This is a genomic window from Limnobacter litoralis (genome assembly GCF_030160455.1).
Classification (GTDB): domain Bacteria; phylum Pseudomonadota; class Gammaproteobacteria; order Burkholderiales; family Burkholderiaceae_B; genus Limnobacter; species Limnobacter litoralis.
The window spans coordinates 1-57,671 of record NZ_BSOJ01000009.1; the positions used below are offsets into that span (position 1 = coordinate 1).

The 57,671-nt window shown below is 53.5% G+C and carries 52 protein-coding genes (1 of these 52 running past the window's edge); 28 read left to right on the forward strand and 24 right to left on the reverse strand.

Going from position 1 to position 57,671, the window contains the following annotated elements; all coding sequences use genetic code 11:
- Positions 1 to 202 precede the first annotated feature (202 nt).
- Positions 203 to 1,030, forward strand: coding sequence for an IS1595 family transposase (locus tag QQJ87_RS04165; protein WP_284280162.1), 828 nt, complete (start codon positions 203 to 205; stop codon positions 1,028 to 1,030).
- Here QQJ87_RS04165 and QQJ87_RS04170 read toward each other — a convergent pair.
- Both QQJ87_RS04170 and QQJ87_RS04175 read right to left on the reverse strand, forming a co-directional pair.
- Entirely contained in the window at positions 978 to 1,451 is a 474-nt protein-coding gene (locus QQJ87_RS04170) for a hypothetical protein (protein WP_284280163.1), read from the reverse strand. The genes QQJ87_RS04165 and QQJ87_RS04170 overlap by 53 nt on opposite strands.
- 656 nt (positions 1,452 to 2,107) lie before the next feature.
- Positions 2,108 to 2,698, reverse strand: coding sequence for a hypothetical protein (locus QQJ87_RS04175; RefSeq protein WP_284280164.1), 591 nt, complete (start codon positions 2,696 to 2,698; stop codon positions 2,108 to 2,110).
- 206 nt (positions 2,699 to 2,904) lie between these two features.
- Here QQJ87_RS04175 and QQJ87_RS04180 point away from each other — a divergent pair, with 206 nt between their 5' ends.
- Complete coding sequence (locus tag QQJ87_RS04180) at positions 2,905 to 4,506, forward strand: peptide chain release factor 3 (RefSeq protein ID WP_284280165.1); 1,602 nt, start codon at positions 2,905 to 2,907, stop codon at positions 4,504 to 4,506.
- A gap of 49 nt (positions 4,507 to 4,555) precedes the next feature.
- Here the strand turns inward: QQJ87_RS04180 and QQJ87_RS04185 are convergent, their stop codons facing one another.
- The 4 genes from QQJ87_RS04185 to QQJ87_RS04200 all read right to left on the reverse strand — a co-directional run bounded on the left by QQJ87_RS04185 (position 4,556) and on the right by QQJ87_RS04200 (position 7,333).
- A complete protein-coding gene (locus QQJ87_RS04185; protein ID WP_284280167.1) occupies positions 4,556 to 4,810 on the reverse strand; it encodes an acyl-CoA-binding protein in 255 nt (84 codons plus the stop codon).
- A 25-nt stretch (positions 4,811 to 4,835) separates the two neighbouring features.
- The gene (locus QQJ87_RS04190; protein WP_284280168.1) at positions 4,836 to 5,504 is read right to left on the reverse strand and encodes a TetR/AcrR family transcriptional regulator; all 669 of its coding nucleotides are present in this window, start codon (positions 5,502 to 5,504) and stop codon (positions 4,836 to 4,838) included.
- Between the two features lie 99 nt (positions 5,505 to 5,603).
- Positions 5,604 to 6,854, reverse strand: a complete 1,251-nt coding sequence (locus QQJ87_RS04195) for a patatin-like phospholipase family protein (protein ID WP_284280169.1) — start codon at positions 6,852 to 6,854, stop codon at positions 5,604 to 5,606.
- Between the two features lie 11 nt (positions 6,855 to 6,865).
- Positions 6,866 to 7,333: a phasin family protein gene (locus QQJ87_RS04200; RefSeq protein WP_284280170.1), complete on the reverse strand. Its 468-nt coding sequence runs from the start codon at positions 7,331 to 7,333 to the stop codon at positions 6,866 to 6,868.
- Positions 7,334 to 7,486: 153 nt separating this feature from the next.
- Between QQJ87_RS04200 and QQJ87_RS04205 the strand changes: the two genes are divergently transcribed.
- Positions 7,487 to 9,472 (forward strand): SDR family oxidoreductase, encoded by a 1,986-nt coding sequence (locus QQJ87_RS04205; RefSeq protein WP_284280171.1) that lies wholly within the window; start codon positions 7,487 to 7,489, stop codon positions 9,470 to 9,472.
- Between the two features lie 6 nt (positions 9,473 to 9,478).
- On the opposite strand, the gene QQJ87_RS04210 is transcribed toward QQJ87_RS04205, so the two are convergent.
- On the reverse strand, positions 9,479 to 10,486 hold the full coding sequence (locus tag QQJ87_RS04210) for an esterase/lipase family protein (RefSeq protein WP_284280172.1): 1,008 nt from the start codon (positions 10,484 to 10,486) through the stop codon (positions 9,479 to 9,481).
- A 15-nt stretch (positions 10,487 to 10,501) separates the two neighbouring features.
- Complete coding sequence (locus QQJ87_RS04215; RefSeq protein WP_284280173.1) at positions 10,502 to 11,950, reverse strand: coniferyl aldehyde dehydrogenase; 1,449 nt, start codon at positions 11,948 to 11,950, stop codon at positions 10,502 to 10,504.
- 164 nt (positions 11,951 to 12,114) lie between these two features.
- On the opposite strand from QQJ87_RS04215, the gene QQJ87_RS04220 reads away from it, so the two are divergent.
- The 7 genes from QQJ87_RS04220 to QQJ87_RS04250 all read left to right on the forward strand — a co-directional run bounded on the left by QQJ87_RS04220 (position 12,115) and on the right by QQJ87_RS04250 (position 17,803).
- Complete coding sequence (locus QQJ87_RS04220; protein WP_284280174.1) at positions 12,115 to 12,840, forward strand: FFLEELY motif protein; 726 nt, start codon at positions 12,115 to 12,117, stop codon at positions 12,838 to 12,840.
- 145 nt (positions 12,841 to 12,985) lie between these two features.
- Positions 12,986 to 14,620, forward strand: a complete 1,635-nt coding sequence (locus QQJ87_RS04225; protein WP_284280387.1) for an AMP-binding protein — start codon at positions 12,986 to 12,988, stop codon at positions 14,618 to 14,620.
- A gap of 131 nt (positions 14,621 to 14,751) precedes the next feature.
- Positions 14,752 to 15,162, forward strand: coding sequence for a 30S ribosomal protein S6 (rpsF, locus tag QQJ87_RS04230; RefSeq protein ID WP_284280175.1), 411 nt, complete (start codon positions 14,752 to 14,754; stop codon positions 15,160 to 15,162).
- A 27-nt stretch (positions 15,163 to 15,189) separates the two neighbouring features.
- Entirely contained in the window at positions 15,190 to 15,537 is a 348-nt protein-coding gene (gene priB, locus QQJ87_RS04235) for a primosomal replication protein N (protein WP_284280176.1), read from the forward strand.
- A 12-nt stretch (positions 15,538 to 15,549) separates the two neighbouring features.
- Complete coding sequence (gene rpsR, locus QQJ87_RS04240) at positions 15,550 to 15,819, forward strand: 30S ribosomal protein S18 (protein ID WP_284280177.1); 270 nt, start codon at positions 15,550 to 15,552, stop codon at positions 15,817 to 15,819.
- A 17-nt stretch (positions 15,820 to 15,836) separates the two neighbouring features.
- Positions 15,837 to 16,286 carry a 50S ribosomal protein L9 gene (rplI, locus tag QQJ87_RS04245; RefSeq protein WP_284280178.1) on the forward strand — a complete coding sequence of 150 codons (450 nt, stop codon included), beginning with the start codon at positions 15,837 to 15,839 and terminating at the stop codon, positions 16,284 to 16,286.
- Between the two features lie 140 nt (positions 16,287 to 16,426).
- Positions 16,427 to 17,803: a replicative DNA helicase gene (locus QQJ87_RS04250; protein ID WP_284280388.1), complete on the forward strand. Its 1,377-nt coding sequence runs from the start codon at positions 16,427 to 16,429 to the stop codon at positions 17,801 to 17,803.
- 14 nt (positions 17,804 to 17,817) lie between these two features.
- Here the strand turns inward: QQJ87_RS04250 and QQJ87_RS04255 are convergent, their stop codons facing one another.
- The 4 genes from QQJ87_RS04255 to QQJ87_RS04270 all read right to left on the reverse strand — a co-directional run bounded on the left by QQJ87_RS04255 (position 17,818) and on the right by QQJ87_RS04270 (position 20,836).
- Positions 17,818 to 19,467: a PhoH family protein gene (locus tag QQJ87_RS04255; RefSeq protein WP_284280179.1), complete on the reverse strand. Its 1,650-nt coding sequence runs from the start codon at positions 19,465 to 19,467 to the stop codon at positions 17,818 to 17,820.
- Positions 19,468 to 19,537: 70 nt separating this feature from the next.
- The gene (locus tag QQJ87_RS04260) at positions 19,538 to 20,005 is read right to left on the reverse strand and encodes a peroxiredoxin (protein WP_284280180.1); all 468 of its coding nucleotides are present in this window, start codon (positions 20,003 to 20,005) and stop codon (positions 19,538 to 19,540) included.
- 72 nt (positions 20,006 to 20,077) lie between these two features.
- Positions 20,078 to 20,449 carry an SMR family transporter gene (locus tag QQJ87_RS04265; RefSeq protein ID WP_284280181.1) on the reverse strand — a complete coding sequence of 124 codons (372 nt, stop codon included), beginning with the start codon at positions 20,447 to 20,449 and terminating at the stop codon, positions 20,078 to 20,080.
- A gap of 12 nt (positions 20,450 to 20,461) precedes the next feature.
- Positions 20,462 to 20,836 carry an Mth938-like domain-containing protein gene (locus QQJ87_RS04270; protein WP_284280183.1) on the reverse strand — a complete coding sequence of 125 codons (375 nt, stop codon included), beginning with the start codon at positions 20,834 to 20,836 and terminating at the stop codon, positions 20,462 to 20,464.
- Positions 20,837 to 20,943: 107 nt separating this feature from the next.
- Between QQJ87_RS04270 and QQJ87_RS04275 the strand changes: the two genes are divergently transcribed.
- The 13 genes from QQJ87_RS04275 to ntrC all read left to right on the forward strand — a co-directional run bounded on the left by QQJ87_RS04275 (position 20,944) and on the right by ntrC (position 36,109).
- Positions 20,944 to 22,170, forward strand: a complete 1,227-nt coding sequence (locus tag QQJ87_RS04275; protein WP_284280184.1) for a pyridoxal phosphate-dependent aminotransferase — start codon at positions 20,944 to 20,946, stop codon at positions 22,168 to 22,170.
- A gap of 31 nt (positions 22,171 to 22,201) precedes the next feature.
- On the forward strand, positions 22,202 to 23,518 hold the full coding sequence (locus tag QQJ87_RS04280) for a homoserine dehydrogenase (RefSeq protein ID WP_284280185.1): 1,317 nt from the start codon (positions 22,202 to 22,204) through the stop codon (positions 23,516 to 23,518).
- Positions 23,518 to 24,933, forward strand: coding sequence for a threonine synthase (thrC, locus tag QQJ87_RS04285; protein WP_284280187.1), 1,416 nt, complete (start codon positions 23,518 to 23,520; stop codon positions 24,931 to 24,933). The genes QQJ87_RS04280 and thrC overlap by 1 nt, the downstream gene beginning before the upstream one ends.
- A 140-nt stretch (positions 24,934 to 25,073) precedes the next feature.
- Positions 25,074 to 26,465: a sigma-54-dependent transcriptional regulator gene (locus QQJ87_RS04290; RefSeq protein ID WP_284280188.1), complete on the forward strand. Its 1,392-nt coding sequence runs from the start codon at positions 25,074 to 25,076 to the stop codon at positions 26,463 to 26,465.
- Complete coding sequence (locus QQJ87_RS04295; RefSeq protein ID WP_284280189.1) at positions 26,450 to 28,621, forward strand: sensor histidine kinase; 2,172 nt, start codon at positions 26,450 to 26,452, stop codon at positions 28,619 to 28,621. Before QQJ87_RS04290 ends, QQJ87_RS04295 begins: the two co-directional genes overlap by 16 nt.
- Positions 28,614 to 29,114 (forward strand): molybdopterin-guanine dinucleotide biosynthesis protein B, encoded by a 501-nt coding sequence (gene mobB, locus QQJ87_RS04300; RefSeq protein WP_284280190.1) that lies wholly within the window; start codon positions 28,614 to 28,616, stop codon positions 29,112 to 29,114. Before QQJ87_RS04295 ends, mobB begins: the two co-directional genes overlap by 8 nt.
- On the forward strand, positions 29,107 to 30,327 hold the full coding sequence (locus QQJ87_RS04305) for a molybdopterin molybdotransferase MoeA (protein ID WP_284280191.1): 1,221 nt from the start codon (positions 29,107 to 29,109) through the stop codon (positions 30,325 to 30,327). Before mobB ends, QQJ87_RS04305 begins: the two co-directional genes overlap by 8 nt.
- Entirely contained in the window at positions 30,324 to 30,581 is a 258-nt protein-coding gene (gene moaD / locus QQJ87_RS04310) for a molybdopterin converting factor subunit 1 (RefSeq protein WP_284280193.1), read from the forward strand. Before QQJ87_RS04305 ends, moaD begins: the two co-directional genes overlap by 4 nt.
- A complete protein-coding gene (gene moaE / locus QQJ87_RS04315; RefSeq protein WP_284280194.1) occupies positions 30,582 to 31,046 on the forward strand; it encodes a molybdopterin synthase catalytic subunit MoaE in 465 nt (154 codons plus the stop codon).
- Positions 31,047 to 31,303: 257 nt separating this feature from the next.
- The gene (glnA, locus tag QQJ87_RS04320; RefSeq protein WP_284280195.1) at positions 31,304 to 32,716 is read left to right on the forward strand and encodes a type I glutamate--ammonia ligase; all 1,413 of its coding nucleotides are present in this window, start codon (positions 31,304 to 31,306) and stop codon (positions 32,714 to 32,716) included.
- Between the two features lie 262 nt (positions 32,717 to 32,978).
- A complete protein-coding gene (locus QQJ87_RS04325) occupies positions 32,979 to 33,410 on the forward strand; it encodes a DUF4124 domain-containing protein (RefSeq protein WP_284280196.1) in 432 nt (143 codons plus the stop codon).
- 36 nt (positions 33,411 to 33,446) lie between these two features.
- Positions 33,447 to 34,523 (forward strand): nitrogen regulation protein NR(II), encoded by a 1,077-nt coding sequence (gene glnL, locus QQJ87_RS04330; protein WP_284280197.1) that lies wholly within the window; start codon positions 33,447 to 33,449, stop codon positions 34,521 to 34,523.
- Positions 34,524 to 34,549: 26 nt separating this feature from the next.
- Positions 34,550 to 36,109 (forward strand): nitrogen regulation protein NR(I), encoded by a 1,560-nt coding sequence (gene ntrC / locus QQJ87_RS04335; RefSeq protein ID WP_284280199.1) that lies wholly within the window; start codon positions 34,550 to 34,552, stop codon positions 36,107 to 36,109.
- Between the two features lie 36 nt (positions 36,110 to 36,145).
- On the opposite strand, the gene QQJ87_RS04340 is transcribed toward ntrC, so the two are convergent.
- The 6 genes from QQJ87_RS04340 to QQJ87_RS04365 form a co-directional block, all read right to left on the reverse strand.
- Positions 36,146 to 38,215 carry a methyl-accepting chemotaxis protein gene (locus QQJ87_RS04340; RefSeq protein WP_284280200.1) on the reverse strand — a complete coding sequence of 690 codons (2,070 nt, stop codon included), beginning with the start codon at positions 38,213 to 38,215 and terminating at the stop codon, positions 36,146 to 36,148.
- Positions 38,216 to 38,321: 106 nt separating this feature from the next.
- Positions 38,322 to 39,113 (reverse strand): exodeoxyribonuclease III, encoded by a 792-nt coding sequence (gene xth, locus QQJ87_RS04345; RefSeq protein ID WP_284280201.1) that lies wholly within the window; start codon positions 39,111 to 39,113, stop codon positions 38,322 to 38,324.
- A gap of 2 nt (positions 39,114 to 39,115) precedes the next feature.
- On the reverse strand, positions 39,116 to 41,164 hold the full coding sequence (locus QQJ87_RS04350) for a M3 family metallopeptidase (RefSeq protein ID WP_284280202.1): 2,049 nt from the start codon (positions 41,162 to 41,164) through the stop codon (positions 39,116 to 39,118).
- Positions 41,161 to 42,024, reverse strand: a complete 864-nt coding sequence (gene folD, locus QQJ87_RS04355; protein ID WP_284280203.1) for a bifunctional methylenetetrahydrofolate dehydrogenase/methenyltetrahydrofolate cyclohydrolase FolD — start codon at positions 42,022 to 42,024, stop codon at positions 41,161 to 41,163. Before folD ends, QQJ87_RS04350 begins: the two co-directional genes overlap by 4 nt.
- A gap of 22 nt (positions 42,025 to 42,046) precedes the next feature.
- On the reverse strand, positions 42,047 to 42,688 hold the full coding sequence (locus QQJ87_RS04360) for a response regulator transcription factor (protein ID WP_284280204.1): 642 nt from the start codon (positions 42,686 to 42,688) through the stop codon (positions 42,047 to 42,049).
- A complete protein-coding gene (locus QQJ87_RS04365; protein ID WP_284280206.1) occupies positions 42,681 to 45,026 on the reverse strand; it encodes a PAS domain S-box protein in 2,346 nt (781 codons plus the stop codon). Before QQJ87_RS04365 ends, QQJ87_RS04360 begins: the two co-directional genes overlap by 8 nt.
- Before the next feature lie 275 nt (positions 45,027 to 45,301).
- On the opposite strand from QQJ87_RS04365, the gene aceE reads away from it, so the two are divergent.
- From aceE to phoU, 5 genes are all read left to right on the forward strand, one after another.
- Complete coding sequence (aceE, locus tag QQJ87_RS04370; protein ID WP_284280207.1) at positions 45,302 to 48,001, forward strand: pyruvate dehydrogenase (acetyl-transferring), homodimeric type; 2,700 nt, start codon at positions 45,302 to 45,304, stop codon at positions 47,999 to 48,001.
- A gap of 37 nt (positions 48,002 to 48,038) precedes the next feature.
- A complete protein-coding gene (aceF, locus tag QQJ87_RS04375) occupies positions 48,039 to 49,391 on the forward strand; it encodes a dihydrolipoyllysine-residue acetyltransferase (RefSeq protein ID WP_284280208.1) in 1,353 nt (450 codons plus the stop codon).
- An 11-nt stretch (positions 49,392 to 49,402) separates the two neighbouring features.
- Positions 49,403 to 51,163, forward strand: coding sequence for a dihydrolipoyl dehydrogenase (gene lpdA, locus QQJ87_RS04380; RefSeq protein ID WP_284280209.1), 1,761 nt, complete (start codon positions 49,403 to 49,405; stop codon positions 51,161 to 51,163).
- Positions 51,164 to 51,264: 101 nt separating this feature from the next.
- Positions 51,265 to 51,918: a ribose-5-phosphate isomerase RpiA gene (rpiA, locus tag QQJ87_RS04385; RefSeq protein ID WP_284280210.1), complete on the forward strand. Its 654-nt coding sequence runs from the start codon at positions 51,265 to 51,267 to the stop codon at positions 51,916 to 51,918.
- Between the two features lie 82 nt (positions 51,919 to 52,000).
- Complete coding sequence (gene phoU / locus QQJ87_RS04390) at positions 52,001 to 52,705, forward strand: phosphate signaling complex protein PhoU (RefSeq protein ID WP_284280211.1); 705 nt, start codon at positions 52,001 to 52,003, stop codon at positions 52,703 to 52,705.
- 46 nt (positions 52,706 to 52,751) lie between these two features.
- Here the strand turns inward: phoU and QQJ87_RS04395 are convergent, their stop codons facing one another.
- From QQJ87_RS04395 to QQJ87_RS04420, 6 genes are all read right to left on the reverse strand, one after another.
- Entirely contained in the window at positions 52,752 to 53,060 is a 309-nt protein-coding gene (locus QQJ87_RS04395; RefSeq protein WP_284280212.1) for a hypothetical protein, read from the reverse strand.
- 62 nt (positions 53,061 to 53,122) lie between these two features.
- A complete protein-coding gene (locus tag QQJ87_RS04400; protein WP_284280213.1) occupies positions 53,123 to 53,398 on the reverse strand; it encodes an oxidative damage protection protein in 276 nt (91 codons plus the stop codon).
- A gap of 17 nt (positions 53,399 to 53,415) precedes the next feature.
- On the reverse strand, positions 53,416 to 53,982 hold the full coding sequence (locus QQJ87_RS04405; RefSeq protein ID WP_284280214.1) for a dihydrofolate reductase: 567 nt from the start codon (positions 53,980 to 53,982) through the stop codon (positions 53,416 to 53,418).
- Positions 53,983 to 53,987: 5 nt separating this feature from the next.
- On the reverse strand, positions 53,988 to 54,782 hold the full coding sequence (thyA, locus tag QQJ87_RS04410; protein ID WP_284280215.1) for a thymidylate synthase: 795 nt from the start codon (positions 54,780 to 54,782) through the stop codon (positions 53,988 to 53,990).
- 26 nt (positions 54,783 to 54,808) lie between these two features.
- Positions 54,809 to 56,614, reverse strand: coding sequence for an ABC transporter transmembrane domain-containing protein (locus tag QQJ87_RS04415; RefSeq protein WP_284280216.1), 1,806 nt, complete (start codon positions 56,612 to 56,614; stop codon positions 54,809 to 54,811).
- 8 nt (positions 56,615 to 56,622) lie between these two features.
- Positions 56,623 to 57,671 carry the 3' portion of a carotenoid 1,2-hydratase gene (locus QQJ87_RS04420; RefSeq protein ID WP_284280217.1) on the reverse strand. Its footprint extends 64 nt past the window's final position, so only the last 1,049 of its 1,113 coding nucleotides appear in the window; the start codon falls outside the window, past its right edge — the gene reads right to left on this strand; its stop codon occupies positions 56,623 to 56,625.

Consider the following 57,671-nt stretch of genomic DNA (forward strand, 5'->3'; position numbering starts at 1 on the left):
TGCTCTGGAAACGGTGTCCAGTTTCAGCCAGAAACCGTGTCCAGTTTCGGCCAGAATACGCAAACAGGCGTGCCCGCGCTGCTCCGTTTTCGACACACACCAATTCTTCAAAGGGACCAAGGTTGGTATGGATGGTAAGTCGGTTCCAGGCCGCTGGCGCTGTAAGCACTGCCATGGTTTCTTCTCTCTCACTTCTGGCACGGTGTTCAACTCTCACAAACTACCGCTGCGGACCCTGCTGGCGGCCATCGTGCTCTTCGTCAACAGCGTCAAAGGACTGTCCGCCCTCCAGATGTGTCGCGAGATTGGTGTGTCCTACAAGACCGCCTATGTATTGCTTCAAAAGGTGCGTGACACCTTGTTCAAGGAGCGAATCTTGAACCCCCTTGAAGGAGTCGTTGAGATTGACGGGGGTTACCTCAAAACGGCTGTACGCAAAGCTAATAAGAAGACCGACCGCAAAGACTTGCGGCTTGAACCCAACCAAAACCCACTGAAATGCGTGGTGCTGGCCTTACGCCAGCGCTCCAAGGATTTTGCCCGAGGCGCGGAGCGCAGCATAACGGTCATCCTGAAGTCTGAGAACCCTGATGATGTCTTGGCGGCAGTTGAAAGATACGTGCTTCCAGGCTCTCATGTCTTTACAGACGGTCACAATGCCTATTCGGCGCTTTCCAAGCATCCGGATTACATCCATGAGGTGGTCAACCACGAGGAGGAGTACCCGAATGACGATGGCATCAACCAAAACCAGGCTGAGTCATTCTTCTCACGAATGCGTCGTTTGGTGGACGGTCAAATTCACAAGCTGGCTCAGAAGCACATCGACCTCTACGCCAATGAAATCGTATTTCGGGAAGACTGGCGACGAACAAGCAACGGATTCCAATTTCGCCTGTTGGGGCAAAAGCTGATGAGAAATGAGCCGTCTCGAAGCTTTGCCAAGTATTGGCAGGGCAACAAAAAGCGCAACCCAGCTATCGTGACCGCCGCTGAATTGAGAACTGGTAATGTTCACCCCTTTGTATGACCAGCCCCTGGGCAACGTGGTGTGCAAGACGTCGTGCAATATCCAGCTCGACTTGTCGTAGTTGGCGCTCAGTCTTGGCGTTGGCCAATCCATTGTGAGCAAGGAATACGGCAACCATTTCACCAAGGGTGAGTGTCTGGCCCAGCTTAAGAGGCTTGAGCACAACACGGTCTAAGGCCGCGCCGATTAGTCGGGTGTTTGGCGGCGTGTACCTTTTGGCCGTCACTGCTTCGGGTGACAGACCGAAAATAATCAAGCTGCTGGCCAACAATTCGACCCGCTTTCTCGCATCCTCTGCCTGTGGCGAGGTTTCGGGGTCTTGCGACCAATAGTGCAATTCACTCAGTGCTGTGGCGTACCTATTCAGAAGGGCGTCGCAGTGCGCCGGGCGGACCTCTCGCAAGCCTAGGGTCTTTGCCACAGTGACCCACCTATAGCTTGGTTAGATTGAAGTAGAACTGCGTCGCCACTCTTTTTTAGCAAGTTGAGGTAGTCCTTCGTCTGATGGCGAAGCTTATTCCACACGACAGGGTTGTCAGTATCGAGCCCAAGCGCCTTGCCAATCGTTATGGCTATTTCACGCGTGGTCTGTGGCACATCTGTTTGATGTAAAGCTTTAAGAAGCTCCGTCTTAAATGAACCACGCCGCTGCCCGTTAGCCCATTTGGCACAGTCTTTTACCGCCTCAACAGTTTGAGAGGAGCCAAGGGCCTCCAGAGTGTTTGTTAGGACCGCTACCTGTTCCTCAATTACTCGGCACTCGGACTCAAATGCGGAAAGTTGAGCCTGCAATTCCGATATCTTCGCAAGAAGAGGTTTCATCTGTTGAACTATCCGAACCCGTTGGCCAAGCAGCCGAGCTTTTTTATGTTTGAGTCCGTAAACTGTGAGGTTATCCGCCATTTTTCTTTCTTCAATCAGAGTAAAAGCCGCACTGGGCTTTGCTCTAAGTGTAGGGAAAAAGAGGGATTGAAAAGGCCCCGAAGTGGGGCCCTTGATTTGTTCACCTGCTACATAATGCCGTCAGGACGAAAAAAAAAGCCGCCTTGTGGGCGGCTTTTTTCATTTCGGCACGAATTAGGCAGCGGCCTTTGGCGCAGCGGCTTTCTTGGTGCGTGTGGCAGTGGCCTTCTTCGCAGCGGGCTTTTTGGCAGCGGCTTTCTTTTCGGCTTTTTCTTCGCCTGAAACGGCAGCCTTCACGCCTACTTTTTTGTACAGCTGTTCGGCGATCTGGGTGGCCTGCTCAATCACTGGCTTCAGGGCTTCATTTTTTTTGACCTGTTCCAGGGCTGTGGTGCCCATGGTGATGGCGTTTTCAGTCAGTGATTCGGCCTGTGAAAGGGCCAGGGCAGCGTATGAAAAGCCTTTGTCAATTACGACGGGCAGTTGAGTTTCAAACAGTTCTACACCTTTCTGTGTGTAAGTCTGGCTCAGACCCACCACTTTCTCCAGACCCTGCTTCAGTTCTGTGCGTGTGGTCACAACGATTGACTTGTCAGCGTAGGGCAGCTTTTCAGCGGCAGTAAAGGCGGTGCCCAGGCCCTGGGAAATCAGGCCAAACTGGGTTTGAACGAAACCGTTCAGGGCTTTAGCAGCGGCCTGGTGTTGGCTCTTCAGTTCTTCGTTGGTTTTGGTCAGCAGTTCTGCTGTCTTTTCAAATGCGTACATAGCGGTCTCCTGGGACGTGGTCGAATGTGAAATCCAGTGACACTATATGAAAACCATTCACTCAATGAAAGGGTTTGAACCTGAGGCTCTATACTAATCTGCCTGTCATCGCCAGGGGTTTGGGCATCGTTACAGGGCGACTCAAAGGTTTCCCAAGGCGTTGCAGATCAGTGTAAAATCGCGGGTTTACGTCAAATTTACTCGCCGTGTCCATCCAATCCGAAGTCAAGCGCCGTCGCACTTTCGCCATCATTTCCCACCCCGACGCGGGCAAAACCACGCTGACAGAGAAGCTGTTGCTGTTTGCGGGTGCAATCCAGATTGCGGGCAGTGTAAAGGCGCGCAAGGCCTCGCGCCATGCAACCTCCGACTGGATGGAGATCGAAAAGCAGCGGGGCATTTCAGTGGCGTCGTCTGTAATGCAGATGGAATATAGGGACCAAGTGATCAATCTGCTGGACACCCCGGGCCACCAGGATTTTTCAGAGGACACCTATCGCGTTCTAACTGCCGTGGATGCCGCGCTGATGGTGATCGACGCGGCCAATGGTGTGGAGCCCCAAACCTTGCGACTGATCGAAGTGTGTCGCGCACGCAACACCCCGATCATCACCTTTGTCAACAAGCTGGATCGAGAGGTTCGTGAACCACTTGAGCTCATGGATGAAATTGAAAGCACCCTGGGCATTCCCTGCGTGCCTTTTGCGTGGCCAGTGGGGCAGGGCAAATTGTTTCATGGCATTTTTGACATTCGCAAAAACCACATGCGCGTGTTTACGCCCGGTGAAGATCGTCGCAGCGATCAGGACGAAATCATCCAGGGCGATGACCTAGATACCCTTCGCAATCGTTTTGGGGCTGAATTTGCGACTGCCGAGCAAGAAATTGATTTGGTAAAAACGGCGGCTCCCGAGTTTGATGCTGAGGCTTTTCTGGCGGGTCAGCAAACGCCCATGTTCTTTGGCTCTGCCGTCAACAACTTCGGTGTCAAAGAAGTGCTGGACGCGCTGGTGGATGTCGCACCACATCCTGGCCCACGGCACGCCATAGAGCGTGAGGTGTCGCCGGTGGAATCCAAATTCACCGGTGTGGTGTTCAAGATTCAGGCCAACATGGACCCCTCACATCGCGACCGCATTGCCTTCGTGCGTGTTCTGTCGGGCCGGTTCGAGCACGGTATGAAATTCAAAGTCTTGCGCACGGGAAAAGACTTCAGGCCAACGAGTGTGGTCACGTTTTTGTCCCAGCGGCGCGACAGGGTCGAAGAAGCCTATGCAGGCGACATCATCGGCCTGACCACCCACGGTGGATTGCAGTTGGGTGACTCTCTCAGTGAAGGTGAAAGCCTGCAGTTCACCGGTTTGCCGTTTTTTGCCCCAGAACTGTTCTCTGCGGTCGAATTAAAAGACCCCATGCGAAGCAAGCAGTTGCAAAAAGGCCTGGCCGAGCTTGGGCAGGAAGGTGCAATTCAGGTTTTCAAGCCCCTGATGGGATCTGAAATGTTGTTGGGGGCAATCGGACAGTTGCAGTTTGAAGTGGTGGCAGCGCGTTTGAAAGGCGAATACGGTGTGGATGTGCGTTTGCTGCCCAGCCGTTACACCTGCGCCCGCTGGGTCACCAGCAAAAATCCGGCGGATTTGCGCAAGTTCATCGATGCCAACATCAACCGGATCGTCACCGACGCCGCCGACACGCAGGCCTTTTTGGCCACTTCCAGGTTTGACCTGGATGTCATGCAAAAGCGTTGGGAGTCCATCGAGTTTCATCCCATGCGGGAGCACGCGGGCCTGTTGTTGGCCAACCGTTGAATCTGTGAGGGGTGGATCGAAAAAAGGCCAGTCTCAGACTGGCCTTTTTTTATTTCAGCGATTCGATCAGGTCGATGTAATTTTGCATGGCCTGTTCTTTGCTGGTGCCTTCCAGATTTTTCCAGGCGTCAAATTTGGCTCGGCCCACGATGTCTGTAAAGCCTGGGCGTTTGCCGGTGTTGTCTCCCTCGCTGGCTTGCTTGAACAGGGCATAGATCTTCAGCAGGGTTTGGTTGTCTGGTCTTGCTGGCAGGTTTTTTGATTCAGCAACCGCCGTTTCAAAACGTTTCAACAAATCGCTCATTCATATCTCCTTTGGGTTTTTATAGTCATTGAATTTCGTCAGTCACAAAAGCCTGCGCCAGGCTCTCAAACAAATCTTTGCATGAGCCCTGCAAATACGGGGCAAGCAAGCACATGGTTTGATAAACCCCGTTGGCCAGCGCCGCACTCATGGTGGCTTCGTCATTGAAATGTCGAGGATCCCGAACATATTCAAATGACAGCCAATAGGTGGCCACCACGACCATGTTGGTTGCCAGCGCTTCAATTTGAGCGGGCTTGGCCATCATGTCACCCGACTCCACGAGGCCTTCACACAGTTTGCGGGCCACGTCGACCTTGTGCTTCAAGATGCGCTTGAAATGGATTTCAAGTGTGCGGTTGCGCGACAGCAGATCATTCAGATCGCGGTACAAAAAGCGGTAGCGCCAAATCAATTCAAAGAGCACTTGCAGATACAGCCATGCATCTTCGATGTTGGCCTGGCGGTTGGCTGGCACGTCAAGCAGGCCGTCAATTTCCTTTTCGAAACCTGCAAAAATGGAGTTGACGATGTCGTCTTTGTTTCGGAAGTGATAGTACAGATTGCCGGGGCTGATGTTCATTTCATCGGCAATGACTGTGGTGGTGATGTTGGGTTCACCAAATTCGTTGAACAATCGCAAAGAGAGATCGAGAATTCTTTCTCTGGTTCTTCTTGGAGCTTTACGTTCCATTCTGCCTGTGTCTCCTGTCGAGCCCTTGTTGTGCGTACCTTGTCTTGCGGACGCTACTTTTTACAGATTACACCAAAGAAAACGGCCTTTAGAAAGCGTTCAGGCCGTTTGTCTGGTTTTTGCGATTTTCAGATAACGATCCAGCTCATTCAGGGAATCTTCGAGCTGATCGAACTTGGACACGATTGAACCGGCGCGGGCAGGCCGTTTCGAAACCTTGTGCGCCAACTGCAGGGTCGGGTCTTTCAGCACTTCGAGATTCAGAAAAAGCCCATGACGTGCAAATTTTTCCGAGAGGTCGTGTCGGCGCGCCCACAGCTCCTCGCGGGTGCGCTGGTAGGCGTGTTCGCAAAGGCGCCTTCGGCTTGCATAGCTGAAGGGGTTCGTGAAGAAAAATTCGCCGTCGCCATGCTGTGGCTCAAACAGCACGATGTCGATGCCAGGGTACTGGTGACCATAGCGCTCCATGCCAATGTCCATTCGCGAATGAATAATGGAACGAAAGGTTTGGGAAAGCACCAGCGGCAAACCGCCCTCGTAAAGCCGGGAGCCGGGTTGAAATGCCTTGCCCTTGGCTCTTCGACGACTGCGCGGGTTCAAACGGTCGTCGTAGGGCACCAGCGGGTTCAGGCAAAGCAGCAGTTCTACGCCTTCCTTCAAAGCGGTGGAGGCGTGAAGCGTCTTTTTCAGGGCCCCGTCCACGAAGTATCGGTTCCCAATTCGCACCGGCGGAAACAGGCCGGGCAGCGAAGCGGAGGCCTGTACGGCTTTCGAGATGGGTACATCATCGTGCCCGGGGGCTCCGAAAGGTATGGATTCGCCTGAGTCCAGATCTGTGGCCACCAGAATCAGCTTGGATTTCAAGGTTCTGAAATCGTTGGTGCCGCCACCTTTGGCAATCAGGTCTGCCATCCACTCATGCAGTTTGTCGCCGTTGAACAACCCCGTCGGAATGGCAGCGCCAAGCCGCTCAATTGAGCTGACCCACGTGGCGTCGTCGCGTAAAAAGTAGTCAGACAGAGCGGTTACAAGCAGTCCTGGAATTTTGCGAAGCCTGGTCCAGTATTCCCTGAAGGCCGGCTTCAGAAGAATGGAGGGATCAAACGCAAACTCCTCCGGTTCGCCTTCGATGAACAGCTTGTAGATTTGCAACGGCGTCAGGTTGTGTGCCAGGCCAGCGCCTACAATGCCGCCCGCCGACACGCCGACGTAAACGTCCATGTCATTGAGGTCCAAGCCTTCTACGGCTTCAGACAATGCAACCAGTGCGCCAATTTCGTAAATGGCGCCCAGTGGGCCGCCTCCAGCGAGCGCAAGCCCGATGGATGGCTTCTTAACGGCTTGATCCATGTCAGAGAGGATCAGGACGTTTTCTTGGTGCGTGTGGTGGTTCGCTTGGCGGCTGGTTTGCTGTCAGCGCCTTTGCCTGTCAGGTCAGCGATGGCCTGAGAGAGTTGTTCGATGCGTTCAGCCAGTTGCTGAACATCTTTGTTGGTCGGAACGCCAAGGCGGCTTAATGCACGAGCGACCCGCTCTTCAAAAACCTGCTCCAGCTTGTCCCAGTGTTGGGTGGCTTTGCTGGACACTGTGCCCGCCAACTTGCTGACTTTTCCTGTTACTTCAACGACTTTTTGATCTGCAAACTTCACCGTGCGCTCCTGGATTTCCTGGCTTTCTTTCACCAGATTTTCGATCACTTTGTTGCCTTCTTCTTGCGCTTTGTTGATCGCGCCAAGACCGGCCGTCCAAAGTTGTTGCGCACTGTCTTTCACTGCACCCGTAACCGGGTTTTCGGCAACAGACTTGATCCCCTTCTTCTTTCCGACCATTCGGTGTCTCCGATTTAATATTGTTGATTGAAACTTTTTGTGCCTAAAATCTTCCTAAGTGTAGCCACGTTCCACTAGAGAGCACACACTAAATCCCGAGAAAAAATCTTAAACGCTTGCACACACAATCACGAAGACAGGAGCCATATTCACATGAATTATTTCGTCACGGGTGCCACGGGCTTTATCGGAAAACGCCTGATTAAAAGGTTGGTGGATCAGAAACGCAAGGGAACCATCTATTTTCTGATCCGGGAATCCAGCAAAGACAAAGTGCCCGAGCTTCAAAAATACTGGGGGGCCAAGAAAGGTCAATGCGTCCCGCTGGTGGGCGATCTGACCAAGGCCAAGCTTGGCTTGAAAGCCGCTGACGTCAAATTATTGACCGGCAATATCGAGCATTTTTTCCATCTGGCTGCCATTCATGACTTGATGGCCGACGCTGAAAGCCAGATCGAAACCAACATCAAAGGCACGCAGAATGCTGTGGATCTGGCCAATGCCATTGGTGCCGGGTGCTTTCAGCATGTCTCGTCTATCGCGGCGGCGGGTTTGTACGAGGGCATCTTTCGGGAAGACATGTTCGACGAGGCCGAAAATCTCGATCACCCGTATTTCAGGACCAAGCACGATTCGGAAGCGATCGTTCGTCGCTCAGTGAAGGGGAATTGGCGAGTCTATCGTCCTGCTTTTGTCGTGGGGGATTCCAAGACGGGTGAAATGGACAAGATCGACGGCCCCTATTATTTTTTCAAGCTCATCCAAAAAATGCGCAAAATGTTGCCAGCCTGGGTACCCACCATCGGCATTGAAGGTGGCCGCATCAACATTGTCCCAGTCGATTTCGTAGTCAATGCGATGGATCACATTGCGCACAAGACCGGGTTGGACAAGCGGGCCTTCCACCTGGTCGACCCCAAGCCCTATCGCATTGGCGATGTGCTCAACATATTTGCCAAGGCAGCGCATGCACCCAAAATGGAAATTCGACTGAACGCCGCCATGTTCGGCTTCATCCCCAAAGGTGTGAAAAAGGGCCTGATGTCACTGACCCCCGTCCGACGCATTGTCAATACCGTCATGAAAGACCTCGACCTGCCGCAAGACGTCATGGGGTACATCAACTGGCCAACCCGGTATGACTGCCGCGACACCACCGCGGCCCTGGCTGGCAGTGGCATTGAGTGCCCTGATCTTGAAAATTACGCCTGGGCAGTTTGGGACTACTGGGAGCGTCACCTGGATCCGTCTTTGTTCATTGACCGAACACTGAGCGGACAGGTGAAGGACAAGGTGGTGCTCATCACCGGTGGATCGTCCGGCATTGGTCTTGCGGCAGCCCAAAAAATTGCTGCTGCTGGTGCCGTTACCATTATTTGCGGGCGCGACCCAGAGAAACTCAAAGAAGCGCAAGACCTCATCAAGAAAGACGGCCACACCGTTCACACCTATGCCGTCGACATTGCAAACATGGACGATTGCGACCTGTTTGTGAAAAAACTGCTGTCCGATTTTGGACATGTTGACGTGCTGATCAACAATGCTGGCCGGTCCATTCGCAGAGGCATTGAAAACAGCTTTGACCGTTTTCACGATCTGGAGCGCACCATGCAGTTGAACTATTTTGGCGCTCTGCGGGTTACTTACGGATTGTTGCCGAAGATGATGGAGCGCCGTCAAGGGCATGTCATCAACATTTCATCGATTGGCGTGTTGACCAACGCCCCCCGGTTTTCTGCCTATGTGGCGTCCAAAGGGGCGCTGGATTCATGGACCCGGTGTGCCGCATCCGAGTTTGCGGACATGAACATTCGATTCACGACCATCAACATGCCGCTGGTCAAGACGCCCATGATTGCCCCCACCAAGCTCTACAACAACGTACCCACGTTGACGCCCGAGCAAGCCGCAGACATGATCGCGCAGGCGATTATTCAAAAGCCGGTTCGTATCGCCACTCGCTTGGGTATTTTGGGACAGGTGATGCACGCTGTGGTGCCCAAAACGGCTCAAATCGTCATGAACACCTCATTCCGGATGTTCCCCGATTCAACGTCAGCTTCAAAGGACAAGAAGGCGTCGGCTCCCACCGCCGATCAGATCGCCTTTACGACGCTGCTGCAAGGCATTCACTTCTGATCGGGTTTAACCCGCCACTGGCTGCTTGTACGCGACCGGCGCGTCAACCAGCCAGTGCTCTATCCAGTCGGTTACGATGGGGTGAGAGATCAGTGCCAAATGTCCAGAGCCGTTGATCAGCAGGTTTTGGCCAAACTCCAGCATGGAAGAGCAGGGCGGGCTGACGATGTTGTCCTGCCCACTCCAGATGGAAGTTATCTTGCCTTGAAATTCCCGGTCGGCCGGGTGTTCTCTGAGGCGTTTTAAAAATGGGCTGGCCCAGGCCATCTGCCGCACATTTTTCCCCACCCCCAGCGTGCTGAGTGCTGTGCCATAGTGCGGGCTGCCGATCGTCAATACGCTGTCGATGTTTGCATGGCCATGTTCTGTCACCGAGTATCGCAGGGCCACCCCACCCATGCTGTGGGCAATAATCTTCACCCGTGGCGCGCCCGTGGCTGCTTTCAAATCATCAATGGCTTGGGCGATCATTTCAGAATACGCCCGAATTGAACCGATGGCTGGCTCCAGCGTAATGGCCGATGTACTGACACCGAGCTTGGCCAACCGCTGGCGCGTGCTGCTCCACACAGCGGCGTTGCAAAGGTAGCCATGAATCAAAAGGACGGGCAGGGGCTTGGTTTGGCGCCAGGCTTTGTCAGCCAATTCAATGCGATCAATGTGTCTGGCCCAGGGTTGTAGCCAGCTGATCAGCGCGAAAGAGGCACAGCTTTCAAACCAGATTGCCTTGAACCAACCCCATGGGGTCAGTGGGCGTATGCCTTGCTCGGCTGCTCTTTGAAAAGGCAGCTTTTGATCTCGAACCTGAGGAAGTTGGCGAACACTCAGCGACAAGGCAAAGCCGCCTGCGTGAAAAACGGCGTGCCCCGCAAAGAGAACGCCGAAAACGATGCAGAGGGCCGCCAAAATGGCGTTGTCGATTTCCATGCCCACCAAGTGTCGTGCCACCAGGTAGAGCAGGTAAACCACACAGCCGTACGCCAGCCAATACAAACGATTCAGCTGGCGTATCACGGGGCAGTGCGCGAGTTACACCTTGCGTGTCAGCAAGGAAGTCATGATGCTGAACAGCTTGCCATAGGGTGGCGCCAGCAGTTCCATGGCGTTAAGCTTGTTCTGCTTGAATATCGGTTTCAGTTTGGACATGGTGTCAAAACCAAACTTGCCGTGGTAATGGCCCATGCCAGAGTCGCCCACACCACCAAAGGGCAGGTGATCCTGCGCAATGTGGAACAAGGTGTCATTCAGGCAAACACCACCGGCAATGGTCTGCTGCATCACTTGGGTTTGAGTGTGTTTGTTGTCATCGAACAGGTACAGCGCCAGGGGTCTGGGTCTGGCTTTGATGTATTCCATCGCATCATTCAGATTGTCGTAGCCAATGATCGGCATGACTGGTCCGAAAATCTCTTCGGTCATGGCCATCGAGTCTTCAGGCGTGTTCAGCAAGAAGGTCATTGGCACTTTGCGGCTTGTGGGGTTGGGCGGCATGATGTATTCCACCTTGGCGCCTTTTTCTTCGGCCTCGTCAATCAATCGCTGCAGGCGACCCGCATGCTTGTCAGAGACAATCCCGGTAAAGTCTTTGGAGTTGACCCCTTCCGGAAAGCGCTTGCGCACAATTTCACGCGCGTACTGCACCACCTGCTGCTCAGTCCCTTTGGGCACCAGCATGTAGTCGGGTGCAATGCAGGTCTGACCCGCGTTGATGCACTTGCCAGACAAAGTGCGAGCCACGGCATTGTGGAAACGCTTGGGGTCTTTGGCGCAGTCTGGGGACACGATGGCCGGGCTCTTGCCGCCCAGCTCCAGCGTGACAGGCACCAGGTTTTCGCTGGCCGCCTTCATCACCAATTTACCAACGGGTGTAGAACCTGTGAACAGCAAATGATCGAAGGGCAACTTGCTAAATTCTGCCGCCACAGCAGGGCCACCATTGACGACTTGCACCACGTCCCGACCCAAAGCCTGAGTCAGCAACTCTTCCATAAGGACGCTGAATCGCGGTGTGTATTCGCTCATTTTAATGAAGCAACGGTTGCCCGCAGCCAGGGCTGCCGTCAGGGGGCCCACTGACAAAAACAGGGGATAGTTCCAGGGCACGATAACCCCGATCACGCCCAAGGGCTGGGGCATCAACTCAGTGCTTGCTGGCTTGAACCAGATTGACGCCGTTTTCTTTTGAGATTTCATCCAGCGCTTGCCGTGGCTCAGCGCATGACGAATGCCTTCGAGACTCGGAAACACTTCGGCCAGTAAGGTGTCGTTTGGAGACCGATAACCAAAATCTTCCGAAATGGCTTGCGCGATGCGCATCTTGTTGTTGAAGATCACATCGCTCAGGTTTTTCAACCAGACTTTGCGTTCTTCCCAACTTGGGTAAGGATTGGCGTGGTAACTGCTTTTGAGTGAATCCAGGGTGGCCTTGAGTTCTACTGCTGACAGCTCTTGACCCAATTCAGTTGATGGCGCGTTCATTGTTTTGTCTCCATACACAATTAACGAATGTAAACATAAATTTTGACTATTTTCCATGTCTGATTATTGTGCACTGCGATATGAGGCTACCGGAGTGCGTCGACCATCTGGTCTGTCTTTGGCAAACGTTACAATGCATCCACGCCAATTGATCTGTATCCAACGTGAACAAAGAAAGCCTGAGCGCCATTCAAAAAGACATCAGCCGCATGCGCAGCAGCTCGCCAGAAAATTCGAATCTCCAGCGAATAAAAATCCTGGTGAAAATATTTCAAAACAAGAGATTGGCTGATACACATCAGAAGTTGCTTGAAGATGAGTCCACTCGCGCTGCAGCGCTTTTTTTTCTGGAGCGTTTGTACGGTGCAGGTGACTTGTCTCGGCGGGACCAGCAAGTTGAACGGATCGTTCCCAAAGCTGAAGGCATTTTGCCCTCTGCCGCTGTAGACGTATTGCGTAAGGTGCTTTACACCGATTGGCTGGCTGAAAAAATGGACACCGAACTCGCCTCGAAGTTGATGGAGCTGGATTCATTTTCTGAGGAGTGTCTGTCCGACGAAGCGTATCTGGAGGCCTTTCGCAATCTCGACGCGTGGGAAATTCGTCAACAACAAATCGACTTGATAGGGGACGTCGGGCAGTCCCTGCATCGACTGTTGCGACTGCCCTTGTTGTCCACCATTCTGAAAATGACGCGTGGTGCAGCGCAAAAGGCAAATTTAGAGGAATTCCACGATTTTCTCACTGAGGGCGTCCGGGCATTCAAGAGTCTTCGGGATCCGCAGCGCTTTTTTGAGGCCATTCAAAACCGGGAGCGATTGTTGCTGGAGACCGTGCGGTCAAGTGGTGCCTGCAGTTTTGAGGCGCTTTACGATGAAATTCGGCGTTGATGTGCCGCTTCCGTAGGACCGCTGAAACGCGGGGCGACGGCTGGGCAGTATAATTGGGCAACTTAAAAAAGCGGAACAGGAGACCTTTGTGACTGAAAAGGCGTGGATCAGTAGCTATCCCCCGGGTGTAGAGCCTGAAATCGACATGAGCGAATTTGCGTCTGTGCGCGACATTTTTGAAAATGCCTGCCAGCGATTTGCAGCCAATACGGCCTTTAGCAACCTTGGTACGTCGCTCACCTATGAACGGCTGGATCAATTGACTCGCGATTTTGGCGCTTATCTGCAAAGCTTGCCCGGTACCAAAAAGGGCGACCGCGTGGCTTTGATGATGCCCAATTTGCTGCAATATCCCGTCGCCATGTTGGGTGCCATTCGCGCTGGTTTCGTGGTGGTGAATGTCAATCCCATGTACACGCCTACAGAGCTTCAGCACCAGTTGCGCGATTCAGGCGCCAAGGTGATTGTAATTTTCGAGAATGTGGCACATACCCTGGAAAGCGTGTTGCAGAACACGCCTGTTGAACACATCGTGTTGGCCTCAATCGGCGAAATGCACGGCTTTTTCAAGCGTGTTTTGCTCAATTTCGTGGTTCGCTACGTCAAGAAGCTGGTTCCCAAATTCAGTCTGGCGGGGGCCATCACCACCCGCAAAGCACTTCGCTTTGGGCGTGATCAAGAGCTGAAGAAAGTCAATCTGTCTCACGATGACCTGGCTTTCCTTCAATACACAGGCGGCACCACAGGCGTGGCCAAAGGGGCCATGTTGACCCATGGCAACATTGTGGCCAACCTGCAGCAGGCTTCCAGCTGGCTTAGTCAGGATGTGGAGGAGGGACGTGAAATCGCCATTACCGCGCTGCCGATGTATCACATCTTCTGTCTGACGGCCAATATTCTGGTGTTCATGAAGGTGGGTGGGCACTGCGTGCTCATCACCGACCCTCGCAATATGCAGGGTTTTGTCAAAATCCTGTCCAGCGTGCCATTTACGGCATTGACTGGTGTCAATACGCTTTTCAATGGCCTGCTGAATACGCCCGATTTTGACAAAGTTGATTTTTCCCACGTCAAGCTTGTGCTCGGCGGTGGTGCAGCCATCGAGCCCTCTGTGGCCGAGCGCTGGAAGAAAATTACCGGCACCCGGCTGTCCGAGGCGTATGGCCTGACCGAAGCCTCTCCTGCCGTGTGTATCAACCCGCTGCACGAAGAATACAACGGGTCCATTGGTTTGCCTGTTCCTTCGACCTTGGTTTCAATTCGTGACGACGATTTTGTTGAGCTTCCAACGGGTCAAGAAGGCGAGCTGTGCGTGAAGGGGCCGCAGGTGATGCGTGGTTACTGGAACAAACCCCGCGAAACCGCTGAAATTCTGACGCAAGACGGCTGGTTAAAGACGGGTGACATTGCCTACATGAATGAACAGGGATACTTTTTTATAACTGACCGTAAAAAAGACATGATTCTTGTCTCGGGCTTCAACGTGTATCCGAAAGAGATCGAAGCGACGGCTACTCTGCACCCGGGTGTGTTTGAGGCGGCGGCTGTGGGTGTTCCCGATGGAAAAACAGGCGAGGCCGTCAAATTGTTTGTGGTTCGCAAAGACCCCGATCTGACCGAGCAGGCCATCATCGAACATTGCCGCAAGCACATGACAGCCTACAAAATTCCCCGTCATGTCGAATTCATGGCCGAGCTTCCCAAGTCACCGGTCGGCAAAGTGTTGCGCCGTGAACTGCGCGACCAAGAGCGTCAAAAGCTCGCTGCACAAAAAGCCTGACCGGTTGCCAAAAACCCCGGGATATTCATTGCTTTTCAGTGACTTGATCAGTATAATCTCGGGTTCCCTGCTGCCAGCCATGGGGGTTTGGCAGCTTTTCCAATGATGGAAAATCCATAGGAGTTTATTCAATGCGTCACTATGAAATCGTTTTCATCGTGCATCCCGATCAAAGCGAGCAAGTGCCCGCCATGGTCGAGAGATACCGTGGAATCATCGAAACAGCGGGCGGTAAAATTCACCGTCACGAAGACTGGGGTCGCCGCCAACTGGCTTACCCAATCCAAAAGCTGGCCAAAGCCCACTATGTTTTGCTGAACATCGAATGTGAGCAAAGCGTTCTGGAAGAGCTTGAGCATGCTTTCAAATTCAACGACGCCGTGCTGCGCCACTTGGTCGTCAAAATGAAAAAAGCCGAAACAGCACCTTCGCCAATGATGAAGGAAGTTCAGCGTGAGCAAGAGCGCAAGGCTGCCACAGCCTCTGCTTCTTCTAGCGATGACAGCTCAGACGACGATTCAGACAGCGACGACGACAACTGATCTCGCGTTTAACGTCAAGGCAAAACATTGAATCAGGAGGAAGCCGACACAAGCCAACCCACCAATCAGTTTGAACTGCAAGCCACGCTGATTTCCAAATCCACATTGCGATACACACCTGCTGGTGTGCCCGTGTGTGAAATGGAGCTGCAACACGAAAGTGTGCAAATCGAGGCCAGCAATCCCCGAACCGTGCAATGCGTCATTGACGCCATTTCACTGGGCTCACTGGCAAACAGCATCAGCAAACTTGAATTGGGTTCAGAAATGATCTGGTCTGGTTTTATCGCGCTTCGTTCGCATAAACAAAAAAAGCTTCAGTTCCACATTTGCAACATGCAAAAGGCCGCAAGGCAAGCTGAAGCTTCCAAATAGTTGGAGAAATTTATGGCTTTTGGTCGTAAAAATGATCGCAAAGGACGCCGTCCTCAGCAAAACCCGCTGTTCAAGCGCAAGAAGTTCTGTCGCTTCACCGTGGCCAAGGTCGAGCAGATCGATTACAAAGACATCGAGACACTCAAGGATTTCATCGGTGAAAACGGCAAAATCATGCCTGCCCGCATCACTGGTACCAAGGCTCACTATCAGCGTCAACTGGACACCGCCATCAAGCGTGCCCGTTTCCTTGCGCTGGTTCCATACACTGACAACCACTAAGCCCTCAGGAGAACAACATGCAAGTTATTTTGTTGGAAAAATCCAATCTGGGTCAGCTTGGTGACGTCGTTCGCGTCAAGGATGGTTACGCACGTAACTACCTGATCCCTTACGGCAAGGCCAAGCGCGCAACCGAGTCCGCAATTGCCGAATTTGAAGCACGTCGTGCCGAGCTTGAGCAGGCTGCAGCAGAAAAGCTGAAAGAAGCGCAAGCACTGGCAGGCAAGTTGGCCGATTTCGTGGTTCAACTGAGCGAAAAGGCCGGTGTAGATGGTCGTCTGTTCGGTTCTGTCACCACCCACACCATCTCTGCCGAGCTGGTTGCCAAGGGTTTTGCGATCGAGCGTTCCAAGGTTCGCATGCCTGACGGTCCCATCAAGATCGCAGGCGAGCACGAAGTGTCAGTTGCATTGCACCCTGACGTCGTGATCGACCTGAAAGTAGTTGTAGCAGGCGAAGCCGCCTAAAGTCCCTGCGACCAAAGGCTTCAAGGGCTTAATCAGCTATACTCGTCAGACCGTCTGGTCTGGCCAGAAGGCCACCTTCCAAGGTGGCCTTTTTCATTGATCATCCTGAACTCAATTACACCATGAATGACATTCCCAATATGAACCAACCCGATTCCGACGTGGCCATGCTGAGAGTGCCCCCTCATTCCATGGAGGCGGAGCAATCGGTCATCGGTGGCCTTCTGCTGGACAATCAGGCTTGGGACAGAATTGGTGATGTGATTCGTGCGGACGATTTTTATCGTTATGACCATCGGATCATTTTCGAACACATTGCCAAGCTGATCGATGGCTCGAAGCCCGCCGACGTCGTCACGGTGTATGAATCCCTGCAGTCATCAGGCAAAGCGGAAGACGTGGGTGGGCTGGCTTATTTGAATACCTTGGCCACCAACACGCCCTCTGCCGCCAACATTCGCCGCTACTCCGAAATCGTCAGGGATCGTGCGGTGCTGAGGCGATTGATCACCATCAGTGATGAAATTGCAACCAGCGCTTTGAATCCGCAAGGGCGCGACACCAAGGCCTTGCTTGACGAGGCTGAAAGCAAGATATTCAAAATCGCGGAAGAGGGATCAAGGGGCGCGGGTGGTTTTCAAGACCTTCAGCCTGTTCTTGGCAAGGTGGTGGAGCGCATTGACGAGCTGTACCACAGGGACAGCAACAGCGACATTACTGGCATTTCTACGGGTTTTGTGGACCTCGATTCCAAAACGTCCGGATTGCAGCCCGGTGATCTGATCATTGTGGCGGGCCGCCCGTCGATGGGTAAGACCGCGTTCAGTTTGAACATTGGTGAGCATGTCGCGGTTGAAGAGGGTCATGCAGTGGCCGTGTTTTCCATGGAAATGGGGGCCACCCAGCTGGCCATGCGTTTGTTGGGTTCGGTCGGTCGGCTTGACCAGCATCGCCTGCGCACCGGGCGGCTGACGGATGAAGATTGGCCCAGACTGACTTACGCCGTGTCAAAAATGCAGAATGCACAGCTGTTCATCGATGAAACCCCTGCGCTGTCCTCGATGGAGGTGCGCGCTCGATGCCGTCGTTTGGCACGCCAGTGTGGGCAGTTGGGGCTGGTGATTATCGACTATTTGCAGTTGATGGGGTCTTCTTCGCCCGGTGAAAACAGGGCCACTGAAATTTCCGAAATTTCACGGTCACTCAAGGGTTTGGCCAAGGAACTGAATTGCCCCGTGATTGCACTGTCGCAGCTGAACCGTTCCCTTGAACAACGACCCAACAAACGCCCTGTGATGAGCGACCTTCGCGAATCCGGTGCCATTGAGCAGGACGCCGACGTGATTCTGTTCATCTATCGCGACGAGGTTTACAACCCCGACTCGCCAGACAAAGGCACCGCCGAAATTATTATCGGCAAGCAACGTAACGGTCCAATTGGCACCGTTCGCGTGACCTTTCTTGGGCAATACACGAAATTTGAGAATTACGCAGGACCCCAGCCAGAGGGCGAGTAAACGCCCTCATGGCTTTATAGATTGTCGGACGCGTAATCGGCCAAGCGTGACCGCTCACCCCGCTGCAGCGTGATATGCCCCGCGTGTGGCCATCCTTTGAAGCGGTCAACAACATAGGTCAGTCCCGAAGAGCCCTCGGTAAGGTAGGGGGTGTCAATCTGGGCAAGGTTACCCAAACAAATGACCTTGGTGCCAGGCCCCGCACGCGTAATCAGGGTTTTCATCTGCTTCGGCGACAGGTTTTGAGCCTCATCGATGATCAGGAATTTGTTGATGAAGGTTCGGCCGCGCATGAAGTTCATCGACTTCACCCTGATCTTGGTGCGGATCAGGTCGTTCGTGGCGGCTCGGCCCCATTCTCCACTGGAAGGGTCTGGCTTGTTCAACACCTCCAGGTTGTCTTCAAATGCGCCCATCCACGGCGCCATTTTTTCTTCTTCCGTGCCCGGAAGGAAGCCGATGTCTTCACCGACCGGCACTGTTGCACGGGTCACGATGATTTCAGAATACAGCTTGCTTTCAAGCACTTGTGAAAGACCTGCCGCCAGTGCCAGCAGGGTTTTACCCGTACCAGCCTGACCCAAAAGCGTGACGAAGTCGCATTCGGGATTCATCAGCAGGTTCAGGGCGAAGTTCTGCTCCCGATTTCGTGCCGTGATGCCCCACACCGCGTTTTTGCTGTGGCTGAAGTCCCGCAAGGTTTGCAGGGTTGCCGTTTTGCCATTGATTTCTTTGACCTGGGCAATCAGGGGCAGGCCAGCGTCGCAATACACGAACTGGTTGACCATGATTTCTTTGACGGCTGGGCCACTGATTTTGTAGAAAGTCGATCCCGCCTGCTGCCAACTCTCGATGCCTTTGCTGTTCTTTTCCCAGAAGTCAGCGGGCAATTCCTGAAAGCCGGAGTAGAGCAGATCACGATCTTCCAGCACCTGATCGTTGAAATAATCTTCGGCCAGCAGGCCCAAGGCACGCGCTTTGATGCGCATGTTGATGTCTTTGGACACCAGTGCCACTTCACGGTCAGGGTGTTGCTTTGCAAGCGCATACACCACACCCAGAATTTGATTGTCTGCCTTGCCCACCGGTAGGGTTTTAGGCAGATCGGCCTGCAACTCGGTGGTTTGCACCAGCAGTTTGCCCATGGCGTCGATGTTGCCCAGTCGGTTCAGGTTTACCCCTGCTTCAATGTCACCGATGTTCTCCATCAGCGCATCCAGCGAACGGCTGACTTGCCGGGCGTGCCTTGCCACTTCAGACATGCCCTTTTTGTGATTGTCCAGCTCTTCAAGCGTGATCAAAGGCAGGAACACATCGTGTTCTTCGAAGCGAAACAGGGAGGTTGGGTCGTGCATCAACACGTTGGTGTCGAGCACGAAAATCTTTTTACCCCCGTCCTTGACCTGGCGTTTTGCTCTTCTGACCGTCGTGCCCTGTTTCACCGAGGCAAGTCTCGGTCCTGGATTGACTGACTTCAAAACATTGGCCGGCGCTTCACTGGTCGGTTTGAGCAGCGCCACATTGCTGCTTTCAGCGGCTTCAGGGGGAATGTCAACAACCCGTGATGCTGGCTTTTTTGTGCTTCGCTTGGCTTTTGGCGCTGCAATTGGAGGAATGTCTGTCAGAGTAGTGGCGAGTTTGTTCGGTTCTTTTGGCAGAGGCATGTGTCAACGAGTCGTTTCAAGGGAAGGCTTGTAAAAGCGGGGTCGTCACTCCCGCGTCGCTTTGCTTATATTAGTCCTGAATTGTGGTGACAAAGTCAAGTACCGCCTGTGCGTGACCCGGTACCTTTACCCCGCGCCATTCTTGAACAAGAACACCTTTCCTGTTGATTACAAAGGTACTTCTTTCAACGCCGCGCACCTGTTTGCCGTACATGTTTTTCATTTTCATGACGTCGAAAAGCAGGCACAGCGCCTCGTCGGGGTCCGAAATCAATTCAAATGGGAAAGCCATTTTGGCTTTGAAGTTTTGGTGTGACTTCAGGGAATCTCTGGACACCCCTACCACCACAGCCCCTGCCTTCGAAAACTGGTCGTGCAAATCACGGAAGTTTTCGCCTTCAGTGGTGCAACCAGGAGTGTTGTCTTTGGGGTAAAAGTAAATAACGACCACTTTGCCCTTGTGGGCGGTCAGATCAAATTCACCATGTGTGGCAGTCGCTTTGAACGGGCTTACTACTTTTCCGATTTCAACTGTCATGGGCTTACTCCTCAGGTTTGATCAACTCGATTGAGTATAACCAAAGCTGCCTTGCAAAAAGCCCGGCAGGTCTTATGATCGCGCCAAAAGTGCCACGCCAACCACGATTACGCCGATGGCAAGCCAGCGTTGAAGGCTCACGGTTTCACCCAGGAAATACTGGGCTGCGAAGGCATTTACGACGTAACCAATCGACAGCATGGGGTAGGCCAAACTGACTTCAGTTCTGGACAAGGCCATCAGCCAGACCAGCAATGAAAACCCGTAACAAAACAGCCCCAGAATCATCGGCCACTGCAAGAACAGCGCGGACATGGCACTCAGGCTGAGCGCGCTGGATGCTTCGATTACACCCACCTTGTTGGTGGCCATTTTCAGCAGAAACTGGGCGCAGGCATTCAGGCCAACACCGGTTAAAATCAAAGCAAGCGCGACAGGGGTCATGGGGTCAGTTCTTCAGATCAGAATGGCGGCAACCACGTGGCGGCCTTCACCAACCAGAATGTTATAGGTGCGGCAGGCCGCCTGGGTGTCCATGTATTCAACCGGGCAGTTTTTTTGTGCAAAAAAGCGGCGAATGTCTGCGCTTGGAAACACCTGTTTCGCGCCGGTGCCGATAATCAGGACTTCGGTGTCTTCCGGCCTGGTGCTGTAGAGCCATTCGAACATCCCGGTGGAAAGGTCGAGAGAGGCATTTTCCCACTGCGTGACCGGCAAATTGGTGCCGAAAACAACGCTGTGCGCGTGCTTTTTTCCGTTGATAACCACGCCTTCACTGTCGTAGCTTTGAACAATGTGTTGGCCGTCGATGATTTCTGGTTGGAATTTCATTGAAAACTCGTACTTCTATGGCCATTCTGCTTGGCAGAGTATGGCCGGAAAGGTTAAATTAACAGGCTTCGCTAATTGTTTAGCACAACCCCATTTTACAGGTCACTATGAAGCCCATTCTCAAATCTGCCAAACTGGCCAACGTTTGTTATGACATTCGTGGACCCGTGATGCAGCGAGCGCGTCAGCTCGAAGAGGAAGGGCATCGCATCCTGAAGCTTAACATCGGAAACCTGGCCCCTTTTGGTTTCGAAGCGCCCGATGAGGTTCGCCAGGACGTGATCAAGAATCTGGGTGAAGCGTCCGGCTACAGCGACAGCAAAGGCATGTTTGCTGCGCGCAAAGCCATTATGCATTATTGCCAGCAAAAGCAGATTCAGGGCGTCACGCTGGATGACATCATTGTTGGCAATGGCGTCAGCGAATTGATCGTCATGAGCATGCAGGGCCTGCTAAACAACGGTGATGAGGTGTTGTTGCCCGCGCCCGACTACCCTTTGTGGACCGCCGCGGTCAGCATCTCGGGTGGGCGACCACGTCATTATCTGTGTGACGAGCAATCGGATTGGTACCCTGATCTGGATCACATGCGATCGCTCATCAACGAGAAGACCAAGGCAATGGTCATCATCAACCCGAATAACCCGACGGGCGCGCTCTATCCTGAATCGGTGCTGCGCGAGATTATTCAAATTGCGCGCGAACATCAGCTGATTATTTTTGCTGACGAAATTTACGACAAGGTGCTCTACGACGGCGCTGAGCACACGTCCATCGCTTCACTGGCCGATGACGTGCTGTTCATCACCATGAATGGTCTATCCAAGAACTACCGTGCCTGCGGTTATCGTGCGGGCTGGATGGTGATTTCCGGTGACAAGCGTCATGCCACAGATTACATCGACGGTCTCGGTATCATGGCCTCCATGCGTTTGTGTGCCAACGTACCGGGGCAGTTTGCCATTCAGACATCGCTGGGTGGGTATCAAAGCATCAACGACTTGGTGGGCCCCAACGGTCGTTTGACTCGCCAACGCAATCTGGCCTACGACATGATGACCTCCATTCCGGGGGTGAGTTGCGTCAAACCCAAGGCGGCCTTGTATCTGTTTCCAAAACTGGATGCCAAGCTTTATCCAATCGAAAATGACCAGAAATTCATTCTGGAATTGTTGGAAGCGCAGAAAGTCCTTGTGGTTCAGGGCACGGGCTTCAATTGGCCCACTCCGGATCATTTTCGGGTCGTTTTTCTACCTAACACCGACGATTTGACCGATGCGATGGGTAGAATTGCACGATTCCTCGAAACCTACCGAAAAAAACACGCAAGCTGAATTTGGCTTGTGCAATCAAGCAGATATTGAAATGACCAAACCTTTGAAAGTAGCCCTGGTGGGCCTGGGTACCGTCGGTGGCGGTACTTTTTCCGTTTTGAAAGACAACGCGGCTGAAATTGAGAGGCGCGTTGGATTTCCAATCCAAATTGCCGTGGTGGCTGACCTCAATGCCGAACGTGCAAGGCAGGTGGCCGGCGAGGGCGTTGACATTTCAAGCGATGCGTTCGAGGTGGTGAACAGACCCGACGTGGATGTGGTGGTTGAGCTGATTGGCGGTTACACAGTGGCCAAGCAACTGGTCCTGGCGGCCATCGCCGCCGGCAAGCATGTGGTCACAGCTAACAAGGCATTGCTGGCCGTGCATGGTGAAGAAATTTTTGCAGCAGCAGAAAAGAACCACGTGATGGTGGGCTTTGAAGCGGCAGTGGCTGGGGGAATTCCAATCATCAAGGCCATCAAGGAAGGATTGGCGGCCAACCAGATCGAATATGTGGCTGGCATCATCAATGGCACCTGCAACTTTATCCTTTCCGAGATGCGCGACAAAGGGCTGCCGTTTGCCGAGGTTCTCAGCCAGGCTCAGGCCTTGGGGTATGCTGAAGCAGACCCCACATTCGACATTGAAGGTGTTGACGCCGCCCACAAAATCACCTTGTTGAGTGCCTTGGCGTTCGGCATTCCCGTTCAGTTTGACAAAGCCTACATCGAGGGCATCACCAAGCTGACCAAGGAAGACATCGAGTTTGCAGAGCAGTTGGGTTACCGCGTTAAATTGCTGGGCATCACACGCCGAACCGACAAAGGGGTGGAGTTGCGCGTGCACCCAACATTGATTCCGGCCAAACGCCTGATCGCCAACGTAGAAGGCGTGATGAATGCCGTACTGGTCAAGGCCAATGCGGTTGGCCCCACCTTGTACTACGGTGCGGGTGCCGGCAGTTTGCCCACCGCGTCTGCGGTCGTTGCTGACATTATCGAAATTGCGCGTGCCAGCCAGGTACCCTTGGAAAGCAGGGTTCCCGTCATGGCCTTCAAAACCTCCGGGGTCGATCAAAACGTGTGCATGCTGGGCATGAGCGAAGTCGTGACCGCCTTCTACCTCAGGCTGACTGTGGCAGACAAGCCGGGCGTGCTTGCTGACGTCACCCGCATTCTGGCCAACCAGAACATTTCCATCGAGGCGATGATCCAGCGTCAAGCGGAAGACGAGTCCGGTCAGGCAGACATTGTGTTGTTGACTCACCGCTGTATTGAAGGCGACTTCAACGCTGCCATGGTTGAAATTGAGGCGCTGGACGCAGTGGTTGAACCCATGGTGCGTGTGCGAGTTGAGGATCTGAGCTGATGAAATACTTGAGTAGTCGTGGCGGCATGTCGCCGCAAGGCTTTTCTGAAATTTTGCTGGAAGGTCTCGCACCCGATGGCGGTCTGGCGGTGCCAGAGCAATATCCGCAGGTCAGTCACGCACAGTTGCAGGCCTGGAAAAATTTAAGCTACGCCGAGCTTGCCTTTGAGGTGCTGCGCAACTTTGCAACAGACATTCCTGAAGCGGATCTCAAAGCACTGACTTCCAAGACCTACACCAAGGCGGTCTATGGCACGGACGAAATTACACCGCTTCGGCCCTTGTTCGATGGCATGCAGGTTTTGGAGCTGTCCAACGGACCCACCTTGGCGTTCAAAGACATGGCCATGCAGCTGCTGGGCAATCTGTTTGAGTATCAGCTTGCCCGGGTTGGTCAGGAGCTGAATATTCTTGGCGCCACATCCGGCGACACAGGGTCTGCGGCAGAGTACGCCATGCGAGGCAAAAAGGGTGTGCGTGTGTTCATGCTGAGCCCCGCCGGAAAAATGAGTGCATTTCAGCGCGCGCAAATGTACTCGCTTCAGGACCCGAATATTTTTAACGTGGCTGTTGAGGGGCTTTTCGACGACTGCCAGGACATGGTCAAGGCTGTTTCTGAAGATCTGGAATTCAAGTCCCGCTACAAAATCGGCACCGTGAATTCAATCAACTGGGGACGGATTTCTGCCCAGGTGGTGTATTACTTCAAGTCCTACCTGAAAGCGGCCCCAACCATTGGTGACCCAGTGTCGTTTGCGGTGCCGTCGGGCAATTTCGGCAACGTGCTGGCAGGCCACATCGCGCGTCAAATGGGACTTCCCATTCGTCGCCTTGTTGTTGCCACCAACGAAAACAATGTGCTGGACGAGTTTTTCCGCACCGGTGTTTACCGGCCACGGGCTTCGGCTGAAACCTACATCACCTCCAGCCCGTCCATGGACATTTCCAAGGCGTCAAATTTCGAGCGGTTTGTGTACGATTTGGTAGGTCGCGACCCCCAAGCATTGAAGGCGCTTTGGGACACTCTGAAACGAGACGGGCAATTCGATCTGTCCGGCGACGCCCGCTTCGCTGAAGTGGAGTCCCGTTACGGATTTGTGTCGGGGTCTTCCAGTCATGCCAATCGCTTGGAGACCATCCGGGAAGTGTATGAACGCACCGGCACCTTGATTGATACCCACACGGCCGATGCAGTTAAAGTGGCCCGTCAATATGTCGAACCCGGCGTACCGATGGTCGTTCTGGAGACAGCGCTCGCAGTCAAATTTGCAGAAACCATCGAAGAGGCCACTGGGCAGATTCCGCCTGTTCCGGCCGCTTACGCAGGCATTGAAAAATTGCCGCAGCGCGTGGTTGGCATGAAGGCCAGCGTGGCAGAGATCAAGCAATTCATCGTTCAGAACACAGGCCTATAATTCTCCAAGCCCCGTCCGCAAGGCTTTGCGGGTGGGGTTTTCCTTGCTTGTCGGGGCGCGGGCTTTGTTGGACAATCAAGACAACTTAACCCCTAGCGTGTCGATTCAGCTTGATAACAACCGACGCCCCATTCGTGACCGTGAGTAACAGCAGTACCCATCCTCAGGCCGATGCCCGAAAAGGTTTGTCCGCTTTGATCGTGGATGACGAGCCCGGTATGCGTGATTTTTTGGAAAAGGCGCTGGGTTCCCGCTTTGCGAGGGTCGATGCCGCCTGCTCAGTTGAAATGGCCCAGACCCTGTTCGATCAAAACGATTATGGGACTTTGGTGCTCGACATCAGTTTGCCTGGCCAATCTGGATTGCAATGGTTGCAAGCCCTCAGACAAGGTGGGTTTGAGGGCGACGTCATCCTCATTACCGGTTTTGCAGACATGGACACCGCGATCGCGGCCCTGCGTGCTGGCGCACAAGACTTTCTGCAAAAACCCTTTCGAATTGACCAATTGTGGTACGCGCTGGATCGGGCTGCGGATCAAAATCGCTTGAAACGTGAGAACTATGTGCTTCGTCGCGCAGTCTCCAGCCTTCAGCAAAATGAAACCTTGATGATTGGCGAAAGCCCCGTCATTCGAAACCTTCGCAAAGTACTCGAGCGCGTTGCGCCCACCGATGCAACGGTTCTGGTGACCGGGGAGTCCGGCGCTGGTAAAGAAGTGATGGCCCGCACCATACACACCTTGAGCAATCGAAGTGAAAGGCCTTTTGTGCCAGTGAATTGCGCTGCCATTTCGCCCGAATTGATTGAGAGCGAACTTTTTGGTCACGTCAAGGGCGCGTTCACAGGTGCCTCCGAGAGCCACCAAGGTCTGTTTTACTACGCACAAGGCGGCACACTGTTTCTGGATGAAATCGGTGAGTTGCCCCTGTCCATGCAGACCAAGCTACTTCGTGTGCTGGAGGACCGACGGGTCAGGCCTGTGGGTTCGACTCGAGAGCTGGACGTGGATGTGCGCATTGTGGCGGCCACCAACGTCAATCTGCAGCTGGAAGTGCAACGTGGGCGCTTTCGTCAGGATCTGTATTACCGTTTGCAGGTTTTGCCGATTGAGGTGCCACCGCTGCGCACCCGTCCGGAAGACATTGAATTGCTGACTCACTATTTTGTGCGTTACTTTTCGAGAAAGCTGAACCTGGACCCGTTGAAAGTTTCCAATGAAATCATGGCTAGACTGCAGGCTTATGAGTGGCCCGGTAATGTGCGTGAATTGAAAAACTTCATCGAGCGGTCTCTGATTCTCGGATATTTTCCAAAAGAAGACCTGCCTTTGAATCTGAACCTGGATGAAAGGTCCGATTTGACCGAACAAGCAGAACAAAGCGCCTTGTCGGAATCGTTGGAAACAGTTGAACGCAACCACATCACCAAGGTGCTTGCCGCATGCAACGGCAACAAATCTGAGGCCGCACGCGTCCTGAGGATTTCCAGAAAAACACTGGAGCGCAAGTGCATCGCATGGAATCAAGACTAGGTTCACTGGGTCCCGGTCGCCTTCGCGGCGGCTTTTGGCCAAAGTGGTGGACCGTCAAAACCAAAATGGTCGTGACGGCCAGCATTCCTCTGTTGCTGTTGATTCCCGTGGTCAGTGTTCTGATCTGGTCTGCCGCACAATCCGCTTATTCAAAAATACTGATTTCCAAGGTCCAAAGCGACATGGAATTGGCCCAGCAAATTTTCCGGCAGATTCAGCAGGAGCGTTACCACGAACTGCAGGCTTGGGCCGAAAGCGCAAATCTCTACAACATTCTGGGTGAAACCAAAGGCCAATTGCCGCAGGCCACCTTGAATGGACGCGCCAAGCAATTGGGCCTGGATTATCTTCGTTTTATCAGCAAAGACGGAAAGGTGGTTTCCTCTGTGGACGATGCGCCCAAAATCAGTTTGAGCGCCGCCGAACTTCGCGACCTTGAGACCAGTACCCCAGGGGCCAGTGTCAATTTGCTGGATCACGATTCGTTGATGGCCATTTCTCCCGAATTGAGCAAGCGGGTATTGCAGCCCATCGTACCCACACGCAACGCGACGCCCGATGGCCGTACCCTTGAAAACAGGGCCATGATCATTCAATTGCTCAGTCCGGTTTATTTCAACGGCGACCTGCTGGGTTATCTGGATGGCGGAATTTTGCTCAATCACGACCTCAAGCTGGTTGACAATCTCAACGACACCATTTATCCGCCTGGCGCGCTGCTGGATGGCTCAATCGGCACTGCCACTTTGTTTCTGCAAGATGTCCGAGTGGCTACAACAGTACGCGCCAACGAAAAAGGGCGAGCTCTGGGTACACGGGTGTCGGATGTGGTGCGCCAGCGTGTACTGGGTCGTGGCGAGGTTTGGCTGGAACGTGCCTATGTCGTGAACAACTGGTACATGGCAGCCTACGCGCCAATTACGAATTCCACCGGATCACGAATCGGTATGCTGTATGTCGGTTTTCTTGAGCAGCCCTATGCAGACTTGAAGACCCATGTCGTTGTTCTTTTTCTGTTCGCGGTTTTGCTCTCGATGATCGTGGGTGCCGTGATGGTTGGGCGCTTGGCGAGTGGCATTTTCTACCCGCTTCGCCGCATGAACCACATCATGTCCAGGCAGGAAAGAGGAGATTCGGCTGCCCGCGTGGGTGAGCTGCATCGCGAAGATGAGTTTGCTGAACTGGCGTCTCACTTTGACTCTTTGCTGGATCAACTGGAAGTGCGCCGTACCCAGCTGGAGAGCCTGAACCGAGACCTTGATCGCCGGGTCCACGAACGCACGGAAGATCTTCAGCAGGCCAACCACCGACTCCATCAAGCCATCGAGCAGCTGCTCGCATCTGAGAAGCTGGCGGTGATGGGGCAGTTGACCGCTGGTATTGCCCATGAATTCAACAATCCGCTGGCCGTAATGATGGGGCACCTGGATCTCTTGCGTCTCAGCTTGACATCCGAAGAAGGGCAGCGAGAGGTTCGTCATATAGATGAGCAAATTCAAAGACTTAAGAATATAGTTCAGAAACTGCTTCAATTTTGCAGACCCGATGAGTTTGCCTCATACACCACCAGTATTGATGTGCACGACGTGATCCAGGACAGTTTGCTTTTTGCAAAATCCGATCTTGAGCGGGCCCGCGCAGGCATGAACTTCCAGTACGGTGCGACGCGGCTTGTTCAGATTAGCCGCACTGAGTTGCAGCAGATCATGGTGAATTTGTTGATCAACGCCTCGCATGCCATTGAGGCGTTCAACACAAGACACACCAAAACGCTGGGGTCGGTCTGGATACGCACCCGGGACATCGTATTGCCCGACGGTGAAGACGCTGTGTGCATCGAAGTGGAGAACAACGCGGATGCAATTGAACCCGATCAATTGAACCTGATTTTCAAGATGTTTTACACAACCAAGCAAGTGGGCAAGGGAACAGGACTCGGGTTGCCAGTCTCACGCATGCTGATTCAGCGGTTTGGTGGTGATTTGCGGGTTTACAGTCCGACGGTGCCCACCGAGGACGGCACGGAGCCACGTGGTGTTCGATTTGAAGTCATTATTCGCTGTACAGCCAGACCTTCGGCCGAAATATTGAGGGAATCTGGCCAGCGCGCCCAGGAAATTGAAAAGCAACTGTTGGAAGGAAGTCGAAGTGCCTAAAGTGTTTGGTTTTGCGGGCTACTCAGGAGTGGGAAAAACCACCCTGATTGAGCAGTTGATACCGCGTTTGATTCACAGCGGTGTCCGAGTGTCGGTGATCAAACATGCCCACCATGATTTTGACATTGACCGCCCAGGTAAAGACTCCTACCGGCATCGTGAAGCAGGTGCGCATGAAGTTTTGATCACGGCGAATCGTCGATGGGTGTTGATGCATGAGCTCAATGGCGAGCCCGAACCCAGTCTTGAAGCGCAAATTCAGCGATTGTCGCCCTGTGATCTGGTTATCGTAGAGGGCTTCAAGCGGTCTGACATTCCCAAAATCGAGATTTGGCGCGAAGCAAATGGCAAGCCTATGTTGTATCCTGAGGACAAGAACATTGTCGCAGTGGCGTGTGATGTCGAGATTGACTGTGATGGCCTGCCTTGGTTGCCTTTGAACAACCCTGACCGCATTGCCCAATTTATTTTGAACACTTTTGTGCATGATTGATTTAGACAGTTTACTAAGCAGCTTGTGGCCGATCGCCCAGGCCCGCGTGCCGGATACAGAAGTGATCCGCATTGAAGACGCGTTTGACCGGGTTCTTGCAAAGCCAGTGATTTCCGGGCTTGACGTACCCGGGCATGACAACACCTCCATGGATGGCTATGCGGTGCGGTGTGCAGACTTTCTGAGCTGTTCACAGTTTGCCGTGTCCCAACGCGTGCCGGCAGGCAGTTCACCACAACCCTTGGAGCAGGGCACCGTGGCGCGTGTTTTCACGGGTGCGCCCATTCCTGAAGGGGCCGATGCGGTGATCATGCAGGAAGAGGCAACTGTTGGAGAAGACGGCCTTGTGGCGTTTGCCAACCTGCCTAAATCGGGTCAATGGATCAGGCGCCGCGGCGAGGATATTGTTGCCGGGCAGGTGTTGGTGCCCTCGGGTACCCGCCTGAATGCATTCAAGGTCAGTTTGATCGCCTCGGTCGGGGTGCATGAGGTAGAGGTCTACAAACGGCTGAAAGTGGGCGTATTCGTCACCGGTAGTGAGTTGCAACGGCCCGGACAGCCCTTGAACCCGGGGCAGATCTTCAATTCCAATGAATACGTGTGGCGTGGCCTGCTGCGTGCAATGCATGTTGAAATCGAGAGTTTGGGCATTGTGCCTGATACGCTGAGTGCCACTTGTGACGCATTGCGTAAGCTTCATGGTTGTGACGTGGTAATCAGCTCGGGCGGTGTCTCTGTGGGTGAGGAAGACCATGTAAAGCCGGCGGTGGAATCGATGGGCACGCTGTCCAGTTGGAAAGTGGCCTCCAAACCGGGCAAGCCACTGGCTGTGGGTGAATTGAATCGTGATGATGGCAGCACTTGTCGTTTCTTCGGGCTTCCAGGTAACCCTGTGTCCAGCAGTGTGGCCTTTTTGTTGCTGGTCAAGCCTTTTATTGCTCTGATGCAGGGTCATGCTTTGGAGGCTGTGGATTGGCGTCTGCGCCTTCGTGAAAAGACCGCTGATTTTGACTGGCTGCGTCCCGACACCCGTCGCGAAGAATTCTTGAGGGTGCGGGATACTCCCCAAGGGCTGACGCTGTTTCCGAACCAGAGTTCAGGCGTGCTCACCTCCATGGACCAGTCCACGGGCCTGGTGCGACTGCCAGTGGGTAAAGTGGTCAGACGTGGCGATTCTTTGAGTTATGTGGATTTTCAGGACTTGATGCAATGACAGTGAAAGTGCGTTTTTTTGCAGGCTTTCGAGAAGCACTGGGCACCGATTGTTTGGAGATTGAGGAACCATTTTCACCAGCGACTGTGGCTGGACTTCGGCAACACTTAATCAGCAACCATGCAGGCTTTGCTCAGTTGATGGCGCTTGGTGGTCGGGTGCGTGCTGCGGTGAATCACGACATGGCTGAAGATGACACGCCAGTGGCGACCGCTGACGAAGTCGCGTTCTTTCCTCCAGTCACAGGGGGTTGAATGAAACGTTTTCGTGTGTCGGTGCAGACCGAAGACTTTGACGTGGGTGAGGCATTGAAATGGCTCCGACAGGGTTTGCCCGAAATTGGTGCATTGGCCTGTTTTGTGGGCACTGTTCGAGACATCAATGAAGGGCAGGCCGTGCGGGCGATGACCCTTGAGCATTACCCTGGAATGACCGAACGTTCACTCGAAGAGATTATTCAACAGGCGGCGTCCCGTTTCGACATTGTGTCTGCCATGATCATTCATCGCGTGGGGCCACTGAATCCAGAGGATCAGATCGTATTGGCTGCGGCTACAAGTGCGCACCGACAGCAGGCCTTTCTGGCTTGCGAGTTCCTGATGGATTACCTGAAAACGGAAGCGCCCTTTTGGAAAAAGGAAGACACACCGGCTGGCGCTCAATGGGTGGCCGCCAGAGATTCGGATGACAGCGCAAAATCAAGGTGGAATGAAGATTGATTCGCACTCTAATGGTGCATTACGCACCTTGGTGGTGCATCGCTATTTTTCCACGTTCAAAATTCCCTGCCAAATGCCGGAAATAGTCGCTTAGACAAGCTGGTACGGACTTTGCTGGAACGTTTCAAGTTGATGTAATAAAACGCTTCAGGTGTCCTTTTTAAGGACTTCGTCGTGATATCGTTTCGCCTGTCGAGTGTTTTTTTGCTCAAGAGTTTTTTGTTTTGAATATCCACCCCTAATACCAGGAGATTTGAATGGCGACCGCCCAAGATGTAATGAAGATGGTTGCGGAAAACGAAGTGAAATTTGTTGATTTCCGCTTCACCGACACCAAAGGCAAGGAACAACACGTGTCTGTGCCTGTAAAAATGTTCAATGAAGACAAATTCGAAAGCGGTCACGCATTTGACGGTTCTTCCATCGCTGGCTGGAAGGGCATTGAAGCCTCCGACATGTTGTTGATGCCAGACGCCGACACCGCTCGCATGGATCCATTCCGTGAAGAGCCGACGCTGATTCTGACCTGTGACGTTGTTGAGCCAACAGACGGCAAGGGTTACGATCGCGATCCACGTTCCATCGCACGTCGCGCTGAAGCCTACCTCAAGGCCTCCGGTCTGGGCGACACTGCTTACTTCGGTCCAGAACCCGAATTCTTCATTTTTGACAGCGTAACCTACGACGACCAGATGTCTGGCTGCTTCTTCAAGATCAAGTCTGAAGAAGCTTCATGGTCAACCGGTATCGACTACGAACACGGCAACCTGGCCCACCGTCCAACAGTGAAGGGCGGCTACTTCCCAGTGTCTCCCACAGATTCATTCCAGGACATCCGTTCCGAAATGTGTCTGCTGCTTGAACAGCAAGGCGTGCCTGTTGAAGTGCATCACCACGAAGTGGCCGGTGCAGGTCAAAACGAAATCGGTACCCTGTTTTCAACCCTGACCAAGCGTGCTGACTGGACCCAGATCCTGAAGTACACCGTCTGGAACGTGGCTGCCAGCTATGGCAAGACAGCCACCTTCATGCCCAAGCCAATGTGGGGCGACAACGGTTCAGGCATGCACGTTCACCAGTCAGTCTGGAAAGACGGCGTCAACCTGTTTGCAGGCAACGGCTACGCTGGCCTGTCTGATTTCGCCCTGTACTACATCGGCGGTATCATCAAGCACGCGCGCGCCCTGAACGCCATTACCAACCCGTCAACCAACTCCTACAAGCGTTTGGTGCCCGGTTTTGAAGCGCCCGTCAAGCTGGCCTACTCAGCCAAAAACCGTTCCGCTTCAATCCGCATTCCTCACGTGGCCAATCCAAAAGGCCGTCGTATCGAGGCGCGTTTCCCAGACCCCATGGCCAACCCATACCTGGCATTCTCTGCCCTGTTGATGGCTGGTCTGGACGGCGTTCAAAACAAGATTCATCCTGGTGAAGCCGCCACGAAGAACCTGTACGATCTGCCACCCGAAGAAGACGCAAAGATCCCAACAGTGTGCCACAGCCTCGAACAGGCGCTGGAATCACTGGAAAACGATCACGAGTTCCTGACTCGCGGTGGTGTATTTAGCAAGGAAATGATCGAGTCTTACATCGCTTTGAAGATGGAAGAAGTCCAGCGCATGCGCATGACTCCACACCCGATCGAATACGACATGTACTACGGTCTGTAAATCGAGGCAGGTGCCCTTTGGGTAACTGATCACGGCCCTGCCTCGGCGGGGCCGTTTTTCATGGAGAAATCTACTCCGTTGGGATTAACCCGCCCTTTGCAGGTGGGATGCTCACCTCCGCCGATGCAGTATGATTGGCAGGTCTTTGAGCTTGATCGGAATTGCAATGTTTCGCTTATCGAATTTGAACGCGCCGGCGCTTTGTTGTTGGACTGGTTTGGTGCTCGTTAGCGCCTGCAATTCAGCATTGGCAGGAACAGAAATGTATGTGTGCACCGGCAAGGACGGAGTGCGTACCTATCAGAATAGCGATGGTGGGGCTGGCTGTGTGCCCTTGAACCTCAATCCCATTACGGTGGTGCCAAGTCCGCCCTCCAGGCCCTTGAACAAGCCACAGTCGGCAGTCCGGTCCGGCACAGGTTCTGGTGACGCGAAGTACGATCAGTCCAATGATTACTTGAGTTACGATGCAAAAGCTGACAGGTTGAAGATCCTCCAGGAAGAACTTCGTCTGGAAGAGTCGAAGCTTGATGGTTTGAAAAATGAATACAAAGACGGTCATCCTGATCGCTTGGGCAGTGAACGGAATTACCAGAAGTATTTGGATCGCACTGCGCAGTTGAAGGATCAGATCAGTGCAAGTCAGGAAAACATTTCGGTCATCAAAAAAGAAATCGAGCGAATGCAAAAATAAGTGCTCGTTGATTTACAAGGGCAGTTTGGAGGCAATTTGATCAAGGAAAGATTTCAGGGGCTGGAATTGTTGGCCACTGCTGTGGTGGTCAGCGACTTCCAGGGCACTGTGCTGTTCGCCAATCTGGCAGCAGAAAGTCTGCTTGAAGTCTCTAGGCGAAGCGTCGATGGCCACTCCATGGCCGCACTTTTTGTGGAGGCCGGTCAATTTGGCGAATTTCTGGCCAAGGCCGCCAAAGATCCGTTTGGGATCAAGCGACAGGTTTTTGAACTGGTTCGTCCCAATGGCTCCTCTGAACATGTACACGTCACCTTGTCGTGCCCTGACGCCAATGAAAACATCACCCTCATCGAGCTTCGAGAAATTGAGCAGCAGCTGAAAATCGACCGTGAAGCGAGAATGCTTGATCAGTCGATCGCCAACAAAGAGCTGATACGCAATTTGGCCCACGAGATCAAGAACCCTTTGGGCGGCATTCGCGGAGCGGCACAATTGCTGGAAATTGAGCTGCCTTCTCCCGATCTCAAGGAGTACACGCAAGTCATCATCAAAGAATCTGATCGTCTGCAAACCCTGGTGGATCGACTGCTTGCGCCACATCGCCGCCCACACATTGTGGCACTCATGAATATTCATGAGGTGTGTGAGCGAGTGCGTTCCGTGATTTTGGCGGAGCATCGAAAAGGTCTCCGCATTGTGCGGGACTATGACATTTCCATCCCGGAGTTCATGGGTGACCTTGAACAGTTGATTCAGGCTGTACTCAATGTGGTGCGAAATGCAGCCCAAGCTTTGAGTGCTCACATCGCCGATGGCACAGCTGAAATCATTTTACGCACCAGAGTGGTGCGAAGAGTTACTATAAACCGCAAGCAACACAAGCTGGCATTAGACTTGCAAGTGGTAGACAACGGACCTGGAATTCCTGCAGACATCCTGGAAAGAATTTTCTTCCCTCTGGTCTCTGGAAGAGAAGGAGGAAGCGGTCTCGGTCTCACGCTGGCTCAGACTTTCGTTCAGCAGCATGAGGGCATTATTGAATGCAGCTCTCAGCCGGGTCGTACCATTTTTAAAATAACATTGCCTATTCAGTTGGAGGAGCATTCCGGCTGAATGCACCTCAAAAGGAAAACAACTGAATGCGTCCAATCTGGATAGTTGATGACGACCAATCCATAAGGTGGGTACTGCAAAAAGCAGTCTCGCGTGAAGGCATTCCCTGTGAAATGTTCTCCAATGCCTCGGAGGTACTGGATCGACTGCAGTATGAAACCCCGCAAGTGTTGGTGTCCGACATTCGCATGCCCGGAAAAAGTGGCCTTGAGTTGCTGAACGTGGTGCGAGAGAAGTGCCCGGACTTGCCCGTCATCATCATGACTGCGTATTCCGATCTGGACAGCGCTGTGTCCGCTTTTCAGGGGGGGGCGTTCGAGTACCTGCCCAAGCCCTTTGACATCGAAAACGCGCTGGAACTGATTCTTCGTGCTGTCAGGGAGTCTCAAACCGAAGAGTTTACTGAGGACGTCGACACGGGGACACCGGAAATTCTCGGTCAAGCCCCCGCCATGCAAGAAGTCTTTCGGGCGATTGGTCGGCTTTCCCAGTCGAATGTCACCGTTTTGATTACGGGTGAATCCGGTTCTGGCAAAGAGCTGGTTGCGCGTGCCCTGCATCGCCACAGTCCGCGCGTTTCCCAGCCTTTCATTGCATTGAACACGGCAGCCATTCCCAAAGACCTGCTTGAATCCGAGTTGTTCGGTCACGAGCGTGGTTCCTTTACAGGTGCGCAGACCCAGCGGCGTGGCCGTTTTGAACAGGCCGAGGGCGGCACCCTGTTTCTGGATGAAATCGGCGACATGCCTGCTGAGTTGCAGACACGCCTGTTGCGTGTGTTGTCCGACGGGCATTTTTACAGGGTCGGTGGGCAGCAACCCATCAAGGCCAATGTACGCGTGATTGCCGCCACGCATCAGAATCTGGATGAACGCGTGAGGCAGGGCCTGTTCCGTGAAGATCTGTATCACCGTCTCAATGTGATTCGCCTTCGTTTGCCCCCCTTGCGGGAAAGACTCGAAGACGTGCCACTGTTGAGCAAGCATTTTTTGGGCAGTTCGGCCCGAGAATTGGGCGTTGAACCCAAACGTCTTTCTGCGTCCGCCCTGGCTCAGCTCTGTGCATTTCATTACCCCGGCAACGTACGTCAATTGGAAAACATTTGTCGCTGGATCACGGTCATGGCCCCCGCCCAAATGGTAGAGGCTCGTGATCTGCCCGCAGAGGTGCGCAGTTCAAGCACTCCAGTGGCCAGTGTAGCCGTAGAAACCTCAAGTCCGTCGCTTGTGGAGCACAGTCTGGAGCCTGTCGCTGAATCGACTTCATCGTTCAACCCTGAGACTCCAACGCGTTTGCCGAATTTGCATCAACCCGGTGAAGCCGCGTGGTCTGTGCCTGCCGGTGTTTTTCAGGCTGCGTCAGACTGGTCTGAACTGTTGTCCACTGAGGCAGCAAAGGCGCTGGCTGAAGGGCGTCCGAATGTGATGGATGAACTGACAGCCCAATTTGAAACCATCATGATTCAAACTGCTTTAAAAGCCACTCATGGCAAGCGGATAGAGGCTGCCCAGAGGTTGGGTATCGGTCGCAACACCATCACCCGGAAAATTCAGGAACTGAAAATTGATGTGTCAGACCTCGATTAATGAGGTCTGACTTTTGAGAAACCAGGGTGGCACCTCTTACTGGTCAGCCACCTTGAACTTGGACAGAATCTGCGACAGTTCCTGAGCCACACCGCTTAAGCCGGCTACGGCGTTGGCTGCTCTTCTGGCCATTTCCAGATTTGACTCAGACAGGTGAGACACCACATCGACTTGGCTACCGATGCTTGAGGATGCAGAGTTTTGTTCCACCAATGCCTCATGAATGTTTTCGACGGATCGAGCCACGGCGTTGGATTCATCGGTGATTTGGTGCATGGCATGGCCCGCACGATCCACCAGTTCAACGCCTTTTTCAACACTGTCCACCGCCGTGCCCATGTTTTCCTCGGCCACGGTCGAGCTGTTCTGAATGGCTTCAATCATGCCCGCAATGTCGTCTGTGGACTGGCGAGTGCGCTCAGCCAGTCTCCGAACTTCGTCTGCCACCACGGAGAACCCGCGACCCTGTTCACCCGCGCGCGCTGCCTCAATGGCGGCGTTCAGTGCCAGCAGATTGGTTTGTTCAGCAATGTCTTTGATGATCTTGGCAATTTCCGAAATTTCGCGAGATTGTTCACCCAGCTGGCGGATCACCCCTGAGGTGTTTTGGACGCTGCTGGAAATCTTGTTCATCTGCTCGGTGGCCGAGGTGATGGCACTCAGCCCTTCTGTTGCCAGGGAGCGGGCCTGACGGCTTACTTCTTTGGCGTGATTGGCTGATTCGCCCACGCTGCTGATGGAGGAATGCATTTCTTCCACGGCGGAGGCCATGCTGCTTGCAGCATCGCTTTCCTGAGCCGCACCACGGGTCAGTTCTTCGCTGGTTTGCACCAAATCACCTGAGGCGCTTTGAACCTGCAGGTTACTGCGTTTGACTGCGCTCAAAGCAGATTCCATGTTTTCTGCCATGCGGTTCATGCCACGTGCAAGCAGTGAAAATTCGTTTTTCGTTTGCCCGGTACCCTGGGTCAGTCTGTCCTCAGCGCGGGCGGTGAGATCACCATTTCCCAGTCTAAGGGCGAGTGCAGTCAATCCTTTCATGGAGCCCGTCAATTTGACGGTGGCGAAGTACAGTAGCACCGGCAGAAGAAGTGCAGCAGCAAGTCCCATGGCGATCAGGAAGCCGGTCATCTTGTAAATCGGTGCATAAATTTCCGATTCCACGGCGGGTGCCACCACGGTGACGCCGCCCCAAGAGGGTGTCCGCTGAAATGACATCAACTCGGTCCGTGTTTTTCCAGTGGTGGCATCGTGCCATTTCAATTCTTGATAGCCACTGTCTTCATTGGCAATGCGGTTCAGGAAGTCCTGCAGCGCGGTGTCCTTGGCGGCCAGTGTTTTCAGGTCATCCTTGCCCAGCTTGTTGTGGAACATGATTTCGCCGAGATTCAAAGGAGCGGTGCGAATGACATAGGGCACGCCAGTCTGCCCGATGTGTGTGTTCAAAATGGAATTTTGCAGTTTGCCGATCACATTGGTGATGTCGAAACCCACGAACAAGATGAGGTCATAGTCACCAGAGGCGCTTTTGATCGGTACATATTTGGTCATGTATTTTTTGCCGAACAGCGTGGCCTCGCCCAGGTAGGGCTTTCCATCCAGAAAACTTTGATAGCCCGGGTGTTTTTTGCCCAGAAAGGTACCGACAGCACGATCGCCGTTTTCCTTTTTCAAGCTGGTGGAGACGCGCAGAAAATCATCACCCACCTTTGCAAACACAGTGGCCACACCGCCACCGGTTACTTTAGAGAATTGATCAACCAGATTGAAGTTGCCGGTAATGTCCTGGCCATTCAAAGTCACCATGGGAGCTTGCACGCTGCCGACCGTCACGGACTTGTTTGGGTTAATTTGCAACTGCCCCTTGAACCAGGACTCAAACAATTCAGACAATTTGCCAGTGGAGTCCTCAGACAGGTTGTATGAAACGTCCAGCAGGTCTGCAAGCCCTTTGGCTTGAGAGGAAATGTTGTTTTTGGTGTTACTGATGGCCCGCTGCGAGGTAAACCACGCGGTGGCAAGGGTTAGGCAAAGCACGATAACAAACACGAGTGCTGCGCTTGCCAGGCTAATTTGTTTGGCCAATGGAAGGTGTTTGAGGTTCATTGCGTCTCTCGCAGAAAGGGAGTTTACATCACCCTTGATTTTGACTTTCTTTGACAAGAGCAATCCCCCGAACAAGCGGGGATTCACGCCTCAATTACCTGCAATCTTAAATACTTAGCGTGGCCACGGCAGGCGCGTGGTCGGAGGGTTTCTCCCACTTTCGAGGGGTTCTATCGATTTTGCTGGCGGTGCAATTTGATTTGAGCGCATCTGAAATCAGGACATGATCAATTCTCAGGCCACGGTTTTTCTGAAATCCCCGTTGCCGGTAATCCCACCATGAAAAAGTTTTGTCAGCCTGTTCAAACAGTCTGAAGGAGTCGTGTAGTCCGAGAGACAGCAGCTTTTCAAAGCGGCTTCGTTCATCTTCTGAGCAAAGTACCTGATCCTTCCATGCTGCTGGATCATGCACGTCGCGATCATCCGGTGCGATGTTGAAGTCGCCCACCAGAGCCAGTTTGGGGTTGGATGACAACCATTGTGCGCAGTCTGCAATCAGTGCGTCCAGCCAGGCCTTTTTGTACTCAAATTTGTCAGAGCCCACTTCTGAACCGTTGACCACATAAGCACTGACAAAGCGGAAGTCGCCAAAAGAGGCACCGATGACCCTTTTCTGCTCATCAGGAAAGGAGGGCAGATTCACGGTGACATCGGAAGGTGTCGGCATGGTGGCTTTTTTGTAAAGAATGGCCACTCCGTTGTAGGTTTTTTGTCCAGCGAAAACAGCCCCGTAACCTGCTTCTTCCAGCGCATCCACAGGAAAAACATTGTCAGTCATCTTGAGCTCTTGCAAGCCGATCAGGTCAACCGGGTTGTTTTGTAGCCATTGCAGCAGATGCGGCAGACGAACCTTGAGTGAATTGACATTCCAGGTTGCAATGTCGATGAGGTTTGTCATGCTCAATGGGTCTCCAGGGAGTCAACTGACATGCCAGTGTGTCGCAACAGTGCATCCACAGAGGGGTCACGACCACGAAAGGCCCTGAACGAATCCGCCGCCGGTCTGCTTCCCCCCACGGATAAAATCTCTTTGAGGAATTTTTCGCCAGTGGCCGGATTGTCAATGCCGGTCTCTTCGAAGAGACTGAACGCGTCAGAGGACAGTACCTCAGCCCATTTGTAGCTGTAGTAGCCAGCGGCGTAGCCTCCGGCAAAAATGTGGGAGAACGAATGGGGAAAGCGATTGTAAGCCGGTGGAAAAACGACGCTGACGTCTTTTCTCACGTCTGCCAGCACGTCCATCACGGTGCGGTTGGAGTCGGGGTCAAGCTCGGTGTGAATGAGCATGTCGAACAGGGAGAATTCAATCTGCCGAATGGTCATCATGCCGCTTTGGAAGTTTTTGGCGGCCACCATTTTCTCGAACAGGGCCTTCGGCATGGGTTTGCCGGTTTCCTCGTGCGCCGTCAGTGATTCCACCACTGACCATTCCCAGGCGAAGTTTTCCATGAATTGAGAGGGCAGTTCCACTGCGTCCCATTCAACGCCATTGATGCCAGAAACATCCAGTTCATCCACGTGGGTCAGCATGTGATGAATGCCATGACCAAATTCGTGGAAGAGGGTTTGGACATCGTCGTGGGACAACTGTGCTGACTTGCCTTCAGCAGGCTTGGTGTAATTGCAAGTGAGGTAAGCCACCGGTGTCTGGATACCTTTTTGCGTGCGGCGTCGACCCCGGGCATCGTCCATCCATGCACCAGACCGCTTGCTGTTGCGCGCGTAGGGGTCAAGGTAGAACGAGGCAATGGTCTCGTCTTTTTTCTTCACCTCAAAAAACCGAACGTCTTGATGCCAGACTTGCGCCTTGGCGGCTTCAATTTTGACTCCAAACAGCTTTTCAGTCAGAGAGAACAGACCTTGAAGTACGCGATCTTCCTGAAAGTACTGACGCACCTCAAGGTCTGAAAAAGCGTATTTCCGCTCTTTCAGTTTTTCAGACACGTAGGTCATGTCCCAGGCTTTCAGCTCCGTTATGCTCATTTCAGTGCGGGCAAATTCGCGAAGTTCCGCCACATCCCGTTCGGCGAAGGGCTTGGCCTTGGTCGCCAGCTCGCGCAAAAACTGAATCACTTCTTCCGGGCTGTTGGCCATTTTTGGCACCAGGCTTAAGTCACCAAAGTGCCGATACCCCAGCATTTTGGCTTCTTCGAGTCGAAGGGCCAGTGTTTCCTTGATCAACGCGGTGTTGTCGAGTTCCGCAGGACCGAATTCAGACGCGCGTTTTGCATAGGCCTCGTAAAGCGTTTCGCGAAGGCGCGCATTGTCTGCGTATTGCAGCACTGGAAAATAAGACGGGAACTGCAGGGTGAATTTGAATCCTGTTTTGCCTTCTGATTTGGCCAATTCACGCGCCGCTTCCACCGCATAAGCCGGAATTCCGGCCAGTTCGGATTCGTCGGCCACCAGCAATTCAAATGCATTGGTTGCATCCAGCACATTTTCGGAAAACTTCGATGCAAGCGCTGCCTGCTTTTCCTGGATTTCACTGAATCGCGGCTTCTGGTCCTCTGGCAGTTCGGCTCCGCCCAGTTTGAAGCCCCTCAATGTGTTTTCGATGACCTTTTTGCGAGCGAGTGAAAACTGGGCTGATTCGGCGCTGGCAGAAATGGCCTTGTAGATGTCGTACAGGCGAGTGTCCTGGCCAAGGTCGCTCCAGAATTCGGTGATTTTGGGCAAGCATTGGTTGTAGGCCTCACGCAGCGCTTCACTGTCGGCAACCGAATGAAGGTGTGAAACCACGCCCCAAGCCCTGGAAAGCTGCTCAGTGGCGAGGTCCAAGGGCTCAATCGTTTTTTCCCAGGTGGCATTGTCGGGAGGTGTGTTGGCTGTGGCCTCCAATTGGGCTCTTGCACGCTCCAGAAGGTGGTCAATGGCTGGCACAACATGTTCTGTCTTGATTTCCTCAAATCGAGGCAATCCGGAAAAGTCGAGCAATGGATTATTCATGCACGCTCCTGTTCGATGGATCTTTGAACGGCTTCCAAGGTGTTTTGAAGCAGCATGGTGATTGTCATCGGGCCTACACCGCCAGGCACTGGTGTGATCCAGCCAGCCACTTCTTTGGCGGATTCGAAGTCCACATCACCACAGAGTTTCCCGTTGTCAAGGCGGTTAATGCCCACGTCAATCACCACCGCTCCCGGTTTGATCATGTCGCCAGTGATCATGTTGGGTCGACCCACCGCCACTACCAGCACATCGGCGCGTTTGCAATGCGCTTTCAGATCGCGCGTTTTGCTGTTGCAGAGGGTGACTGTCGCCCCTTGCTGCAGCAGCAACATGGCTTGCGGTTTGCCCACAATGTTGCTTGCCCCAATGACCACAGCCTCGGCCCCGCGCAGGTTTACACCGGTCAGTTCGAGCATTTTCATAACGCCATAAGGCGTGCACGGAATGAACTGGGGTTTGCCAGTCATCAGCATGCCTGCATTGGACACATGGAAACCGTCTACATCTTTCTCGCTGGCGATTGATTCGATCACCAGGTGCGAATCAAGGTGCGCAGGCAAGGGCAGTTGCACGAGAATGCCGTGCACCGCAGGGTCTTCGTTCAGACGGTGAACCAGCTCAAGCAATTCGGCCTGAGTGGTGTCTGCCGCAAGCTGGTGCATGCTGGAATTGAAGCCCGCCTTCTTGCAGGCCTCCACTTTGTTGCGAACGTACACTTGAGAGGCCGGGTCTTCGCCTACTAGAACCACGGCCAAGCCGGGCTGGTGGCCCAAGGCCGTTAAGCGCGCCGCCTCTTGGCTAATGGACTCTCGAAGGCTTGCGGCAAGCTGCGTACCGCTGATCAGTTGTGCTGTCATTGAAATAAAAAATAGATTGGTTTCAGGTGAGATCGGGCGCCTTGCGAAGCGCAATTTTAAGCAGATCGGCCACCGTGGTGACTTCAAGCTTGTCCATGATGTTGGCGCGATGGGCTTCAACGGTTTTGATGCTGATGTTCAGATCATCGGCGATTTGCTTGTTCAGTCGGCCGGCAACAATTCGTTCCAGAACCTGCAATTCACGGGTTGTCAGCTTCGAGTACAAACTGTCGATTCGGGCAGACACCTTGGTCAGTTCGAACAGCTCTCTCGCTTTGGTCATGTTGCTGTCAATCAGCGCCTTGATCTTGACTTCATCAAACGGCTTTTCGAGAAAGTCAGAGGCCCCTTTTTTCATGGTTTCAACGGCCAGGTTCACGTCCCCGTGACCGGTGATGAAAATGATGGGTACAGTGATTCCTTTCTGGTTCAAGATGTCCTGAACTTCGAGGCCAGACAGTTTGGGCATGCGAATGTCCAGACACAAAACCGCCTTGCAGGGCCATTGAAACTGCTCAATAAACAATTCAGGGTCTTCGTAAGTGATCACCTGATAGCCTTCGGGTTCGATCAACCATTGCAACGAATCTCTGACCGCCTCGTCATCATCAATGATGTACACGGTTTCAGGCGCGTCAACGGTGCGGGTGGGAATTTTATACATTTGGTTTTTCCATGATCGGTTCGGTCTGCATGCTGCGAACGCTGAGTTCGGCAAGGGGTAGGGTGAACTTGAAAACACTGCCACCTTCCGGGGCGGATTCAACCCACAGTTGACCTTGATGATACTCAATTATGGTCCGACAAATGTTCAGACCCATGCCCATTCCGTCCGATTTCGTCGTGAAAAAGGATTCAAACAGTCTTGATTTGATGTCTTCCGGAATACCTTGTCCACGATCCTGAACCATCACCGTGGCGATCTTTCCGGAGGCCAACACAGAAATACGGATCTGCTTGTCCTGCGAATCCAGTGCGTGCATGGCTTCAATGCCGTTTTTAATCAAATTCATCAAGACTTGCTCAATCAACACCGGGTCTGCCATCACTTGAAGGCTGGGGTCAAAGGGTTCAATTTCAATGGTGGCGGCCTGGTGCCGGGCATCCAGTCTTGAAAAACCCACCGCGTCTTCAATGATTTTGCCAATCCGGCAATCGCTTCGTTTGGGCTCTTGTTGCTTGACGAACTCCCGGATGCGTCGAATGACATCGCCGGCACGTTGCGCTTGCACATTGGTTTTCTCAAGCACGGGCAACAGTTCTTCGGGCGTGACCTTATTGCTTCGCAGCCGATTGATGCAACCCATGTTGTAGTTTGCAATCGCAGCCAGTGGCTGGTTGATTTCGTGCGCAAGCGATGAAGCCAGTTCACCCAAGGTGATCAGTCGGGAGGTGAATTGCAGTTTCTCCTGCTGTTGGCTGGAGAGGTTTTCTGCCTCTTTGCGCGACGAAATGTCAGTGGCCACCTGCATGGTGACGGTGGCGCCGTCCACCCAGGAAATGGCTCGCCTGCGTACTTCAAACCACCGCAAGCTAACCGGGTTTAGCCATTCAAAGGGTTCAAATTGGGAAGGGCGGTTTTTGCTGTTTTTAAACACTTTGGGTGGGCTCGCCTGCGCAAACCAGTCCCGGTGCAGACGGTTTGCAAAAATGTACTGTCCCTCGGTCATGTCAGGCGTATGCACGCACACTGCGGCATCCAGTTCTTCAAGAATGCGCACGAAGCGGCGATGTGCAGCGGCCAGTTCATCCCGAATACGACGTGGCTCGGTGATGTCGGTCATGGAGGTCATCCAGCCGCTCTGGTTGCCATCGCTGTCGATCAGGGGCGACACGTACATGCGCGCGTCGAAAAGACTGCCGTCGCGGCGTTTAACCTGTACTTCAATGCCTTGCGAGGGGGCTTGCCCAGCCAGAATAAGATCAAGGTTGAATTGCTGGTTTTGGTAGGAGCGTTCTGGCCAATACGGAAATGGGGGCAGCATGCCGACCAGTTCGGACTCCCGAAAGCCAGTCATCTTGCAAAATGCCGGGTTCACGTAAGTAATTCGCCCTTGCATGTCGATGGCACGCATGCCAGTGACCACGGAGTTTTCCATCGCCCGTCGAAACTTGGTTTCAGCCAGCAATCGACGCTCGGCATTGGTGCGCAATTTGGCGTGCCTGAACAGCAGTACAAAACTCCAGACAATGACCAGAGACAAGCCGATCACCGTCCAGGCGAGCATGTTTGAGAAAAGCTCTGTGGAGGTGCGGTACAACACCGCACGCAGTTTCAGGCCGTATCCCGGTGGGTCAAGTGGCACTTCGTGGCTGAGTTTTGCATTGTCAATCGAGCGCGATGTGTTTGATGCAATGGTGTTGCCCCCACCATCCACGATTTTGACTTGGTAAAGCTGGGTAAACGAGGGCGGTACTGCGTCGCGCAATAAGGCATTCAGGGGGATCGTGGCGACCACCGTGCCTTCAAACACATTGTGAATGAACCACGGCGCATGAATTTCGATGTACACCGTGTTGTCCGAGCTGAGAGAGGGCCGTGAAAACACCGGTGTTTTACTGTCACGCGCCGCATTGAAGGCCCAATAACTCTCTGCATCTTCCACGGATCTATCGGTTTTGTGGAAATCCTCCACCACGCGGTTTTTGGGCAACGTCACCTGGTGGGCAACCCGCTCACTGTCGATCAGCAAAACACTGCTGACCTCTGGTGCGTCGTTCAGCAGGGCATCCGCGTACCTTTGAAAGTTCTGTGTGGGTGGCGTGTCCTGCTCCAGGTTGTGCGAAATTTGCATCAACCGGTCCTGGATGGCCAACAGGCGCGTGCGAATGGTCTGACGGGCCAGTTCGACGTCGTGAATGGTGCGCAATTGCGCTTGATCCTGATCCTCGGTGTGCAGGGTGTAGAAAAAAGCACCCATGGCCAGAATGAACAGAATGATCCCGATCAATGGGGTGGCCCAAACCAGAGGACTGGTGCGGGATTGTTCGCTCAGTTTCACGGACTTGAATCTGCCAAAAAATGCTCAATGGCTTCAGTTTACAAAACAAGTCAGCACAGGTGTGAAACTCCGTTCGTTTTGAGGGATAACCCCCATGAAGCAAAAGGCGTAGGATGAAACAAGGAGTCTGTTTTTAGCTTAGTGTTTTCCACTATATGAAATTTGAAATCACAGTTTGAAATTTTCAAAATTTGGTGCCATACTCTAAAAATGCTGGTACCCCGCGTGGGGTGCGCGTGCGTGCAAACAAACACAATAGAAACCAGGAGGAATGGATGTCAGCTCTACCCAATTTTCCGCACTCGGTTGACCCCGATGCACAAGAGACCCAGGAATGGCTTGAAGCACTTGAAGCAGTGCTTGAAAACGAGGGGCCAGAGCGCGCCCACTACCTGCTGGAGCAGTTGATTGACAAGGCACGACGAAGTGGTGCCTACATTCCTTTTTCAGCCAACACGGCGTATGTCAATACCATTCCGGTGCATCTTGAACAGCGCTGCCCGGGCAACATTGAATATGAAGAGCGTCTGCGCTCCTGGATGCGCTGGAACGCCATGGCCATGGTCGTACGCGCCAACAAAAAGAGCCCGCCCGATGGCGGCGATCTCGGCGGGCACATTGCGTCTTTTGCTTCTCTGGCAACCATGTTGGGCGTCGGTTTCAACCATTTTTGGCATGCTGAAGCAGAAAACCACGGTGGCGACTTGCTGTACCTTCAAGGCCACGTATCTCCCGGAATTTACGCACGCGCCTTTCTTGAGGGGCGTCTGACCGAAGAACAGCTGGACAACTTCCGCCAGGAGGTCGATGGCAAAGGCTTAAGCTCTTACCCACACCCCAAGTTGATGCCTGATTTCTGGCAGTTTCCCACTGTGTCCATGGGTCTTGGCCCATTGATGGCCATTTATCAAGCCCGTTTTCTGAAGTATCTCCACGCCCGTGGCATTGCCGACACCTCCAAGCGCAAAGTCTGGGTGTTCTGTGGCGACGGCGAAATGGATGAGCCTGAGTCATTGGGGGCGATCGGCATGGCCGCTCGCGAAAAGCTGGACAACCTTGTGTTTGTGGTCAACTGTAACCTGCAGCGCCTGGACGGCCCGGTGCGTGGCAACGGCAAGATCATTCAGGAACTGGAAGGAGAATTCCGCGGCGCTGGCTGGAACGTCCTGAAAGTGATTTGGGGCGGCTATTGGGATCCACTTCTGGCCCGCGACAAAGAAGGTTTGTTGCGCAAGGTCATGGAGGAAATGGTCGACGGCGAATACCAGAACTGCAAGGCCAATGACGGTGCTTACGTGCGCGAGAAGTTTTTCGGCAAGCATCCCAAGTTGCTCGACATGGTCGCCCGAATGACCGACGAGGACATCTGGCGTCTGAACCGTGGGGGGCATGATCCGCACAAGGTGTACGCCGCTTACAAATCTGCCTCTGAACATGTGGGTCAACCGACTGTCATTCTTGCCAAAACCGTCAAGGGCTTCGGCATGGGTAAAATCGGCGAAGGCAAAAACACCACCCACCAACAGAAAAAGCTGGATCTGCAGTCCATTCGCGAATTCCGCGATCGCTTCAACATTCCGATTCCGGACGACAAGCTGGAAGAGGTGCCTTTCTTCAAACCTGCTGATGACGCGCCTGAAATCAAGTACTTGCACGAGCGCCGCCAAGCTTTAGGCGGTTACCTGCCCAAGCGCCGCCGCAATGCAGACGAGCAACTCAAGGTGCCGGCACTGGATGCATTCCAGGCGGTGTTGGAGCCCACCAAAGAGGGTCGCGAGATTTCCACAACGCAGGCTTTCGTTCGTGTGTTGACCGCTTTGACGCGAGACAAAGAGCTGGGGCAGCGCATTGTCCCCATCGTGCCCGACGAAGCCCGTACATTCGGTATGGAAGGCATGTTCCGTCAATTGGGTATCTATTCTTCACAGGGCCAGTTGTACGAGCCAGTCGACAAAGACCAGGTGATGTACTACCGCGAGGACAAGGCCGGTCAAATTCTGGAAGAGGGTATTAACGAGGCTGGCGCTTTCAGTTCATGGATTGCCGCTGCAACGTCCTACTCCACCAACAACCGCGTGATGATTCCGTTTTACATCTATTACTCGATGTTCGGTTTCCAGCGTGTGGGCGATCTGGCCTGGGCTGCAGGCGACATGCAAGCCCGTGGTTTCTTGCTGGGCGGTACTGCCGGGCGCACTACGCTGAACGGTGAAGGTCTGCAGCACGAAGATGGCCACAGCCATATTCTGTCTGCCACCATCCCGAACTGTGTCAGCTACGACCCCACCTTCGCCCATGAACTCGCGGTGATTATTCACGATGGTCTGAAGCGCATGGTTGAGAACAACGAAAACGTCTTCTATTACCTGACCGTGATGAATGAAAACTACGCTCAGCCCGGTCTGGAAAAGGGCACGGAAGAGGGCATCATCAAGGGCATGTACGTGTGCCGCAAGTCCAAGGCCAAGAAAAAGCTGAAGGTTCAATTGATGGGCTCAGGCACGATTCTGCGAGAAAGCCTGGAGGCAGCCGAGCTGCTGGAACAGGACTGGGGCGTGGGCGCCGATGTGTGGTCTGTGACCAGCTTCACCGAGTTGCGTCGCGAAGGCCTGGATGTCGAGCGTGAAAACATGTTGCACCCCACCAAGAATGCCAAAGTGCCCTACGTGACCCAGTGTCTGGCCAAGTCCGAAGGTCCGATTGTTGCATCCACCGATTACATGAAGCTCTTCGCTGACCAGATTCGCCAGTTTGTACCGAAGGGTCGCGAATACAAGGTGTTGGGCACAGACGGTTTCGGTCGTTCCGACTTCCGCTCCAAGTTGCGTGAACATTTTGAAGTGAATCGTCATTTCATCGTACTGGCCGCTCTGTGTGCCTTGGCCGATGAAGGGGCCATTCCCATGTCCAAAGTGGGTGAGGCCATCAAGAAGTACGGCATCAATCCTGAAAAGGTCAACCCGGCGCACGCTTGAATTGGCGGCTTGAACGAACAAGAAAGAGAGGAATGTCATGACGATTGAAATCAAGGTGCCCGACATCGGCGATTTTTCCGAGGTTGAGGTCATTGAGGTGTTGGTCAAAGAGGGTGACACAGTGAGTGCGGAGCAATCCATCATCACCGTGGAGTCCGACAAAGCCAGCATGGAAATTCCGTGCCCCACAGCGGGCGTGGTCAAAGAGTTGAAGGTGTCACTGGGTCAAAAAGTGGCTGAAGGAACGCTGATGTTGGTTCTCGAGCCTGCATCAGGCGCTGCGCCAGCGGATAAAAAGCCTGAAGCCGCGGCGCCTGCCGCAGCACCCGCCCCCGTTGCTGAGGCCCCCAAGGCTGAGTCAGCGCCAGTGGCCACTCCTGCCCCAGTCGATTCACCGTTGCCTGTGGCTCCAGGTAAAACCCATCCGGTTCCGGTTGAAATGCATGAACCCACTGCGGTGAATACGGCGCTGCCACACGCCAGTCCGTCAGTGCGTCGTTTCGCGCGCGAATTGGGTGTCGACTTGGGCAATGTCGGCGGGTCTGGACCAAAAGGTCGCATTACGCCTGATGACGTGCGCAATTACGTCAAGCAGGCTGTGGCTGGTGCCCTGTCCGCACCGGCGGGCAAGCCTGCGTCTGGTGGTGCTGGTCTGGATCTTCTGCCATGGCCGAAGGTTGATTTTTCCAAGTTTGGTGAAACCGAAGAACTGGAGTTGTCCCGAATCAAGAAGTTGTCGGGTCCCAACCTGCACCGCAATTGGGTCATGATTCCGCATGTCACCCAGTTCGACGAAGCCGATATCACTGATCTCGAGCAGTTCCGCAAAGACACCAATGCGGCATTGGCTAAACAGGGTGTGAAGTTGACCATGCTTGCCTTCGTCATGAAGGCTTGTGTGACGGTATTGAAAAAATACCCGGCGTTTAATTCGTCTTTGTCCGAAGGCGGAGACAAGCTCATCCTCAAGAAATTCTGGAACATTGGCTTTGCTGCGGACACACCGAATGGTCTGGTGGTGCCTGTGATCAAAGGTGTCGACCAAAAAGGTTTCGCGCAAATCGCCAACGAGCTGGGTGAGCTGTCGGCTCAGGCCCGAGACGGTAAGCTCAAGGGTGCAGACATGCAAGGTGCCACGTTCACCATCTCTTCCTTGGGTGGCGTAGGCGGCACGGCCTTTACGCCCATCATCAATGCGCCTGAAGTGGCCATTCTTGGGCTTTCGAAGTCACAGATGAAACCCGTCTGGAATGGCAGTGCTTTCGAGCCGCGTTTGATGTTGCCTTTGTCCTTGTCATACGACCATCGGGTTATTGATGGTGCACAGGCTGCCCGATTCACCACAGAGCTGGCCGGTGTGCTGGCCGACATGCGCAAAGCGCTGCTGTAAAGGGGGCAAAAATGAAGTTATTGGTACCTGACATTGGCGATTTCGCCGAAGTTGAAGTGATCGAGGTTTTGGTCAAGGTTGGCGACAAAGTTGAGAAAGAACAGTCGTTGATCACTGTCGAGTCCGACAAGGCCAGCATGGAAATTCCAGCGTCTGAGTCGGGCGTTGTCACCGAAATGTTGGTGAAGCTGGGTGACAAAGTTGCCGAAGGCAAACCCATTTGCGTGATTGATGCCGCTACTTCAGGGACTTCATCTGCCCCAGTCAAAGAGGAACCAAAGGCCAGCGCCCCAGTGGCACCCACTGCCGCTCCGGTTGTCGCACCTGCGCCCACTGCCAGTTCATTTGCCGGAAATGTCGACATTCAGTGTGACATGCTGGTGCTCGGTGCAGGCCCCGGGGGTTATTCTGCGGCGTTTCGCGCTGCCGACCTCGGCATGAACACCGTGCTGGTGGAACGGTATGAGTCTCTGGGTGGGGTGTGTTTGAATGTGGGTTGTATTCCGTCCAAGGCACTGTTGCACACTGCCCAGGTGCTGGAAGAAGCGCAACACATGGGTGAGCATGGCATTGCATTCAAGGCTCCCAAGGTGGATCTGGACAAATTGCGTGCGCACAAGTCTGCGGTCGTATCCAAGTTGACCGGAGGCTTGGCGGGTATGGCCAAGGGTCGCAAAGTGCAGGTGGTTCATGGCGTAGGGCAGTTCGTTGGCGCCAATCACCTTGAAGTGACCGCGGCGGATGGCAGCAAAAAGGTAATTGCTTTTGCAAAGGCCATTATCGCTGCCGGGTCACAGCCTGTGCACTTGCCTTTCATTCCGGAAGACCCGCGCATCGTAGACTCCACTGGCGCACTTGAGCTGCCACAGATCCCGAAGCGCATGTTGATCATTGGTGGCGGCATTATCGGTCTGGAAATGGCCACTGTCTATTCCGCCTTGGGTGCAAGGCTCGATGTGGTCGAAATGCTGGATGGTTTGATGCAGGGCGCTGACCGTGATTTGGTCAAGGTTTGGCAAAAGCGCAACGCACCGCGTTTCGACAACATCATGCTGAAAACCAAAACGGTGGGTGTCGAGGCCAAGAAAAACGGCATTTTGGTGACTTTTGAGGGCGAGCAAGCCCCCAAAGAACCCCAGCTTTACGATTTGGTTTTGGTGTCCGTAGGGCGTACTCCCAACGGCAAGAAAATCGCCGTTGACAAGGCTGGCGTTCAGGTGACAGACCGCGGATTCATCCCGGTGGACAAGCAAATGCGCACCAATGTGCCTCATATTTTTGCGATTGGCGACATTGTTGGCCAGCCCATGTTGGCCCACAAGGCCGTGCACGAGGCCCACGTCGCTGCCGAGGCTGCTTTGGGTGAAAAGGCGTTTTTTGATGCGCGAGTCATCCCGAGCGTGGCCTACACACATCCCGAGGTGGCTTGGGTAGGGGTCACTGAGGAGCAGGCCAAAGACCAGGGCATCAAGTACGGCAAGGCCGTGTTTCCTTGGGCTGCTTCTGGGCGTGCGATCGCCAATGGTGCGGACGATGGCTTTACCAAGCTGATTTTTGATGAAGCCACGCATCGAGTCATTGGTGGTGGCATAGTCGGCATGAATGCAGGTGACTTGATCGGCGAGGTTTGCCTGGCCGTTGAGATGGGTGCAGATGCAACCGACATTGGCAAGACCATTCACCCACACCCAACGCTGTGCGAAAGTGTAGGCATGGCAGCTGAGGTGTTTGAAGGCGTATGTACTGACCTTCCAGCTGCCAAGAAGCGCTGATTTTCAGTTTTGAGGGATGAAAAAGGCCACAGCCCGGTTTGTGGTGTGGTCTTTTTTGCTTTAATGATGACATTGAACAAATTAAGCAGGATTGATTGGAAATGGACGCCCTGAGTTTAAAAAAGCTGGTTGCAAAAGCGGCACTTGAATATGTAGAGGCTGGCACTGTGCTGGGTGTTGGCACCGGCTCTACTGTGGATTGTTTTCTGGATGCGCTGGCTGAGTCGGGTCTTCAACTCAAGGGGGCTGTGTCTTCCTCGGTGCGATCAGAGAAAAAGCTGCGCGACATGGGTGTCCCCATCGTGGAGATGAACGATGTCACGGAGTTGTCTGTTTATGTGGATGGTGCAGACGAAATTGATCCAGAGTTTGCTTTGATCAAGGGTGGTGGTGGTGCCTTGACCCGCGAAAAAATTGCGGCGGACATCTCGAAAAAGTTCGTTTGCATTGCCGATGAATCGAAGTTGGTTCCCGTTTTGGGCGCCTTTCCGTTGCCTGTGGAAGTCATCCCGATGGCCCGGGAGGCTATCGCCAGAAAGTTAAATGCCTTGGGTGGACGAGCTGTGCTCCGAGCTGGTTTCACAACAGACAACGGCAATGAAATTCTGGATGTGCATGGGTTGCAAATTCAGGATCCAGCTGCGCTTGAGCAGGCGATTAATCAGTGGCCGGGCGTTGTCACAAATGGCCTGTTCGCGCTTCGCCGCGCGGATGTGGTGCTGTTGGGCACCCAAAATGGTGTCAAAACGCTTTAAGGAGCGCACAGAGACAATAATTTGTCATAATGGTATGACATATTTGAAATGATTTTTTTACATCGTCTCCAAGGGTTATTGAATGACTGAGCACACCTCCAAACAATACGATGCCGAACTTGAGTCTCTGAGGTCTCGCGTGCTTCAGATGGGTGGGCTTGTCGAGAATCAGATTGTTTCAGCCATCGAGGGTCTGAACTCACTGAGCGATGACACGCTGTTTAAAGAGGTCATCGGTCGCGAAAGCGAAGTCAACAAGATCGAAATGGAAATTGACGAGCTTTGCAATCACATTTTGGCTCGCAGGCAACCCGCTGCAGTCGACCTGCGTTCTGTGCTGGTTGCAATCAAGATGATTCGTGATCTTGAGCGCATTGGTGACGAGGCTGAAAAAGTGGCGCGCATGGGCCTGATGATTGTTGAAGCCGGTAAAAACTACGTCCCCAAAGTAGACCTTCAGCGCATGGCTGCCAATGCCATCGCCATGTTGCGCAAAGTGCTGGATTCTTATGCACGGGTCAACGCCGTGTCTGCCGCTGAAGTGGTTAAGGCAGACCAGGAGGTCGATGACGAGTTTCGAGCCATCATCCGTCAGTTGATCACTTTCATGATGGAAGATCCAAGAACAATTTCCAGGTCAATCGAGATTCTGTTTATCGCGAAAGCGATCGAGCGGATTGGTGACCACGCCAAGAACATGTCTGAGCATGTTGTTTACATGGTTCGCGGCCGTGACGTTCGTCACAAGGGTGCAGACGTTGTTGCACAGGAAGCTGCTGAAAAATAAGCGATTCCAAAGCAGCTTGCATTGAGGATGGATACGCCCTGAGGTTTCAGGGCGATCTTCCAAGCAGTACATAGGCCACCGACAGTCTCAACAATGTGCAAACCGCGGTAATGGTCATTGCATAGAAAACCGCACACATGGCCGGCCACTGCAGGTATTCCAGCGTAGCGCCGATCAAATACGTTCCCACCGTTAGTCCAACCCACCGCTTGAAATAAAGCAGCAAATAGTGTCTTTGACGCACGTTGTAGCGTAGGGCGGCTGCCTTTTGAAATCCTTCAATGTGACTGGCGTCTTTGAAGAGCCAGTCGAAGAAAAAATACCTGAACCAAGGGCTGGATGGATTGAACTGCATGGCGGGTCCGAAGAGTACCGGTGACTTCAGTATGCCTCTTCAAACCCTGGATGAAAAGGTTTTTAACCCTGAGTGGGGGGCACGTAACCCGCGGCTTGTTCTGCGCCGTCACCGAAGAAGTGCTTCTCCATCTGTTCCATCAGGTATTTGCGGGCCCTTGCATCGGCCAGGCTGAGACGGTTTTCATTGACCAGCATGGTTTGATGTTTCAACCAGTCTTGCCAAGCCTGTTTGGATACATTCTCGAAAATCTTTTTGCCCAACTCGCCCGGGGCGGGTGGGAAATCGAGTCCCTCGGCTTCTTTGCCGAGTTTGACGCATTGAACCATTCTAGCCATGTCGAATTTACTCCAGATTATTTGGGGTGTTTAGCGTAAGTCACGAAATCAAAGCTCCAGGGGCGGTCGGCAGTGGCCGGGTTGTGTACCCTGGACGATTCCGTGAAGCGGGTTTTGTCCACCGGTGGCAGGTAGGCGTCTCCCTTGAATTCGGCATCAATTTCGGTCAACAGCAATTCATCCACACGCTGCTCTAAAAGCGCCTGTGCGTACAACTGGCTGCCGCCGATCAAATACACCTCGCTGAACATTTTAAGCCAGTTTGTGGCGTCAGTCATGTTGCCAACCACCGCTATCCTTGTTTGTGAATCCATCGGAAGTGGTTCGGGAAAACGAATGAGCTCACGGGGTGTGCCGTCTTTGGCAGGTGCAGGAACCCATTGCGCCTGACTGCTCAGCACGACATTGAGCCGGCCAGGCAGGGGGCGGCCAATGGATTCGTAGGTTTTTCGTCCCATCAAAACCGGGCTGCCCATGGTGGTTGCCTTGAAATAGGCGAGATCTTCAGGCAAGTGCCATGGCAACTTGTTGTCCAGGCCGATGACGCCGTTTTTTGCAACGGCAGCTATCAATTTGAGAGTCATGCTGTTTAAACTGCCACTGGTGCCTTAATGTGCGGGTGGCACTGGTAATTCAAAATTTCAAAGTCTTCAAACTTGTAATCGAAGATTGAGTCTGGCTTGCGTTTGATGTGTAGCGTAGGCAGCGGGAAGGGCTCGCGGGCAAGTTGGGTTTGAACCTGCTCGAGATGATTGCTGTACAGGTGACAATCGCCGCCGGTCCAGATGAAATCGCCCGGTTGAAGATCGCACTGCTGGGCGATCATGTGGGTCAACAGAGCGTAGCTGGCAATGTTAAAGGGCACACCCAGGAAGATGTCTGCGCTGCGCTGGTAGAGTTGACAGGACAACTTGCCGTCAGCCACATAAAACTGAAACAGGGCATGGCAAGGTGGCAGCTTCATGTTGTTGATTTCTGCCACGTTCCAGGCACTCACAATGTGCCTTCGGGAATCCGGGTTGCGCTTGATTTGATCCATCAGTTGCGAAATCTGGTCGATGTGACGGCCATCCGCCGTAGGCCAGCTGCGCCATTGGACGCCATACACCGGCCCCAGGTTACCATTTTCATCGGCCCATTCGTCCCAAATGCTGACACCATTTTCTTTCAGATAGGCAATGTTGCTGTCGCCTTTAAGAAACCAGAGTAACTCGTGAATGATGGAACGGGTATGCAGCTTTTTGGTGGTCACCATGGGAAAGCCATTGGCCAAATTGAATCGCATCTGGTGGCCAAATACGGACAGGGTGCCGGTGCCGGTTCGGTCCGTTTTGCGGGTGCCGTGTTCCAGCACGTGCTTCATCAGGTCGAGGTACTGTTTCATGGGTTCAGATCACTTGAAATATTCGCCTAGTTTAACTGAGCAGCTGGCCGTATCAGGCTGTCATAGGTCTTTTCGGCCGCCTCGTCAATGAACTGCAGTGACGCGAGTTTGGCATACAGGCCATTTTGAGCCACAAGGGACTTGTGGGTGCCTGTTTCCACAATTTCGCCCTCATTCATGACCACGATTCGGTCTGCTGCCATGACTGTGGCCAGCCGATGCGCAATGATCAAGGTCGTTCTTCCGTGCCTGGATCGTTCAATCGCTGTTTGAACAAGACGTTCGCTCTCTGCGTCCAGGCTGGCGGTGGCTTCGTCCAGCAGCAAGAGACTGGCATTGCGCAGAATGGCCCGCGCAATGGATACCCTCTGTCGTTCGCCACCGCTTAAACGCACGCCTTTTTCACCCACTTCAGTTTGAATGCCGTCCGGGAGACGATTGACAAACGTAGTGGCTGCGGCGTCGTCCAGTGCCTTCAGTACGTCGGAATCGCTGGCTGCAGGATTGCCATATCGAATGTTGTCACCCAGTGAGCCCGAGAACACCACGGCTTCCTGAGACACGTAAGCACAGCGGGCACGCCATTGATCAACATGGAGGCTTTGCAAGGCTTGGTTTTCGATCAGAATTTCGCCTGAGGTAAGGTCATACCAACGCAGAAGCAGGTTAAACAGCGTCGATTTGCCAGCGCCTGATGGCCCTACGATGGCGACAGTTTCGCCTCGGGGGATCTTCAGACTGAAGTTCTTGAGAATTGTCCGGTCTGGCGCAGAGGGATAACGGAACTCCACATTTTTGAATTCTATCTCGAAGCCGCCGACGGCCTGTGGGGGCGCATCGCCAGTGCGTCGCAGCGTGGTGTTGAGGTTCAGCAGTTCTATCAGTCGCTCAGCCGCGCCCGCAGCGCGCTGAAATTCACCCAGTACCTCTGACAGAGCGGCAAAGCCGCCGCCCACGAAGGCCGCGTACATGACGAACTGGGCGAGTTCACCGCTGCTCATGACACCCTTGGCCACGTCGTTGGCGCCCATCCACAACACCACAATAAGCCCTGCGAATGCCAACCCGATGGCGACAAACATCAGGCCCGAACGATTGACGGTTCTGCGCTTTGCGGCAGCGTAGGTCAGTTCGCTGGCCATGGAAAATTTTTCCGCCTGCCGGTGTTCCTGATTGAAGGCCTGAACGATGGTGATGTTGTTCAGCACTTCCTGTGCGATTGCGCTGCTGTCGGCCAGTTTGTCCTGGCTGGTGCGCGAAAGTGAGCGAACCCGGCGGGCCAGAATAATGACAGGCACCAGCACAACAACCACAAGCACCAATACTGCACTCGACAATTTCGGGCTGGTCAGTATCAACATGATCAATCCACCGATCGTGGTCAAACCATTTCGCAGTGCAAACGACATGCTGCTGCCAATCAGGGTTTGTATCAGTGTTGTGTCTGCGGTCAGTCTTGACAGAACTTCGCCGACCTTCAGGCTTTCAAAAAATTCGGGCCTTTGAACCAGCAGGTGGGAATAGACGCGGGTTCGTAGATCGGTGGACACCCGTTCGCCCAGTGTGGTCACCAGGTAGTATCGTGTTGCACTGGCCGCAGCGAGCGTGAACACCAGCAGCAGAAGTACACCAAATGCCGCGTTTAAGCCGTCCATCTTTTGACCAGACAAATACCCGCTGTCAATCAGGCGTCGGAACATCAACGGCAAACTGAGCGACATGGCCGAGCCTACCAGTAGGGCCAAAAGTGCACTGAAGGCCCACCCTTTGTGTGGCGTCAGAAGGCTGCTTAATGTGGTGCGTAGTGATCGGTAAGGTTTGTCTGTTTTCATGTGGGTGATCACAAAGTCATGGGGCGGTCGTAACCGGTCATTTCAAGATATCCCTTGCCCCACGCACTGTTGGCGGAAGGGCCTGTTACTTGAACTGCACCCTCCCAGTACTGGTTTCCGGTACTTCCCCGCGCGTCCAGTTCCTGATCAGCAAAGAGTGGAATAAGCGTGTAAGTTTCGTCATCGAGGTGCAAGGCTTGCGACACGGGGTATCGAATGCCAGTGTGTGGTGAAAGCCATTGCTGCAGCGTTTCGAATTTCACCTGATTGTACACGTGCACATGGCCAGCGTTGTCGCGCTGTGCGGCGTACTTCCAGATGACGGGGTCATTGGGGTTTTTGGGTCGAATCCGGAAAGCCATGATGGATTGCCCGGCGTTACCCTGTAAGCCCACCCAGTCCCAGCCCGCCGCGTTTGGGCTGAGCACCGTGCTGGACCATTCGTGATCCATCCAGAAGCTGCCCGTGACGGCATGGCGTTTGCCGTCCCACTCCAGGGTGCCTTCGACCTGAAGGTGCGGCAGGGTGATGTAATAGCTGCTCTCGGACAGTGTTGGTCCTTTCTGGGAAAAGCCATTCAAGCCCTGAAACCACGGAGGCTGGGTTTGTTTGGCTTTCCACTGCACCGTAAAGTCATTGGTTTGAATGTTGCATAGCCAGCTTTCACCCTGTTCTGATTGCAAGGTCCAATCGCCAAGGCGCAGTTCAAGCGCTTTTTTACCGCCACGGATGTAGTCGTTGACATAGCCTGCTCTGGACACTTTTTGCGCATGCATGAGGCGCTTTTTGGAAGGCAAGGAAACAGCAGCATGGCCGATGATCAGTTGATCAGGATTAAACCGACTGGGATTCCTCAGGTCTACTTCAGGTGCATTTCTGAAAAATGTCACCTGCATGCCAAAAGGTTCTGGCAACGTAGGGCTGGTAAACCACCCTGTGAAATACCACCATTCATTTTTGTAGTCTGGGTGAGGACCGCAATCCGCCGGCAGCACAGGCAGGCGCAACGGTGTTGGGTGATCGTATTGACGCATCAGCGCGTTTGACGCAGGCCAGA

What these genes read in the sequence shown, in the direction of transcription:
- QQJ87_RS04175 (WP_284280164.1), bottom strand. Translation starts at nt 2,698, where the DNA reads ATGTACGCATTTGAAAAGACAGCAGAACTGCTGACCAAAACCAACGAA.
- QQJ87_RS04185 (WP_284280167.1), bottom strand. Translation starts at nt 4,810, where the DNA reads ATGAGCGATTTGTTGAAACGTTTTGAAACGGCGGTTGCTGAATCAAAA.
- QQJ87_RS04190 (WP_284280168.1), bottom strand. Translation starts at nt 5,504, where the DNA reads ATGGAACGTAAAGCTCCAAGAAGAACCAGAGAAAGAATTCTCGATCTC.
- QQJ87_RS04195 (WP_284280169.1), bottom strand. Translation starts at nt 6,854, where the DNA reads ATGGATCAAGCCGTTAAGAAGCCATCCATCGGGCTTGCGCTCGCTGGA.
- QQJ87_RS04200 (WP_284280170.1), bottom strand. Translation starts at nt 7,333, where the DNA reads ATGGTCGGAAAGAAGAAGGGGATCAAGTCTGTTGCCGAAAACCCGGTT.
- QQJ87_RS04205 (WP_284280171.1), top strand. Translation starts at nt 7,487, where the DNA reads ATGAATTATTTCGTCACGGGTGCCACGGGCTTTATCGGAAAACGCCTG.
- QQJ87_RS04215 (WP_284280173.1), bottom strand. Translation starts at nt 11,950, where the DNA reads ATGAACGCGCCATCAACTGAATTGGGTCAAGAGCTGTCAGCAGTAGAA.
- QQJ87_RS04225 (WP_284280387.1), top strand. Translation starts at nt 12,986, where the DNA reads ATGAGCGAATTTGCGTCTGTGCGCGACATTTTTGAAAATGCCTGCCAG.
- rpsF (WP_284280175.1), top strand. Translation starts at nt 14,752, where the DNA reads ATGCGTCACTATGAAATCGTTTTCATCGTGCATCCCGATCAAAGCGAG.
- rpsR (WP_284280177.1), top strand. Translation starts at nt 15,550, where the DNA reads ATGGCTTTTGGTCGTAAAAATGATCGCAAAGGACGCCGTCCTCAGCAA.
- rplI (WP_284280178.1), top strand. Translation starts at nt 15,837, where the DNA reads ATGCAAGTTATTTTGTTGGAAAAATCCAATCTGGGTCAGCTTGGTGAC.
- QQJ87_RS04250 (WP_284280388.1), top strand. Translation starts at nt 16,427, where the DNA reads ATGAACCAACCCGATTCCGACGTGGCCATGCTGAGAGTGCCCCCTCAT.
- QQJ87_RS04255 (WP_284280179.1), bottom strand. Translation starts at nt 19,467, where the DNA reads ATGCCTCTGCCAAAAGAACCGAACAAACTCGCCACTACTCTGACAGAC.
- QQJ87_RS04260 (WP_284280180.1), bottom strand. Translation starts at nt 20,005, where the DNA reads ATGACAGTTGAAATCGGAAAAGTAGTAAGCCCGTTCAAAGCGACTGCC.
- QQJ87_RS04265 (WP_284280181.1), bottom strand. Translation starts at nt 20,449, where the DNA reads ATGACCCCTGTCGCGCTTGCTTTGATTTTAACCGGTGTTGGCCTGAAT.
- QQJ87_RS04270 (WP_284280183.1), bottom strand. Translation starts at nt 20,836, where the DNA reads ATGAAATTCCAACCAGAAATCATCGACGGCCAACACATTGTTCAAAGC.
- QQJ87_RS04275 (WP_284280184.1), top strand. Translation starts at nt 20,944, where the DNA reads ATGAAGCCCATTCTCAAATCTGCCAAACTGGCCAACGTTTGTTATGAC.
- QQJ87_RS04280 (WP_284280185.1), top strand. Translation starts at nt 22,202, where the DNA reads ATGACCAAACCTTTGAAAGTAGCCCTGGTGGGCCTGGGTACCGTCGGT.
- thrC (WP_284280187.1), top strand. Translation starts at nt 23,518, where the DNA reads ATGAAATACTTGAGTAGTCGTGGCGGCATGTCGCCGCAAGGCTTTTCT.
- QQJ87_RS04295 (WP_284280189.1), top strand. Translation starts at nt 26,450, where the DNA reads ATGGAATCAAGACTAGGTTCACTGGGTCCCGGTCGCCTTCGCGGCGGC.
- QQJ87_RS04305 (WP_284280191.1), top strand. Translation starts at nt 29,107, where the DNA reads ATGATTGATTTAGACAGTTTACTAAGCAGCTTGTGGCCGATCGCCCAG.
- moaD (WP_284280193.1), top strand. Translation starts at nt 30,324, where the DNA reads ATGACAGTGAAAGTGCGTTTTTTTGCAGGCTTTCGAGAAGCACTGGGC.
- moaE (WP_284280194.1), top strand. Translation starts at nt 30,582, where the DNA reads ATGAAACGTTTTCGTGTGTCGGTGCAGACCGAAGACTTTGACGTGGGT.
- glnA (WP_284280195.1), top strand. Translation starts at nt 31,304, where the DNA reads ATGGCGACCGCCCAAGATGTAATGAAGATGGTTGCGGAAAACGAAGTG.
- QQJ87_RS04325 (WP_284280196.1), top strand. Translation starts at nt 32,979, where the DNA reads ATGTATGTGTGCACCGGCAAGGACGGAGTGCGTACCTATCAGAATAGC.
- ntrC (WP_284280199.1), top strand. Translation starts at nt 34,550, where the DNA reads ATGCGTCCAATCTGGATAGTTGATGACGACCAATCCATAAGGTGGGTA.
- QQJ87_RS04340 (WP_284280200.1), bottom strand. Translation starts at nt 38,215, where the DNA reads ATGAACCTCAAACACCTTCCATTGGCCAAACAAATTAGCCTGGCAAGC.
- xth (WP_284280201.1), bottom strand. Translation starts at nt 39,113, where the DNA reads ATGACAAACCTCATCGACATTGCAACCTGGAATGTCAATTCACTCAAG.
- QQJ87_RS04350 (WP_284280202.1), bottom strand. Translation starts at nt 41,164, where the DNA reads ATGAATAATCCATTGCTCGACTTTTCCGGATTGCCTCGATTTGAGGAA.
- folD (WP_284280203.1), bottom strand. Translation starts at nt 42,024, where the DNA reads ATGACAGCACAACTGATCAGCGGTACGCAGCTTGCCGCAAGCCTTCGA.
- QQJ87_RS04360 (WP_284280204.1), bottom strand. Translation starts at nt 42,688, where the DNA reads ATGTATAAAATTCCCACCCGCACCGTTGACGCGCCTGAAACCGTGTAC.
- aceE (WP_284280207.1), top strand. Translation starts at nt 45,302, where the DNA reads ATGTCAGCTCTACCCAATTTTCCGCACTCGGTTGACCCCGATGCACAA.
- aceF (WP_284280208.1), top strand. Translation starts at nt 48,039, where the DNA reads ATGACGATTGAAATCAAGGTGCCCGACATCGGCGATTTTTCCGAGGTT.
- lpdA (WP_284280209.1), top strand. Translation starts at nt 49,403, where the DNA reads ATGAAGTTATTGGTACCTGACATTGGCGATTTCGCCGAAGTTGAAGTG.
- rpiA (WP_284280210.1), top strand. Translation starts at nt 51,265, where the DNA reads ATGGACGCCCTGAGTTTAAAAAAGCTGGTTGCAAAAGCGGCACTTGAA.
- phoU (WP_284280211.1), top strand. Translation starts at nt 52,001, where the DNA reads ATGACTGAGCACACCTCCAAACAATACGATGCCGAACTTGAGTCTCTG.
- QQJ87_RS04395 (WP_284280212.1), bottom strand. Translation starts at nt 53,060, where the DNA reads ATGCAGTTCAATCCATCCAGCCCTTGGTTCAGGTATTTTTTCTTCGAC.
- QQJ87_RS04400 (WP_284280213.1), bottom strand. Translation starts at nt 53,398, where the DNA reads ATGGCTAGAATGGTTCAATGCGTCAAACTCGGCAAAGAAGCCGAGGGA.
- QQJ87_RS04405 (WP_284280214.1), bottom strand. Translation starts at nt 53,982, where the DNA reads ATGACTCTCAAATTGATAGCTGCCGTTGCAAAAAACGGCGTCATCGGC.
- thyA (WP_284280215.1), bottom strand. Translation starts at nt 54,782, where the DNA reads ATGAAACAGTACCTCGACCTGATGAAGCACGTGCTGGAACACGGCACC.
- QQJ87_RS04415 (WP_284280216.1), bottom strand. Translation starts at nt 56,614, where the DNA reads ATGAAAACAGACAAACCTTACCGATCACTACGCACCACATTAAGCAGC.